Annotated in this window: 45 protein-coding genes and 1 pseudogene (1 of these 46 cut by a window edge); 22 read left to right on the top strand and 24 right to left on the bottom strand. The window is 68.7% G+C overall.

Annotated elements, in window-relative coordinates; translation table 11 throughout:
* Positions 1 to 490 (top strand): annotated as a pseudogene (locus AC1DKV_RS23030) (molybdopterin dinucleotide binding domain-containing protein); its annotated part reaches 47 nt to the left of the window's first position; the annotation flags it as partial.
* A gap of 38 nt (positions 491 to 528) precedes the next feature.
* On the opposite strand, the gene AC1DKV_RS23025 reads toward AC1DKV_RS23030, so the two are convergent.
* Positions 529 to 1248: a TetR/AcrR family transcriptional regulator gene (locus AC1DKV_RS23025; RefSeq protein WP_441614744.1), complete on the bottom strand. Its 720-nt coding sequence runs from the start codon at positions 1246 to 1248 to the stop codon at positions 529 to 531.
* Positions 1249 to 1418: 170 nt separating this feature from the next.
* Here AC1DKV_RS23025 and AC1DKV_RS23020 point away from each other — a divergent pair, with 170 nt between their 5' ends.
* Both AC1DKV_RS23020 and AC1DKV_RS23015 read left to right on the top strand, forming a co-directional pair.
* Positions 1419 to 1583: a nuclear transport factor 2 family protein gene (locus AC1DKV_RS23020; RefSeq protein WP_441614746.1), complete on the top strand. Its 165-nt coding sequence runs from the start codon at positions 1419 to 1421 to the stop codon at positions 1581 to 1583.
* 20 nt (positions 1584 to 1603) lie between these two features.
* A complete protein-coding gene (locus tag AC1DKV_RS23015; protein ID WP_477138048.1) occupies positions 1604 to 2035 on the top strand; it encodes a VOC family protein in 432 nt (143 codons plus the stop codon).
* Between the two features lie 276 nt (positions 2036 to 2311).
* On the opposite strand, the gene AC1DKV_RS23010 is transcribed toward AC1DKV_RS23015, so the two are convergent.
* The 6 genes from AC1DKV_RS23010 to AC1DKV_RS22985 form a co-directional block, all read right to left on the bottom strand.
* Complete coding sequence (locus tag AC1DKV_RS23010) at positions 2312 to 2557, bottom strand: hypothetical protein (protein WP_441614473.1); 246 nt, start codon at positions 2555 to 2557, stop codon at positions 2312 to 2314.
* Positions 2558 to 2735: 178 nt separating this feature from the next.
* Positions 2736 to 3077, bottom strand: a complete 342-nt coding sequence (locus AC1DKV_RS23005; RefSeq protein WP_441614475.1) for a hypothetical protein — start codon at positions 3075 to 3077, stop codon at positions 2736 to 2738.
* Positions 3078 to 3344: 267 nt separating this feature from the next.
* Entirely contained in the window at positions 3345 to 4799 is a 1455-nt protein-coding gene (locus AC1DKV_RS23000) for an efflux transporter outer membrane subunit (RefSeq protein ID WP_441614477.1), read from the bottom strand.
* Positions 4796 to 5725: an efflux RND transporter periplasmic adaptor subunit gene (locus AC1DKV_RS22995; protein ID WP_441614479.1), complete on the bottom strand. Its 930-nt coding sequence runs from the start codon at positions 5723 to 5725 to the stop codon at positions 4796 to 4798. Before AC1DKV_RS22995 ends, AC1DKV_RS23000 begins: the two co-directional genes overlap by 4 nt.
* Positions 5722 to 5934: a DUF1656 domain-containing protein gene (locus AC1DKV_RS22990; protein WP_441614480.1), complete on the bottom strand. Its 213-nt coding sequence runs from the start codon at positions 5932 to 5934 to the stop codon at positions 5722 to 5724. The genes AC1DKV_RS22995 and AC1DKV_RS22990 overlap by 4 nt, the downstream gene beginning before the upstream one ends.
* Positions 5928 to 8030 (bottom strand): FUSC family protein, encoded by a 2103-nt coding sequence (locus AC1DKV_RS22985; RefSeq protein WP_441614482.1) that lies wholly within the window; start codon positions 8028 to 8030, stop codon positions 5928 to 5930. Before AC1DKV_RS22985 ends, AC1DKV_RS22990 begins: the two co-directional genes overlap by 7 nt.
* Positions 8031 to 8145: 115 nt before the next feature.
* Here AC1DKV_RS22985 and AC1DKV_RS22980 point away from each other — a divergent pair, with 115 nt between their 5' ends.
* The gene (locus tag AC1DKV_RS22980; RefSeq protein ID WP_441614484.1) at positions 8146 to 9039 is read left to right on the top strand and encodes a LysR family transcriptional regulator; all 894 of its coding nucleotides are present in this window, start codon (positions 8146 to 8148) and stop codon (positions 9037 to 9039) included.
* A 42-nt stretch (positions 9040 to 9081) separates the two neighbouring features.
* Here AC1DKV_RS22980 and AC1DKV_RS22975 read toward each other — a convergent pair whose 3' ends face one another.
* From AC1DKV_RS22975 to AC1DKV_RS22965, 3 genes are all read right to left on the bottom strand, one after another.
* On the bottom strand, positions 9082 to 10074 hold the full coding sequence (locus AC1DKV_RS22975; RefSeq protein ID WP_441614486.1) for a Bug family tripartite tricarboxylate transporter substrate binding protein: 993 nt from the start codon (positions 10072 to 10074) through the stop codon (positions 9082 to 9084).
* 96 nt (positions 10075 to 10170) lie between these two features.
* On the bottom strand, positions 10171 to 12141 hold the full coding sequence (locus tag AC1DKV_RS22970) for an aconitase family protein (RefSeq protein ID WP_441614748.1): 1971 nt from the start codon (positions 12139 to 12141) through the stop codon (positions 10171 to 10173).
* Positions 12142 to 12293: 152 nt separating this feature from the next.
* Entirely contained in the window at positions 12294 to 13193 is a 900-nt protein-coding gene (locus AC1DKV_RS22965) for a LysR family transcriptional regulator (RefSeq protein ID WP_441614488.1), read from the bottom strand.
* A gap of 440 nt (positions 13194 to 13633) precedes the next feature.
* Here AC1DKV_RS22965 and AC1DKV_RS22960 point away from each other — a divergent pair, with 440 nt between their 5' ends.
* Entirely contained in the window at positions 13634 to 13858 is a 225-nt protein-coding gene (locus AC1DKV_RS22960) for a hypothetical protein (protein ID WP_441614490.1), read from the top strand.
* A 206-nt stretch (positions 13859 to 14064) separates the two neighbouring features.
* Positions 14065 to 15351 (top strand): acyltransferase family protein, encoded by a 1287-nt coding sequence (locus AC1DKV_RS22955; protein WP_441614492.1) that lies wholly within the window; start codon positions 14065 to 14067, stop codon positions 15349 to 15351.
* A 118-nt stretch (positions 15352 to 15469) separates the two neighbouring features.
* On the opposite strand, the gene mdeB is transcribed toward AC1DKV_RS22955, so the two are convergent.
* Positions 15470 to 18154 carry an alpha-ketoglutarate dehydrogenase gene (gene mdeB / locus AC1DKV_RS22950; RefSeq protein WP_441614494.1) on the bottom strand — a complete coding sequence of 895 codons (2685 nt, stop codon included), beginning with the start codon at positions 18152 to 18154 and terminating at the stop codon, positions 15470 to 15472.
* 402 nt (positions 18155 to 18556) lie between these two features.
* Between mdeB and AC1DKV_RS22945 the strand changes: the two genes are divergently transcribed.
* Both AC1DKV_RS22945 and AC1DKV_RS22940 read left to right on the top strand, forming a co-directional pair.
* Entirely contained in the window at positions 18557 to 19558 is a 1002-nt protein-coding gene (locus AC1DKV_RS22945; RefSeq protein ID WP_477138047.1) for a 5'-nucleotidase, read from the top strand.
* Complete coding sequence (locus AC1DKV_RS22940; RefSeq protein WP_441614498.1) at positions 19555 to 19872, top strand: YnfA family protein; 318 nt, start codon at positions 19555 to 19557, stop codon at positions 19870 to 19872. Before AC1DKV_RS22945 ends, AC1DKV_RS22940 begins: the two co-directional genes overlap by 4 nt.
* 170 nt (positions 19873 to 20042) lie before the next feature.
* On the opposite strand, the gene AC1DKV_RS22935 is transcribed toward AC1DKV_RS22940, so the two are convergent.
* Positions 20043 to 23612 (bottom strand): indolepyruvate ferredoxin oxidoreductase family protein, encoded by a 3570-nt coding sequence (locus AC1DKV_RS22935; protein ID WP_441614500.1) that lies wholly within the window; start codon positions 23610 to 23612, stop codon positions 20043 to 20045.
* Positions 23613 to 23807: 195 nt separating this feature from the next.
* Between AC1DKV_RS22935 and AC1DKV_RS22930 the strand changes: the two genes are divergently transcribed.
* From AC1DKV_RS22930 to AC1DKV_RS22915, 4 genes are all read left to right on the top strand, one after another.
* Positions 23808 to 24755: a LysR family transcriptional regulator gene (locus tag AC1DKV_RS22930; protein WP_441614502.1), complete on the top strand. Its 948-nt coding sequence runs from the start codon at positions 23808 to 23810 to the stop codon at positions 24753 to 24755.
* A gap of 270 nt (positions 24756 to 25025) precedes the next feature.
* Complete coding sequence (adh, locus tag AC1DKV_RS22925; RefSeq protein ID WP_441614504.1) at positions 25026 to 26546, top strand: aldehyde dehydrogenase; 1521 nt, start codon at positions 25026 to 25028, stop codon at positions 26544 to 26546.
* Positions 26547 to 26668: 122 nt separating this feature from the next.
* Positions 26669 to 27700: an alcohol dehydrogenase AdhP gene (adhP, locus tag AC1DKV_RS22920; RefSeq protein ID WP_441614506.1), complete on the top strand. Its 1032-nt coding sequence runs from the start codon at positions 26669 to 26671 to the stop codon at positions 27698 to 27700.
* Between the two features lie 20 nt (positions 27701 to 27720).
* Positions 27721 to 28113 carry a DUF779 domain-containing protein gene (locus tag AC1DKV_RS22915; protein WP_441614508.1) on the top strand — a complete coding sequence of 131 codons (393 nt, stop codon included), beginning with the start codon at positions 27721 to 27723 and terminating at the stop codon, positions 28111 to 28113.
* A 108-nt stretch (positions 28114 to 28221) separates the two neighbouring features.
* On the opposite strand, the gene AC1DKV_RS22910 is transcribed toward AC1DKV_RS22915, so the two are convergent.
* A complete protein-coding gene (locus AC1DKV_RS22910; protein ID WP_441614510.1) occupies positions 28222 to 30144 on the bottom strand; it encodes a sigma-54-dependent Fis family transcriptional regulator in 1923 nt (640 codons plus the stop codon).
* 227 nt (positions 30145 to 30371) lie between these two features.
* Between AC1DKV_RS22910 and AC1DKV_RS22905 the strand changes: the two genes are divergently transcribed.
* Positions 30372 to 30779 carry a VOC family protein gene (locus AC1DKV_RS22905; RefSeq protein WP_441614512.1) on the top strand — a complete coding sequence of 136 codons (408 nt, stop codon included), beginning with the start codon at positions 30372 to 30374 and terminating at the stop codon, positions 30777 to 30779.
* Between the two features lie 38 nt (positions 30780 to 30817).
* On the opposite strand, the gene AC1DKV_RS22900 is transcribed toward AC1DKV_RS22905, so the two are convergent.
* Positions 30818 to 31072 (bottom strand): hypothetical protein, encoded by a 255-nt coding sequence (locus AC1DKV_RS22900; protein ID WP_441614514.1) that lies wholly within the window; start codon positions 31070 to 31072, stop codon positions 30818 to 30820.
* A 164-nt stretch (positions 31073 to 31236) separates the two neighbouring features.
* Here AC1DKV_RS22900 and AC1DKV_RS22895 point away from each other — a divergent pair, with 164 nt between their 5' ends.
* The 3 genes from AC1DKV_RS22895 (at position 31237) to AC1DKV_RS22885 (ending at position 35663) form a co-directional block, all read left to right on the top strand.
* Complete coding sequence (locus AC1DKV_RS22895; RefSeq protein ID WP_441614516.1) at positions 31237 to 32205, top strand: alpha/beta hydrolase; 969 nt, start codon at positions 31237 to 31239, stop codon at positions 32203 to 32205.
* Between the two features lie 9 nt (positions 32206 to 32214).
* Positions 32215 to 34272, top strand: a complete 2058-nt coding sequence (locus AC1DKV_RS22890) for a penicillin-binding protein 1A (protein ID WP_441614518.1) — start codon at positions 32215 to 32217, stop codon at positions 34270 to 34272.
* A gap of 122 nt (positions 34273 to 34394) precedes the next feature.
* The gene (locus AC1DKV_RS22885; protein WP_441614520.1) at positions 34395 to 35663 is read left to right on the top strand and encodes an arsenic transporter; all 1269 of its coding nucleotides are present in this window, start codon (positions 34395 to 34397) and stop codon (positions 35661 to 35663) included.
* A 42-nt stretch (positions 35664 to 35705) separates the two neighbouring features.
* Here AC1DKV_RS22885 and AC1DKV_RS22880 read toward each other — a convergent pair whose 3' ends face one another.
* Together AC1DKV_RS22880 and AC1DKV_RS22875 are read right to left on the bottom strand one after the other, a co-directional pair.
* On the bottom strand, positions 35706 to 36002 hold the full coding sequence (locus AC1DKV_RS22880) for a nicotinamide mononucleotide transporter (protein WP_441614522.1): 297 nt from the start codon (positions 36000 to 36002) through the stop codon (positions 35706 to 35708).
* Between the two features lie 373 nt (positions 36003 to 36375).
* Positions 36376 to 38139, bottom strand: coding sequence for a hybrid sensor histidine kinase/response regulator (locus AC1DKV_RS22875; protein WP_441614524.1), 1764 nt, complete (start codon positions 38137 to 38139; stop codon positions 36376 to 36378).
* Positions 38140 to 38470: 331 nt separating this feature from the next.
* Between AC1DKV_RS22875 and arsN2 the strand changes: the two genes are divergently transcribed.
* The 4 genes from arsN2 to AC1DKV_RS22855 all read left to right on the top strand — a co-directional run bounded on the left by arsN2 (position 38471) and on the right by AC1DKV_RS22855 (position 41254).
* On the top strand, positions 38471 to 38899 hold the full coding sequence (gene arsN2, locus AC1DKV_RS22870) for an arsenic resistance N-acetyltransferase ArsN2 (RefSeq protein ID WP_441614526.1): 429 nt from the start codon (positions 38471 to 38473) through the stop codon (positions 38897 to 38899).
* Between the two features lie 213 nt (positions 38900 to 39112).
* Entirely contained in the window at positions 39113 to 39838 is a 726-nt protein-coding gene (gene folE / locus AC1DKV_RS22865) for a GTP cyclohydrolase I (RefSeq protein ID WP_441614528.1), read from the top strand.
* 73 nt (positions 39839 to 39911) lie between these two features.
* Positions 39912 to 40355 (top strand): BLUF domain-containing protein, encoded by a 444-nt coding sequence (locus AC1DKV_RS22860; RefSeq protein WP_441614530.1) that lies wholly within the window; start codon positions 39912 to 39914, stop codon positions 40353 to 40355.
* 107 nt (positions 40356 to 40462) lie between these two features.
* Complete coding sequence (locus AC1DKV_RS22855; RefSeq protein ID WP_441614532.1) at positions 40463 to 41254, top strand: fumarylacetoacetate hydrolase family protein; 792 nt, start codon at positions 40463 to 40465, stop codon at positions 41252 to 41254.
* A gap of 394 nt (positions 41255 to 41648) precedes the next feature.
* Here the strand turns inward: AC1DKV_RS22855 and AC1DKV_RS22850 are convergent, their stop codons facing one another.
* Both AC1DKV_RS22850 and AC1DKV_RS22845 read right to left on the bottom strand, forming a co-directional pair.
* Positions 41649 to 43073 carry a dihydrolipoyl dehydrogenase gene (locus AC1DKV_RS22850; RefSeq protein ID WP_441614534.1) on the bottom strand — a complete coding sequence of 475 codons (1425 nt, stop codon included), beginning with the start codon at positions 43071 to 43073 and terminating at the stop codon, positions 41649 to 41651.
* A 207-nt stretch (positions 43074 to 43280) separates the two neighbouring features.
* Entirely contained in the window at positions 43281 to 44012 is a 732-nt protein-coding gene (locus tag AC1DKV_RS22845; RefSeq protein WP_441614536.1) for a glutathione peroxidase, read from the bottom strand.
* 422 nt (positions 44013 to 44434) lie between these two features.
* Between AC1DKV_RS22845 and AC1DKV_RS22840 the strand changes: the two genes are divergently transcribed.
* A complete protein-coding gene (locus tag AC1DKV_RS22840; RefSeq protein ID WP_441614538.1) occupies positions 44435 to 47875 on the top strand; it encodes an ATP-binding protein in 3441 nt (1146 codons plus the stop codon).
* 97 nt (positions 47876 to 47972) lie between these two features.
* On the opposite strand, the gene AC1DKV_RS22835 is transcribed toward AC1DKV_RS22840, so the two are convergent.
* Positions 47973 to 48611 carry a response regulator gene (locus AC1DKV_RS22835; protein ID WP_441614540.1) on the bottom strand — a complete coding sequence of 213 codons (639 nt, stop codon included), beginning with the start codon at positions 48609 to 48611 and terminating at the stop codon, positions 47973 to 47975.
* A gap of 389 nt (positions 48612 to 49000) precedes the next feature.
* On the opposite strand from AC1DKV_RS22835, the gene AC1DKV_RS22830 reads away from it, so the two are divergent.
* A complete protein-coding gene (locus tag AC1DKV_RS22830) occupies positions 49001 to 49726 on the top strand; it encodes a response regulator (protein WP_477138046.1) in 726 nt (241 codons plus the stop codon).
* Between the two features lie 51 nt (positions 49727 to 49777).
* Here AC1DKV_RS22830 and AC1DKV_RS22825 read toward each other — a convergent pair whose 3' ends face one another.
* The 5 genes from AC1DKV_RS22825 to AC1DKV_RS22805 form a co-directional block, all read right to left on the bottom strand.
* The gene (locus AC1DKV_RS22825; protein ID WP_441614544.1) at positions 49778 to 49972 is read right to left on the bottom strand and encodes a hypothetical protein; all 195 of its coding nucleotides are present in this window, start codon (positions 49970 to 49972) and stop codon (positions 49778 to 49780) included.
* 278 nt (positions 49973 to 50250) lie between these two features.
* Entirely contained in the window at positions 50251 to 52689 is a 2439-nt protein-coding gene (locus tag AC1DKV_RS22820) for a polysaccharide biosynthesis tyrosine autokinase (protein WP_441614546.1), read from the bottom strand.
* Positions 52686 to 53498, bottom strand: coding sequence for a Crp/Fnr family transcriptional regulator (locus AC1DKV_RS22815; protein WP_441614548.1), 813 nt, complete (start codon positions 53496 to 53498; stop codon positions 52686 to 52688). Before AC1DKV_RS22815 ends, AC1DKV_RS22820 begins: the two co-directional genes overlap by 4 nt.
* A gap of 188 nt (positions 53499 to 53686) precedes the next feature.
* The gene (locus tag AC1DKV_RS22810; protein WP_477138045.1) at positions 53687 to 55438 is read right to left on the bottom strand and encodes an FAD-dependent oxidoreductase; all 1752 of its coding nucleotides are present in this window, start codon (positions 55436 to 55438) and stop codon (positions 53687 to 53689) included.
* A 138-nt stretch (positions 55439 to 55576) separates the two neighbouring features.
* Positions 55577 to 56818: a glycosyltransferase gene (locus tag AC1DKV_RS22805; protein WP_441614552.1), complete on the bottom strand. Its 1242-nt coding sequence runs from the start codon at positions 56816 to 56818 to the stop codon at positions 55577 to 55579.
* Between the last annotated feature and the right edge of the window lie 27 nt (positions 56819 to 56845).

Here is a 56845-nt window from a genome sequence, read left to right as displayed (position 1 = left end):
GCCCGCGCGGGAGCGGGAGTGGCACACGCCCTCGGGAAAGGCGGTGTTCCTGGTCAATGCACTGACCCCGGACTCGCCCATCGCGCGTGCGCGCGAGGCGTACGGGGAACGGCTGATGACGCTGATGACCACGCGGTCGCATGACCAGTACAACACCACGGTGTATGCGCTCGACGATCGGTATCGCGGCGTGTTCGGCCAGCGGCGCGTCGTCTTCATCAACCGCGACGACCTTGCAATGCTCGGCCTGAAGGCCGGCGAATGGATCGATATGACCACGGTCTGGGAAGACAATATCGAGCGCCGCGCCGATGGCTTCCTTCTGGTCGAGTACGACATCCCGCGCGGATGCATCGGCGCCTATTATCCGGAGACGAATCCGCTGGTGCCACTGGGCAGCGTAGCCGACGGATGCAATACGCCGACCTCCAAGTCGGTCCCGGTCCTGTTGCACCGGAGCGCCGCGCCAACGGCAGCCGGACAGGCGTGACGGGCCACGGGTACCCGGCGCCGGTGGGCGGTACAGCGCTAACGCGGGTCGCCGCCCTCGCCCTGCAGGCCCGTCTCCACCATGTCGATCAGCCGCTGCCCGATGTCGTAGGCCTGCCCCGGCGCCTGCGCCAGCAAGTGCAGCGGCCCGTCGATGACCAGCATGGACAGGCCGTGCACCGCGGACCACGCCAGGTATTCCGCGCCGGGCCGGCGCGCAGCGGGTAGCAGGCCGGCGGCGGTCATCTTGTCGAGCGCCGCGCCCAGCAGCTCGAACGGGTTCAGGCCGCTGTCGCCTTCCCTGGCCGGCATGGGCACGCCGCGCAGTTCGCCCGGCACGGAAAAGGCCGTGCGGAACAGCCCCGGCTCGGCCAGGGCGAAACGCATATAGCCGGTGCCGACCGCGCGCAGGCTGGCGCGCGCCGCATCCGCTGGCGGCGCTGTCCCGTCGACCTCGGCGAGATCGGCCTCGATCGCCATGGCCAGCGCCGACAAGGCCGCGAAGCGCACCGCCTGCAGCAGGTCGTGGCGGCTGGCGAAGTGCCGGTACGCGGCATTGGGCACCACGCCGGCACGCCGCGTGGCCTCGCGCAGCACGACCGCATCCGGGCCGCCGTCGCGCGCCAGGTCCATGCCGGCATCGAGCAGCGCGCGCCGCAGGTCGCCATGGCGATACGTATTGCGGGCCGGAGCGCCGGCCGGCGCGTCCGGGGGTACCGCCGCAGGTGCGGATTGCGCCGCCTCGCCTGGTTCCGACATGGCGGCGGCACCCTTGCCAGCCGCCCGGCCCGCGGTGCCGGAAGTGCGCTTGGCACCCGTCATTTTTCCTCCATGTGGACAGCGTCCATTTTCTCGACTATGGTAGTGGACAGTGTACACAACGATGTGGCCGGATCACAGCAGCGGCGCCCATCACGCAATCCGGCGAAATCCGGCGCAATATCGACGCAGCGTGTGACCAGCACCCCCAGGGCGGCGCGCCGCAGGAGGCCTGGGTGCGCGCCACCTTGTGTTTTCGCAAGATCGCCGGCCGGTGGCTGGTGGTGCACGAGCATGCATCGGTGCCGATGCCGCTCGATCCCGAACGACCCTGAGAACGCCATAAGGAGACAAAATGCTGGTCCAACCCTACCTGTTCTTCGAAGGCCGCTGCGAGGAAGCGGCGGAGTTCTACAAGCGCGTACTGGACGCGAAAGTCGAAATGCTGATGCGCTTCAAGGAAGCGCCGCCGCAACCGGCAGGCGCGCCCGAGGGATGCGCGCCCGCCCCCGGCGACGCAGAGAAGGTGATGCACATGGCCATGCGCATCGGCGAAAGCACGGTGATGATGTCCGACGGCCGTTGCAGCGGCAAGCCGAGCTTCGAAGGCATCGCGCTGTCGGTAAGCGTGCCCGATGCGGCTGCCGCGGACCGCGTCTTCAACGGGCTGGCCGAAGGCGGCCAGGTCCAGATGCCGTTGGGCGAGACCTTTTTCGCGCACCGCTTCGGCATGACCGCCGATCGCTTCGGCGTGTCGTGGATGGTAATCGCGGAGAAGAGGCCCTGAGGCACTTCCTTGCCTGGCGGCGCTGACCGGACGGCGCCCCTGGTTCTGCCGGTCCGACCCGATCCAGGCGCCACTTGCTGCGCGGCGGCCGTAAAGCCCGCCGCGCCGGCTTCTCCCTTCCCGCCCTTCCCGCCCTTCCAGCCCTTCCCGCTTTCCTTTTCATTGCGCCGTCGCTACGCCGTCAAGGCGGGTGACTACGCGATCGAATCCCGGCGGGCACCTTGCTGGCCGCGAGCGTGCGCCCGCGCGCGCCTTGCGATCCGGCCGGTCTCACGCTCAGGGCGTGACGCTGGGCGCGGTCGCGGCTGTGGCGGCGGGCACGGCCGACGGCGCGGCCGGTGCCGCCGCCCCCTGCGCTTGCAAGGGGCAGCGCGCCTGCGCGCTTGCCCGCCTGGCCTGCGCCTGCTTCTGGGCGCGCGCGCGTTCGATCACGGTCCAGTCGGGACCGGCCAATGCCGGCAATGATGCAGCGAGTGCCGAGACGCTTGCCAGCGACAGCACGATCTTGTTCAGGGAAATCATGGGGAGGGTGAGACTGTTGGTTGGTACTGCGGGGGACTGCGGGGGACTGCGGTGAACTGCGGTGAACTGCGTGGCGTGGCGTGGCCAGGGACAATCTGCGCGCAACGCGGCGGCAGCGGTCTCGCCGGCCGGCCCGGCCCCGGGCGGAGGATTCCCGGGGCCGGGCCGGTTGCGCCGGTCAGGCGCTGGCTTTGCCTGCCACGCCGCTGTGGGACGGCGTTGCCGACACACCGGTCAGGTCGCGGCCAGCCAGGTCGAGCGCCGCGGCGCCATGGGCGCCATCGGTGAACGCATCGCGGCGGTCATTGACGCGCGCACCGTCGGTAAACGGGTCGCGGCGGTCATTCGCGCGGGCGCCGTCGGTGAACGGGTCGCGCTTGCCGTTGTGCAGGTTGTAGCCGTACTTGTCGCCGGCACTGGTGCTATCTTTCGGACCCTGTGCACTGGCTTGCGTCGATGCCATGACGCAAAGGCCAAAAGCGGCTGCGGAAACGAGGGTCGTGAAGAGCTTCTTGTTCATGATTGCTGCTGGAGTCCAGAATGGGCGGCACTTTCCACTTGTGGTGGAGCGGGATAGGCGGATCTGCGTCCCGCATGTCGTCTGTTTCGCCTTTTTGCATGTACCGGCGCGGTCGGAAGCGCGGTACAGACGACAGTGTAGCCATCGCCTAGCATTCCCGTGATGAATTAATATTCTGCATTCCAGTCGGAATTTTCACAGTATTGGCCGCGGCTCTGCCATGCCGGCGCAGCCGGGCGCGCCCCACGCAGCAACGCCTCCGCGCGGTCAGTGATGCTCGCCTGTGTTCTGCGCCACCTTCGGGCTGTTCTGCCAGCCGCCCCCGAGCGCCAGGAACAGATTGACCTGGTCCATCGCCACCTGGCTGTCCGACGCGGCCAGCGCCGCCTCTGCCGCTGCCAGCGTCCGGTCGGCATCGAGGCTGGACAGATACGGCGTGCGCCCGGCCTGATACAGCTGGCGGTGTTGCCGCGCGGCCTCTTGCGCGTCATCGCGCGCCACGCGCAGCGAATGGTTGCGCTCCAGCTCGCGCGTGTAGTCGCTGAGCGCGCCCTGCGTTTCCTGCAGCGCCTTCAGCACGACGCCGTCGAAACTGGCCAGCGCGGCGTCGGCACCCGCTTCCATCGCGTGAATGCGTGGCCGCACGCCGTTGGTCGGCAGGTTCCAGGTGATCAGCGGCCCGATGCCCCAGCGCGCCGTGGGCCCGCTGCCGAGGTCGCCGAGGATGCCGCTGAAGCCGGCGGATGCGCCGATGCGGATCGAGGGATAGAGATCGGCGGTCGCCACGCCGATCCTGGCGGTGGCCGAGGCGAGCTCGCGCTCGGCCTGGCGGATGTCGGGCCGGCGCCTGAGCAGCGCGGCGCCGTCGCCGACAGGCAAGGGTTGCCGCAGCCTCGGCTCTTCATGGCAGGCGAACTCCGCTTCAGGCAGCGCGCCGGGTGGCTTGCCGAGCATGACGGCGAGGCGCCAGGCGGCGCCTTCCTGCTCCGCCTTGAAGCGCGGCAGCGCGGCGCGCAAGGTCTCGGCCTGCGCGCGCGCGCGCAGCAGATCGGCGGGCTGGCCGCGGCCGGCGGCGACCAGCTTGCCGGTAATTTCCGCGCCGCGCTCCTGCAGCGCAAGCTGCTGCCCGGCGACGTCGAGTTCATGCGTGGCGGCGCAGCCCTGCACATAGGCACGCACGGTCTGCGCCACCACGCCGACGCGCGTCATGTCGAGCGCGGCCTGGCTGGCTTCGGCACTGGCCAGCGCGGCCTCGTCGGCGCGCGCGAGCTTGCCGAAAAAATCCACCAGGTAAGACACCGCGAAACCGACATCGCCGAGGCTGAAGACCGGGACCTTTTCCTTGAGCAGGAAACTCTCGCCAGCCACCTGCGCGCGTTCGGCCTTGGCGGAGATCGCCGCCTGCGGCAGGTTCTCGGCCTCCACCTCGTGGTAGACCGCCACGGCGCGCCGCAGGTTAGCGGCGGCCACGCGCACGCTGGTATTGGCAGCGAGGGCCTGCCGCACCAGCCGGTCGAGCCTGGGGTCGTCATAGAGCCGCCACCAGTCGTCCGGCACGGCGGCCACCGATACCGCCGCATCCTGCGTGCCCCGCAGCGGGCCATTGGCCTCGGGCGCGCGCATCATCGCGTGCGCGGGCACCTTGTAGTCGGGGCCGACCGTGGTGCAGGCGAACAGCAGCGGCATCACCGCCGGCAGCCATGCCAGGCGGAGCTTGCTCATTGCGCCGCACTCCCGCTGGCACCGTCGCCGGGGGGTGCGCGCCGCGCGGCCACGACCTGGCGCGGCACGGCCACCGACACCGTGGCCGTGCGGCCCGAGACGAGCTGCATGTCGGCCGGGACGTCGTCCAGCACGATACGCACCGGGATACGCTGCGCCAGCCGCACCCAGTTGAAGGTGGGATTCACATTGGGCAGCAGGTTGGCGCCGCTGCTGCGGTCGCGGTCCTCGATGCCGGCTGCAATGCTCTGCACGTGGCCGTGCAGCGTGACGTGCTCGCCCATGATGCGCACCGCTACCGGGCTGCCGATGCGGATGCGGTGCAGCTTGGTCTCCTCGAAATACCCTTCCACATGGAAGGAGCCCGCATCGACCATCGACAGCACCGGGCGGCCGGTGCTTACATAGTCGCCCAGGCGCGGCAGGCGATCGTTCAGGATACCGTCGACCGGGCTGGCCACGCTGGTGCGCGCCAGGTTCAGGCGCGCCACCCCGACCGCGGCCTCGGCCTGCGCCAGCGCCGCTTCGCCTTCCTGCACGCGGGCCTGCCCTTCCTCCACCACCTCGGTGGCGACCACCTCGCTCAGCGCGTGGTTGCGCGCGGCCTCGCGGCGCGCCTGCGCCAGCGTCGCGCGCAAGGCGGCCGCGTTGGCCTGCGCTTGCTGCAGCGCCAGCCGGTAGCGGTCCTGGTCGATCACGAACAGCACCTGGCCGCGCCGCACGCGCTGGTTGTCCCTGACCAGGATCTGCGTGACCAGGCCCGACACGTCAGGCGCGACCTGCACCACGTCGGCACGCACGTGGCCGTCGCGCGTCCACGGCGCCACGGTGTAGTAGTCCCACAAATGCCTGACGACAAACAGCGCTGCCACCGTAGCCAGCAAGGTCAGCGCCACGGGGACCAACAAACGGAACTTGATTTTCATGATTGCAGCCAGCGGGCCAGGGCGACCACGCCGCCGAGCACGATCAGGTAGAGGGCGAGGTTGAAGAGGGAACGGTGCCAGACCAGCCGGTAGAAGCCAGCGCGGGCGAGCAGCGCGCGCAGGCAGGCGGTCATGGCGAAGCTGACCAGCATCAGCGCGAGCAGGCTGGGCACGAACACGCCGTAGACATCGATCTCGGCGCTCAGCATGGTTTCTCCACCGGCGCGCGCGGCAGCGCCGGCGGCGCGGGTACCTTGCCAGTGGGCGCGTGCGGCTGGGCGTGGTAGAGCGTGACCTGCAGGGCGACCAGCGCGGCCAGCGTCTCGCGCACCGCATCGCCGGCGGCCGCATTGTCCACGCCATCGTCCACGCCATCGGCCTGCGCCGCGACCTCGCCGATGGCCTTGTCGATGCGCGCGGACAGCGCCTCGGGCGGCGCCATCGCGTGCCCGGCTTTCAGGCGCGCGCGGAAATGCGCGGCGGCGCCGTTGAGCACGCGCGTGACCGCGCGCCGCGCGGCCGGACGCAGCGCCGCCAGGTTGCGCTGCAGCGCCAGCGCGCCGAAGCCGACCTGCAGTTCGGCGAAGCCGTCGGTGGACATCTTGTCGTCGCTGGCCGCCAGGCGCGGCACCAGCTGGCCGAGGCGGTCCAGCATGCGGCTGCCGAGCCGGGCCTGCTCGGGCGCTTCCCCGCGCGTGGCGGCTTGCGCCAGGTCCTTCCAGCTGGCGCGGATCAGCCGGTGCGCGGCCACGCGCGCGCCGAACGGCCGCGTCGCCATGAACCACAGCGGCGCGAACAGCATGCCGCCCACGCTGGCCAGGCTCGTATTGAAGGTGCCGAGGAAGTTGGCGTCGTAGACACTCTGGAAGTTGCCGAACGATGCCGTATTGACCGACAGCAGCATGGCGATGAGGTTGAAGCCGGGACGCGAGATCAGCATGCCGATGGCCATATAGGGCACCGCCAGCATGCCGACCAGCGTCTCGAAGTTATGGGCCTGCGGCACCACCAGGAACAGGTAGAAGCACGACACCAGGAAGCAGATCACGCTCCAGCGCATGAAGGCGCGCGCCACCGGCCTGGGCTCCTCGACGGTGGCGAAGAAGCAGCTGGTGATGGTGGCCACCACCACGGCGCCGGCACCGTCTTCCCAGCCCGAGGCGATCCACAGCAGGCCCGCGCAGAACACCGCGAGGCTGGTCGAGCAGGCGTAGTACAGCAGCATGCCGTGGTCGTGATGGTGCGCCCGGTCCGCCGCGCGGGCGCGGTAGCGCAGCACCGGCGCGGCGGCCTGGCCCGCCCCGCGCTGGTCGCCGATGCCGCGCTGCAGGGCGTGGCAGTCTTCGCACAGCGCCGCGAGCGTGCGCAGCTGATCGTTGGCGGTGGCCACCAGGCCGGCATGCCAGCCCGGCGCCTTGCCGTATTCGCGCCAGGGCGCGGCCGCCGGCCCGAGCGCGGGCGCCGGCCCGTGGAAGCCGGCATGGATCCAGGCGCGCATGTCGGCCATCTGGCGCGCGAGCTGCGCCGGCATGCCGTGCGCATGGGCGCGCAGCGCCTGCAGCAATCCTGCCAGCGAGGACAGCACCGGCAGCAGCATGGTCATGCGCTCGCGCAAGGCGCGCGCATGGCGCAATGTGTCGGCGCTCTCGGTATCGTAGGAAAGCTGCGCGATCAGCTGGTCGAGCGCGAGGATGTCGGTGGCCAGGCGGTGCCGGCTGCCGTGGCGCGAGGCATTGGCGTCGGGCTCGGGCGAGAGCATGTCGGTTGCCCACAGCGCGGCATCGGCCAGCCAGGTGGCGGAACGGGCGCGCAGCGCCGGCGCCACCTTGGCCGGGAAGACGATCGAGCCGACCAGCCCGGCGCACAGGATGCCGACCACGATCTCTTCGATGCGCGCCACGGCAATGGCGAAGACCTGGGCGGGCTCGCTGACGGCGGGCAGCGCCACGATGGGCAGCGTGTACGCGGCCAGCAGGAAGATATAGCTGCGCGGCGTGCGCTGCAGTAGCGAGAAATACAGCAGGGCGCCGGTCCACAGCGCGATGGCAGCCATCAGCAGCACCGGTTCGTTGACCAGCAGCGGCACCGTGGCGACGGCGCCGGTGGCGCCAAGCAGCGTGCCCGCCACGCGGTAGGCGGCCTTGGAGCGCGTGGCCCCGGTCAGCGGGTGGGAAACGAAATAGACGGTTGCCATGGCCCAGTAAGGGCGGGGCAAACCCAGCGCCAGCGCGATATAGAGCGCGAGCATCGAGGCGGCGAATGCCTTCAGTGAAAAGAGCCATTGCCGTGCGCTCGGCCAAGCCATGACGCAAACCTGTAGAAGAGCGGTGGAATGGAAGTGTAGCCAACTGGCGCTCATTCCGAACATGATTTAAAATTGACGATCACATTCGCTTTTTTCATGGATCAGGAAGCCGCCCGTGCCCATCGATATCCGCGCCCTACGCTATTTCGTCGAGACCGTGCGCCTGCAGAGCTTCACCCAGGCGGCCACCTCCCTGTTCGTCACCCAGTCCACCATCAGCAAGATGGTGCGCCAGCTGGAGGACGAGATCGGCCAGCCACTGCTGATCCGCGAGGGCAAGCAGGTACGGCTGACCGATGTGGGGCGCGTGGTCTACGAGCGCGGGCAGGAGGCGCTGGGCGTGGTGCACCGGCTCACGCTGGAGGTGGCCGATCTTTCCTCGCTGGGGCGGGGCCAGCTCACGGTGGGCATTCCGCCGATGGCCAACCTCTTCTTCACCCCCGCGGTGAGCGCCTTCCGCCAGCGCTACCCCAACCTGGAACTGAGCCTGGCCGAGCATGGCGGGCATACGGTGGAACAACAGGTGGCCAACGGCGAACTGGAGGTCGGCGCGACCGTGCTGCCCGGCGACAGTGGCCTGGCGCTCGCGACGCGCGAGTTTGCCAAGTACCCGATCTGGGTGGCAGGGCCGCGCAAGGCAGGCTGGGCCAGGAACAAGACCGTCAGCCTGGCGGCGCTGCGCGACGAGCCGCTGCTGCTGCTGACCGACGACTTCTCGCTCACGCGCAAGCTGCGCGTGGCCTTCATGGAGGCCCGCGTGGAGCCGCGCATCGTGGCGCAAAGCGGGCACTGGGATTTCCTCGCCTCGATGGCGGCGGCCGGGCTCGGCACCACCTTTCTGCCGCAGCCGCTGCTGGCCAGGGTCCAGCTCGACGACAAGCTCGCCGTGGCGCGCCTGACCGAACCCGCGATGGACTGGGCGCTGGCGCATATCTGGTCGCCGGGACGCTACCTGTCCCACGCGGCGCGCGCGTGGTTCTCGATCTGCGAGGAAGTGCTGGGGGCCTGAGGCAGCGTGCGGCGTGCGGCGCGCGGCCCCCGCCTGCCGCCGTCAGTCCACCGCGATCGATGCGCTCTTGATCAGGGCGCGGCTACGGCCCACTTCGTCGCGGATGGTGCGCGCCGTTTCGTCGGCGCCGGCGCCCCTGACCACGAAGCCCTGCGCGGCAAACAGCTCGCGCGCCTTGGGGGTGGCGAGCGCCTTTGCCATGGACTGCTGCAGGCGTGCGGACACCTCGACGGGCAGGCCGGCCGGGCCGACCAGCGCGATCCAGGCGTCGTACGCATAGTCCTTGACGCCGGCCTCGGCCAGCGTGGGCACCCCCGGCAGGCTTTCCAGCCGCGCCGGCGTGCTCACGGCGAGCGCGCGCAGCTTGCCGGCCTTGATCTGCGGCAGCGCCGACGGGGAGGCCAGGAAGGCGGCGCTGATCTGCCCGCCCAGCACATCGGTCAAGAGCGTATTGACCCCCTTGTAGGGCACATGGAGCATGTCGATGCCGGCCCTGGACTTGAGCAACTCGCCCGCCAGATGAAGCACGCTGCCCTTGCCCGACGAGCCGTAGGTCAACTGGCCCGGCTGCGCCCGCGCCGCCGCGATCAGCGCCTGCGCGGTCTTGTACGGCGAGCCGGCGCCAACCACCAGCACCAGCGGCGTGGTGCCGATCAGCGCCACCGGGCTGATGTCCTTGAGACTGTCGTAGGGCAGGTTGGGATACAGGCCGGGGTTGATGGCATGGTTGGAGGAGACCACGGCCAGCGTGTAGCCGTCGGCGGCGGCCCCCACCAGTTGGCGCGTGCCCGGAATGCCGGCCGCGCCGGCGATGTTCTCCACATAGAACGGTTGCCCGAGATCGTGCCCCATGCCCTCGGCAACCACGCGCGCAACCAGGTCCGCGGTGGAGCCCGGCGAGTTCGGCACGATCAGGCGCACGGTCTTGGCGGGATAAGCGCCGGCGGCATGCGCGGCCGCCACGCCGCAGGCCAGGGCAAGGGCGGCAAGCAGCCGCCCGGCCGCGCGCGTGGCGCGGCTTGGGATATGGAACATGGGTGTCTCCGGTGTCTTGTGGTCCGGCCGGAATCTGCTGCCCGGCTCTGGGGAACCCGGCCCGCGCGGGTGCGGGCCGGTGGCGTGAAACTCAGGCTAGGCCGGCGCTGCCTCCTCGCGGGCGCGCGCCTGCAGTTGCCCGAAGGTGCTGATCTGCCCTGCCAGCGCGCTGGCCGCCACCGTGTAGGGGCTGGCCAGCCAGACCTGCCCCGGGCCCGAACGGCCCGGGAAGTTGCGGTTGATGGCGCTGATGGTGACCTGCTCGCCGCTGGTGGACGCACCGGGGCCGCAATTGGCGCAAGAGCCGCAGCCCGGCATCACCAGCGTGGCGCCGGCGGCGTCAAAGGTCTCCAGGTAGCCGCGCGCCTCGCAATACTCGCGCACGCCCAGCGTGCCGAATTGCAGGTACAGCCGCGTGCGTGGCGATACCTTGAGGCCGTGCTCCAGACCCCAGCGCAGCACCTCGTGGTAATAGTCGAAATCTTCGCGCTTGCCGGCCGTGCAGGAGCCGCCGTAGGCAATATCCACCGGCACGGCCTCGCCCAGCGCCTGCGCCGCCACGCCGTTGCCGGGATCGCCGGGCCGCGCCACCATGGGCGTGATGGCGGCCGCATCGATGCGGATCACGTCGCGGTAGCTGGCGCCGGCATCGCTGCGCATCCAGTCCTCGACGACGAAATCCACGCCGCGCCGCGCCTTGAGGAAGGCCACGGTCTTGTCGTCCGGCGCGACGATGCCGGTGAAGCCGCCCAGTTCCGCCACCATATTGGTGAGCGTGGCACGCTCGTCGACCGAGAGCGCGCGCACGGTGCTGCCGGCGTACTCGAACACCACGCCGATGGCGCCGCCCGAGCGGATCGCGTCCATCTGCAGCAAGTGGAGCACGATGTCCTTGGCGGTCACGCCCGGCGCCAGTTCCCCCTCCACTTCCACGCGCAGGGTCTCCGGCACCTTGCAGCGCACGTAGCCGGTGACCCAGCTGTTCGCCAGGTCGGTGGCGCCGGCGCCGAAGGCCAGGCAGCCGAGCGCGCCCGAATGCGGCGTGTGCGAATCGGTCCCCACCACTACCTGGCCCGGCAGCGCGTACTGCTCGGCCATCAGCGCGTGGCAGATCCCTTCGGAGCCGGGCACGTCGCCGGGCAGCGCGCCGTGCGAGCGCACCGGGTAGTCATGGGCGAAGCTGTCGTGGCCTTGCATCAGGTTGGCCACGCCGGGCAGCAAGCCGTCGCGCACGTGCGGATAGCTCTGCGCCGCCAGCACCAGGTGATCCTTGAACGCAATGATGGTGTCCGGGTCGCGCAGCGCGGCCGGCTTGCCGAAGGCGCGATGCATCAGGTGCGCGCACATGCCGGTGAAATAGTCGTGGGAAAAACGCCAGTCGGCCGCCACGAACACGCCCTGGCCACGGCCGGCGCCCGGGGTGCCGGGCAGCAGGTGACGGTCGATGATCTTCTCCACCAGTGTGCGCGGCGCCGCGCCGGCGGGCGCCGCCGCCGCGGGCATGCTGCCGGGGACCGGCCAGCTCGCCGCGCGGCTGAAGGCCAGCAGGCCGCCGGCGCGGATCACCTGCTGGGTCAGCGCGTCGCGCCCGCTCAGGAAGGCTTCGATGGGAATCGCCTCGCCGGCCAGCACGCGCTCGAGCACGCTGAAATCCGTGGTGGTGAGGATGCCGATGTTGTCGCAGTTCTGCTGGTAGATGCGCTCGAAGCTCTCCGCCACGATCAGGCGGATACCGGCCGACAGCTCTGCCAGCGGGCTGGACTCGCGCGAGGAGCCCTTGCCGTAGCGCTTGCCCGCCACCGTGACCGCAAAGCCACCGTCGCGCACGGCGTTGCGGCCGACCGGCATTTCCCCGCCGGCCTGGAAGCCCACATAGGGGAACTCGCCCAGGCGCTCGTCGTAGGTGAGCATCACTGTCACCGGCGTGATCTCGTCGGTGGAAACATTGTCGCGCAGCGGGCCGGCGTCGGCCAGGCTCACGGCCTTGCCTTCGAGCTGGGCACGCATGCAGGCGGGATCCTGCGACAGGTAAAGCACGCGGCCGCCGAAGCGGATCGTATCGTCCATCATGGGGGCTCCGGATCTGATTGTCGCCGTGGCGAGGTCCTGGTCAGCCCACTATATGGCGCGGCGCACGCGGCGCATAGCATGGAATCGGCACGACAGCCCTCTCGCTTCGAGACGGCTCGCCCGGCGGCGGGCCGCCCGCGCTAACGGCGCTAACGGCGGCAGAGGAAGTCCACCAGCGCCGCGGCGCTGGCCGACAAATGCTCGCGCGAATGGAACACCACCACCAGCTGGCGCGTGGCCCAGCCGTCGACCAGAGGCCGGCACGCCACATCGAGCGTGTTGACGTAAAGCTCGCCCACCTGGCGCGGCACGATAGCGATGCCCAGACCCACATGCACCATGCGGCATAGCGCGTCGAGGCTCGCCACGCGCATCTTGATGCGCAGCGCGCCGTTCAGCCGCGCGGCCTCGCCCAGCAGCAGGCGGCTCAGCGCGCTCTCGTCGCGCAGCGCGACGAAGGTCTCGCCGAGCAGGTCGGCAAAGCGCACCTGCGGCGCCGCTTCCAGCCGGTGCCCGCGCGGCACCAGCACGCACAACTGGTCCTCGCGGTAAGGCAGCGAGACGAACTGCTCCACGCCCTGGATCGCGTTGCAGATGCCGAAATCCGCGCTGCGCTCGCCCACCAGCCGCAGGACCTCGGGACTGTGCTGCTCCTCCAGCGCGATGTCGATGTCGGGGTAGACCCGCCCGAAGGCCGCCAGGTCCTCCGGCAGGAACTGCACGATGGCGCCCAGGTTGCACACCATGCGCACTGCGCCGCGCGCGCCCGAGCTAAAGCGCGACAGCTCCGCGCCGAGCGACTCGATATTGCCGATGATGGCCAGCGCATGGCGCAGCACGGCCTCGCCCACCGGCGTCACCGTGATGCCGCGCGGATGCCGCTGGATGACGGGCAGGCCGATCAGCGCCTCGATTTCCCCGATGCGGCGGCTGACCGCCGATGGCGCGATGAACTCGCGCTCGGCCGCGCGGGCAATGTTCTGTTCCTGGCAGACGGCGACGAACAGCCGCAGCGAGGTGAGGTCGAGTTTTCTGAGCAGGTTGTCCATGGCAGCGATGCTACAACGATCGCCCGGCGCGTAGCCGAAGGCGACTCGCCGAAGCGCTGATTGCAGGCCATGGAAGAGCAGGTCCGGCGAGCCAGCCACCATGAAAAAAGCGACTTGCACCCATAGGTTTTAATCGTTTCTTGAATCGCACACCGGGGCATACACTGCCCTTCGTCGAGCACGCCAGGCACCGGAACCACCGGACGCCGCCGTGCCCGCCAGTGAAGATGAACCATCATGCAGAACCCAGTGACCGCGCGCTCCCTCCTCTGCTTATTGCGCGGCCACTTCTTTCCCGGCTGATGTTTCCCTGGCCGCAGGGAGTGGCCAAAAGCTGCTCCCTGACTTTTTCAGATCGCCCCCTTCGCAATGAAACAAGCGCGCAGCGCCAGCCGCGTCGCACCGGGCGACAACGCAACAACCGCAAACAGGTAACCCTCGTGAAGAATATCGCCCTTATCGGTGCCGGCCTGATGGCACTCTCGTGCTCGCTTTCGGCCTTCGCCGGCCCGGATTTCTCCGTCATCGAAAAGGCCCGCGAAGCCCGGCGCGCCCAGCAGCGCGCGGCTGCCGCCCAGCCGGCAACCAGCCAGCCGCTGGCCGCTGCGACCCCCACGCCGGACTCGGTCACCCCGCGCGGCGTGGTCTACAAGCGCGGCGGCTGAGCGCGGGGGCAAGCCGCTGCGGGAGGCGGGCCAGGGCCATCGCGCTGTGCCGCCGGCGCCGCGAGGGGCTGCATTGCGCAGGCCCACCGAACTGCATCGGCCCCGATATTACCTTTGACGCCCCGGCGTGCCGCGCGTTGAACTTGGCGGATGGTGCCGGGAAGGCCCCTCTACACTCGGGGGAGCACATCCGAATGGGGGCCTGGATGCACATCGAGTATCCCCGTTCGCCGGCATCCGGCGAACCGAACAGTGGCATTGACGCTCCCTGCCCGCAAGCGCTCCTCAAACAACGGCTGGGTGGCGGCCATCTTCGTCCGCTCGATGGAATGCGAGGCGTCGCCGTCCTCCTGGTCTTCTTTCATCACTCCGTGGTCGCGGCAGCCCTGGGCGGTACGGGGACACTCGACCACATCGTGGTGAAGCTGCTGGCGTCCGGATGGGTCGGCGTCGACATCTTCTTTGCGCTATCCGGATTTCTCATCACCGGCATATTGCTCGACGCGAAGGGCACGCAGCGGTACTTCGCCAACTTCTATGCCAAGCGCACCTTGCGGATTTTCCCGCTCTACTATTTCTTCCTGATTCTGTTTTTCCTGGTGTTGCGGCCGTTTCTTGCGGAAATCTATCGGCCGGGCAATGACTATGCCGATCTCCTGCACGCGCAGGCCTGGTTCTGGAGCTATATGCAGAACTGGTACTTCGCAAGGCTCGGGGAAGGCTCGCCCGTCCCTGTCACGCAGCTCTGGTCGCTGGCGATCGAAGAGCAGTTCTACCTGGTCTGGCCGCTGGTCGTGTTTCTGTGCACCGCCCGGCGCGTGGTGGTCGTGTCCCTGGTCCTGTGCGTTGCCTCCCCGGTTCTCCGCTTCCTTCTCATCAGGGACGGATGGGATCAGATGGCGATCTACGTGTCCACGCTCACGCATATCGACCCCCTGCTGTACGGCGCGCTGGTGGCTGCGTATGCGCGGGGTGGATTCGCGCTGCCCACCGGCCGACAGGTCCTGCGCTGGCTCGCGGCGCTGGCCACCATCAGCGCGGCGCTGGTTGTGGTGCTTGACGGCGGCCTGAAGCGCGACGGGCTGGCATTGCAGACGTTCGGGTTCAGCACGCTCGGCGCATGCTCGGCCTTGCTGATTGCCGCCATGCTCCTGCTCCCGGCGGGCTCTCGCCTGAATCTGGTGGCCAGTCATCCCGTGCTTCGGATGTTCGGCAAATACAGCTATTCGCTCTATGTGTTCCACCCGCCGGTCCTGTACGGCCTGGCATGGCTAGTGCGCACACGGTCCGGCCTGCTGCCGCACAACGGCAGCGTGCTTTCAGCCGGCTACCTGGCCTATATGCTGGCTTCGCTGCTGCTTTGCATGCTTGCCAGCCTCACGACCTGGCACTTGTTCGAAGCAAGGCTGCTGCGGCTCAAGCGATATTTCACCGCACAGCCAGGTCACCCTCGCGGAGAGGCTGGCGGCAGCTTGCCCGTGCCCGACCTCTAGCCGATGCCGCAGGCAGGAACCAGCGCATGCGGCCGGCGCCCGCCCGCGTCGTGAGCCCATCGGCGCGCGGCGATCGCACTATGCGACGATCGGGGCGCACCGCCCTGCACGCCCCCGCTCACCGCGCCCAGGGCGGCTCCATCTCCGTGCGAGCCCCGTAGCGCGCCAGCCCCTCGGCATGCAGCGCCGGGGAGATCGCCCGCAGCGCGGCGATCGCGATGTGGTAGCGGTCGATCTCGAAGAAGCGCCGCAGCGCGCTGCGCGTGTCGCTGCGCCCGAAGCCATCCGTGCCGAGCGCGGTAAAGGGCGCACTCACATAAGAGGAAATCAGCTGCGCGTAGGCGCGCACATAGTCGGTCGAGGCAATCACCGGCGTAGCGCCGGGCAGGCATCGCTGCAGGTGGCTTTCGGTCTCGCCGCCGCTGGCGAACAGGCTGCTGCGCTCGCATTCGCGGGCGTCCCGTGCCAGCTCGGAAAAGCTCGTCACGCTCCAGATCTCGGACTTGATGTCCCAGTCGCCGGCGAGCAGTTCGGCGGCGGCGATGACCTCCCGCAGGATCGGCCCGGAGCCAAGCAGCCTGACGGCCGCGGCCGCGTTGTCCGGGCCGCGCGAACCGAAGCGGTACATGCCCTTGATGACGCCGTCGTGCGCGTCTTGCGGCAGCGGCGCCTGCGCGTAGTTCTCGTTGTTGACGGTGAGGTAATAGAACTCGTCGTGCTGGTCTTCCAGCATGCGGCGCGCGCCGTGATCGATGATGAGCGCGGCCTCGCTGGCGAAGGCAGGGTCGTAGGCGCGGCAGTTCGGCACCGTGGAGGCGATCAGCTGGCTGGTGCCATCCTGGTGCTGCAGGCCCTCTCCGGCCAGCGTGGTGCGCCCGGCGGTGGCGCCGATCAGGAAGCCGCGCGCGCGCTGGTCCGCCGCGGCCCAGATCAGATCGCCGACGCGCTGGAAGCCGAACATCGAGTAATAGATATAGAACGGCAGCATGGCCACGCCGTTCACGCTGTAGGAGGTGGCCGCCGCCGTCCACGATGCCAGCGCGCCCGCCTCGGTGATGCCCTCTTCGAGCAGCTGCCCCTGCTGGCTCTCCTTGTAGTACAGCATCGAGCCCGCGTCTTCCGGCTCGTAGAGCTGACCCATCGGCGAGTAGATGCCGATCTGGCGGAACAGGTTGGCCATGCCGAAGGTGCGTGCCTCGTCGGCGACGATGGGCACCACGCGCGGGCCGACTTCCTTGTCCTTGATCAGGTTGGTGAACAGCCGCACCACCGCGGTGGTGGTGGACACCGCGCGCTCGTCCGGCTCCATGGCGAAGCGCCCGTATTGCATCAGGTCCGGCATGCGCAACGCGTGCGCCGTGCGGGCGCGCGCCGGCAGGTAGCCGCCGAGCGCCTGGCGGCGCGCATGCAGGTAAGCCATCTCGGCACTGTCTTCGGCCGGCTTGTAGAAGCGCAGCGCCTCCACCGCGGCATCGTCCAGCGGCAGGTTGAAGCGGTCGCGGAAGGCGCGCAGCGCGTCCACGTCGAGCTTCTTCTGCTGGTGCGCGGTCATGCGCGATTCGCCGGCCTCGCCCATGCCGAAGCCCTTCTTGGTCTTGGCGAGAATGACGGTGGGCGCGCCGCGGTGTTCCTGCGCGGCGCGGAAGGCCGCGTAGAGCTTGCGCAAGTCGTGCCCGCCGCGGCGCAGCGCGTCGATGTCGGCGCTGCTCATGCTGGCGGCCAGGGCCTTGAGCTCGGGATCGCGGTTGAAGAAGTTGGCGAGGTTGTAGTCACCGTCCTTGGCGCCCAGGTTCTGGTATTCGCCATCCACCATCGCGGCGAAGCGGCGCAGCAGCGCGTGGCTGGTATCGCGCGCGAACAGCGCGTCCCACTCCGACCCCCACACCACCTTGACCACGTTCCAGCCGGCGCCGGCGAACAGCGCCTCCAGCTCGTTGATCACCTGGCCATTGCCGCGCACCGGGCCGTCCAGGCGCTGCAGGTTGCAGTTGATGACGAAGGTCAGGTTGTCGAGCTGCTCGCGCGCGGCCAGCGAAAGCGCGGCGAGCGATTCCGGCTCGTCCATCTCGCCGTCGCCGAACACGCCCCACACGCGCCGCCCGGCAGTGTCGGCAATCCCGCGGTGGCCGAGGTAGCGCAGGAAGCGGGCCTGGTAGATCGCGCTGATCGGGCCGATGCCCATCGAGCCGGTCGGAAACTGCCAGAAGTCCGGCATCAGCCAGGGATGCGGATAGGAGGAAAGCCCCCCTTCGCCACCTTCGCCGCCGCCCGTCTCCTGTCGGTAGCTTGCGAGCTGGGCCTCGGACAGCCGCCCTTCGAGGAAGGCGCGCGCATAGACGCCCGGGGCGGAGTGCGGCTGGAAGTAGACCAGGTCGCCCTTGCGCCCGCCATCGTCGGCGCGGAAGAAATGATTGAAGCCCACCTCGAAGATCTCGGCCGCCGACGCGTAGCTCGACAGGTGCCCGCCCAGCTCGCCGTAAGCCTTGTTGGCGCGCACCACCATGGCCAGCGCGTTCCAGCGGATGATCGAGCCCAGGCGTTGTTCCATCGCCAGGTCACCCGGGTAGCGCGGCTGCTCGCCCACGCCGATGGTGTTCTGGTAGGCGGAGTAGGGATGCGCGCGGTGGCCCAGGCCGAGATGGCTGGCGTGCTCGGCCAGCCGCTCCAGCAGGAAGCGCGCGCGCGGCGCGCCCTCGGCGCGGACCACGGCAGCCAGGGCATCGAGCCATTCCCGGGTTTCCTCGTGGTCGGTGTCGTCGCCGTGGGCGGGATCGGTGGCTGCGGCTTGTTGCGGGGCGTGCATGGCTATCTCCGTGGGCATTCGTCGTTTCGTGGCGGGCGACGGCGTCGACGGCGGCGCATCGCCTCAGCGCAGGCTCCCTCCCCCGACAGGGCCCGGAGGAACCTCGCATGCAGGATTTCATTGTAGGGAGAGGGGTGCCGCAGAAGCTGCCGAATTGACGTGCCAGGCCGCGAGATGGCAGTGGAACATGCCGGTAGTTACACGATTTCGCGATGTCCATGCCGCCCTGCCCGGAAATGCCGGAATGACGTGCCGCAGGATAAGAGACGCGCCCGCCCGGGAGGCGGCGCCGGCCGGCGATTGCAGGTTGCGATTCTCCGTCGATTGCCTGGCCATGGCACCGGCATGCAGCGCGGGCGGCTGCCGCACGCGCTGCGTGCGCGCGCCCTTATACTCGCGCACATGGCCTACGATCTCACCGACAAACTCGTCATCGGCATCTCGTCCCGGGCGTTGTTCGACCTCGAGCACGAGAACGGTATCTATCAATCCCAGGGCGTGGCGGCCTACTCCGCCTACCAGCGCCAGCACGAGGACGAAGCCCTGCCGCAGGGCACCGCCTTTCCGCTGGTGCAGGCCCTGCTCGAACTCAACAGCCTGATCCCCGGGCGGCGGCTGGTGGAAGTGGTGGTGATCTCGCGCAACTCGCCCGACACCGGGCTGCGCGCCTTCAACGCCATCGAGACCCACGGGCTGGACATCACCCGCGCGGCCTTCACCGGCGGCGAGCCGATCGCGCGCTACCTGCAGGCCTTCAAGGTCGACCTGTTCCTGTCGCGCGAAGCCGCCGACGTGCAGGCCGCCATCGACGGCGGCGTGGCGGCCGCGCAGCTGTACGACGCACCCTCCGCCTACCGCGCCCCGGCTGGCCAGATCCGCATCGCCTTCGACGGCGACGCCGTGCTGTTCTCGCCCGAGTCCGAGCAGATCTTCAAGCAAAAGGGGTTGGAAGCCTTTATCAAGAACGAAAAGCGCCATCGCCACAAAGCCATGGCCGAAGGCCCGTTCGCCAAGCTGCTGCTGCGCCTGGCCGAGATCCAGGCGCATTTCCAGCCCGGCCAGAGCCCGGTGCGGATCGCCATCGTGACCGCGCGCAACAGCCCCGCCCATACGCGCGTGGTGCACACCCTGCGCGCCTGGAACGTCAGGATCGACGAAGCCTTCTTCCTGGGCGGCCTGCCCAAGGACCAGGTGCTGCAGGCCTTCGGCGCGCATATGTTCTTCGACGACCAGGAGGGCCATGTGGAACTGGCCTCCGCCGTGGTGCCGTCCGGGCGGGTGCCTTATCAGGGTGGGGAGCTTGGCGGCGGCAAGCGCAAGCCGGCGGCGCGCAAGCGGGCGAAGCAAACGCGCGCCTCACCCTCCGCCTCCGCGCCGATGCCGGCGGCGGAACCGGCGGCATGAAGATCTTCGGCCTCTACCTGATCACCGCCTGCGCCGAAATCCTCGGGTGCTACCTGCCGTATCTGTGGCTGCGCCAGCATGCGGGCGCCTGGGTGCTGTTGCCCGGCGCGCTGTCGCTGGCCCTGTTCGCGTGGCTGCTGTCGCTGCATCCGGACGCGTCGGGGCGGGTCTACGCGGCTTATGGCGGGGTCTATATCGCGGTGGCGATCGCCTGGCTGTGGCTGGTGGATGGCGTGCGGCCGAGCCCCTGGGACATTGCCGGGGTCGCGGTGGCGATCGCGGGGATGGCGATTATTGTGTTGCAGCCGCGGTGAGGGGGCTTTCGGTCAGCCGCGTCGCGCAGGAAGCGGGGACGAGGCGTTGAAGGTTTGGCCAGCTTGTCTCCGCGTACCGCGACTGCGACAGCCCGAAAATTGAAGCGGTATGGTGCGACAGGCATGGCGGCGGCGCACCATGCGCCGGCCGCTGTGCCTCCCGCCACCGCTCAGGCCGCCACCCGCGCCCCCGCCTCGCGGTATTGCGCCAGCAGCGTCGCCTGGCGCGCAGCCACCTTTTCCATATTGGCTTCCTTGACGTGGCCGAAGCCGCGGATATCGTCCGGCAGGCTGGCCAGCGCCACGGCCGTATCCAGGCGCCCGGCGTCGAGCGAAGCGCAGAGTTCCTCCGTCATCCCGATATAGTCGGCGACCAGCTTGCGCTCGGCGCGCCGCTCGGCGGTCTTGCCGAACACGTCGAAGGCGGTGCCGCGCAAGCCCTTGGCGCGTGCCAGCAGACGGAACACGCTCAGCATGCCGGGCCCGAAACGGCGCTTGACCAGGTGCCCGTGCGCGTCGCGCTTTGCCAGCAGCGGCGGCGCGAGGTGGAAGCCTAGCTGGTAGTCGCGGCCGGGTTCGCCTTCGAACTGGGTGCGCAGCTTGTCGAGGAAGGCCGGGTCGGCATACAGGCGCGCGACTTCGTATTCATCCTTGTAGGCCATCAGCTTGGCGAGGTTGCGCGCCACCGCTTCGGTGAGCAGCAGGCGGCTGCCGGCGCCGAGCGCCTTCTCCGCGTTGCGCACGCGCTCCACCACCGTGCTGTAGCGGGCCGCATAGGCGGCGTTCTGGTAGGCCGTCAGCATCGCTTCGCGCTGGCGGATCACGCCGTCGAGCGTTTCCGGCATCGCCACCACCTGCGCGCGCGGCGCGGGCTTGAGCTGCGCGCTGAGCGCGGCTTCGCCGTGATGGGCCAGGTAGCGGCCCCAGTCGAAGGCCAGCAGGTTCTTCTCCACCGACACGCCGTTGAGCTCGATGGCGCGCACCAGGCTCTCGCGCTGCAGCGGGATCCAGCCCTTCTGCCAGGCAAAGCCGAGCAGCAGCGGGTTGGAGTAGATCGAGTCGGCCAGCAAGGTCACGGCCCAGGCGTTGGCATCGATAAAGGCGCAGGCATCGCCCACGCTCGCGCGCAGGTCCTGCTCGGCCGAGGCGCCGGGGAACTTCCACTTCGGGTTGTGGATGAATTCGGCGGTGGGCGTGCTGGCGCTGTTGATGGCGGCGGCCGTCACGCCCGCCCGGGTCTTGGACAGGACTTCGGGCGAGGCCGAGACGATGGCATCGCAGCCGATCACCAGGCGCGCCTCGCCCATGGCAATGCGGGTGGCATGCAGCGCGGACGGGGTCGGCGCGATCTGCACGTGGCTGATCACGGCGCCGCCCTTCTGCGCCAGGCCGGCCATGTCGAGCACGGTCACGCCCTTCTTTTCGAGGTGGGCCGCCATGCCGAGCAGGCCGCCGATGGTGACCACGCCGGTGCCGCCCACGCCGGTCACCAGCACGCCGTAGGCGCGCTCGAGCGCCGGCAGCGCCGGCAGCGGCAACGCCGAGAAATCGGCACCGGCCCCCTTGCCGCCCGCGGCGGCCGGCTTCTTCACCTGCGCGCCTTCGGCGGTGACGAAGCTCGGGCAGAAGCCGTTGACGCAGGAGAAGTCCTTGTTGCAGGAGGACTGGTTGATCTTGCGCTTGGTGCCGAGCGGCGTTTCCAGCGGCTCCACCGACAGGCAGTTCGACTTGACCGAGCAATCGCCGCAGCCTTCGCAGACCGCATCGTTGATAAAGGCGCGCTTGGCCGGATCCGGATAGGTGCCGCGCTTGCGGCGGCGGCGCTTTTCGGTAGCGCAGGTCTGGTCGTAGATCAGCACGGTGACGCCGGCGGTATCGCGCAGCTGGCGCTGGATTTCGTCGAGCGCGTCGCGGTGGTGCACGCTTACGCCGCCGGGCAGCATGCCGCCGTCGCCGTATTTCTCCGGCTCGTCGGTCACCACCACGATCTTGCTGGCGCCTTCGGCCTGCACCTGGTGGGCGATCTGCGGCACCGTGAGCACGCCGTCGACGGGCTGGCCGCCGGTCATGGCCACGGCGTCGTTGAACAGGATCTTGTAGGTGATGTTGGCCTTGGCCGCGATCGATGCGCGCACGGCCAGCAGCCCGGAGTGGAAGTAGGTGCCGTCGCCGAGGTTGACGAACACATGCTTCTCACCGGTGAAGTGCATCTGGCCGGTCCACGCCACGCCTTCGCCGCCCATCTGGCTGAAGGTGTCGGTATTGCGGTCCATCCACAGCGTCATGTAGTGGCAGCCGATGCCGGCCATGGCGCGCGAGCCTTCGGGCACGCGGGTGGAAGTGTTATGCGGGCAGCCCGAGCAGAACCAGGGCTTGCGCTCCACCGCGATGCGCGGGCGCGCGGCCTCGCGCTCCTTGGCTTCGATCAGCGCCAGGCGCGCGGCGATGCGCTCGCGCACGTCGGACGGCAGGTCGCTCTTTTCCAGGCGGGTGGCGATGGCCTTGGCGATCAGCGCCGGCGACAGTTCATAGTGCGCCGGCAGCAGCCAGTTGCCGCGCGGCACCGACCATTCGCCACCGTGGTTGCCGCGCTCGTCGAACTTGCCGTAGACCTTGGGGCGCACGTCGTCGCGCCAGTTGTAGAGTTCTTCCTTGAGCGCGTACTCGAGGATCTGGCGCTTTTCTTCCACCACCAGGATTTCTTCCAGCCCGGTGGCGAACTCGCGCGCGTCATGCGCGTCGAGCGGCCACACGCAGCCCACCTTGAACACGCGGATGCCGATGCGGCGGCAGGTGTCGTCGTCCAGGCCCAGGTCGGCAAGCGCCTGGCGCACGTCGAGGTAGGCCTTGCCGGCGGTCATGATGCCGAAGCGCGCATTGGGAGAATCCAGCACCACGCGGTTAAGCTTGTTGGCGCGCACATAGGCCAGTGCCGCGTACCACTTGTGGTCCAGCAGACGGGCTTCCTGCACCAGGGGCGCATCCGGCCAGCGGATATTGAGACCACCCTCGGGCATGGCGAAATCTTCCGGCAGCCTGATCTGCACGCGCTCGGGATCGATCTCCACCGAGGCGTTGGACTCCACCACGTCGGTCACGCATTTCATCGACACCCACAGGCCGGAGTAGCGGCTCATGGCCCAGCCGTGCAGCCCGTAGTCGAGGTATTCCTGCACGTCGGACGGATACAGCACCGGAATGCCGGCAGCCATCAGCACATGCTCGGACTGGTGCGCCACGGTGGAGGACTTGGCCGCGTGGTCGTCGCCGGCCAGCAGCAGCACGCCGCCGTGCGTGGCCGAGCCAGCCGAGTTGGCGTGCTTGAGCACGTCGATCGAGCGGTCCACGCCCGGGCCCTTGCCGTACCACATCGAGAACACGCCGTCGCGGGTGGCGCCGGGGAACAGGTTGACCTGCTGCGAGCCCCATACGGCGGTGGCGGCCAGGTCCTCGTTGACGCCGGGCTGGAACACCACGTCGCTGGCGGCCAGGTGCTTCTTGGCCTTCCACAGCGCCTGGTCCACGCCACCCAGCGGCGAGCCGCGGTAGCCGGAGATAAAGCCCGCGGTGTTGAGGCCGGCGGCGCGGTCGCGCGCCTTCTGCAGCATCGGCAAGCGCACCAGCGCCTGGGTGCCGCTCAGGTAAACCCTGCCTTTCTCGAGGGTGTATTTGTCGTCCAGCGAAACGCTATCGAGGGACGCCAGCGCGGCTTGCAGGTCGGGGGATAGGGGTGCATTCATCGATGCTGTCTCCGTGTGCTCTCAGGGGCTGCGCTGAGTGTAGGAAGGCCGCTCGATATCGTAAAATCATGAATTCAGAGAGCAGGTATCTGAAAATCGGATAGCGAGCGTTAACCCGTAGCGCCGGAGACGCAAAGCCGAAGCGCCACTTTCACCACCAGCGGCGCCACCAGCCGTGCAGGAAAAGGAGATGCCATGCCGAAGGACCGCACCGGGGGACAGGACAGCGCGCCGCGCCTGGCCAAGGAAATCACGCTGCGGCAGTTCCGCTACTTCGCGGCGGCGGCCGAAACCGGCCAGTTCTCGATGGCGGCTACCGCCGAGCATGTGTCGCAGTCGGCCATCACCAATGCCGTGCTGATGCTCGAACAGCAGCTCGGCGTGCGCCTGTTCGACCGCCTGCCCCACGGGGTGACGCTGACGCCTGAGGGCCACCGCCTGCACCAGCGCGCCCGCGAGATACTGGACGCCGTGCAGGACACCCTGCGCGAGCCGCGCTTCCAGGCGCACAATCTCAGCGGCACGGTGCGGCTGGCAGCGTCGTACACCGTGCTCGGCTACCTGCTGCCGGGCCTGCTGGCGCGCTTTCGCACCAACTACCCGGATATCGATTTCGACCTGCACGACATGGACCGCCCCGGCATCGAGCAGGGCGTGCTGTCCGGCGACATCGAGCTTGGCATCTGCCTGCTGTCCAACATCGAGAAACTGCAGCGCTTTGCCCATCACACGCTGATCCGCTCGCGGCGCCAGCTGTGGGCTTCGCCGTCGCACCCCTTGCTGGCCCTGCCCAGGCTGACGCTCAAGGATATCGCGGCGCACCCCTATATCCTGATCACCGTGGACGAGAGCGAGCGCGCCACGCTGCGCTACTGGCGCAGCAAGCGGCTGGCGCCGTCGATCGCCTTCCGCACCAGCTCGATGGAAGCGCTGCGCGGGCTGGTGGCGCACGGCTTCGGCGTGACGGTGCTGTCCGACATGGTGTACCGGCCCTGGTCGCTCGAAGGCCGCCAGATCGAGGCCCGGCCGATTGCCGACGGTGTGCCGGACATGGAGGTCGGGCTGCTGTGGCAGCCGGGACGCAAGCTGGATGCGCCGGCCGACGCGCTGCGCGAATTCCTGATCCACGCCAGCGGAAGCTAGCAAGGCCGGCCTGCGCGCAGCGTGTCACCCTGCCACACGCTGTCACACACTGTTCCAGATTGGCACACCTGCGCCGCGCATGACACATCGGCTGCGGCTGGCATAGCCGGCCGCCGGCCAGTCTTTGCCTGCCTTTCGCCGCCGCCGTGCGCCGCCGCTCGCCGGGCATGCCTCTTGCGGATAAGGGGCCGTGCGCGCGGCATCGCCGCACGGTGCGCTGTCCTTTCGACATCGCACGGAACCAAGCGAAATCAAATAACGGAGCGAGACATGGACATGGCGGAAATCGCCCAGCTGGGCGTTGCGAATCCCTACAAGGACCAGTACGAGAACTATATCGGCGGCGCCTGGGTGGCCCCGGTCGACGGCCAGTATTTCGAGGCGATCACGCCCGTCACCGGCAAGCCGTTCACGCGCGTGCCGCGCTCCAACCAGAAGGACATCGACGCCGCGCTCGACGCCGCCCACCGCGCCAAGACGGCCTGGGGCCGCACCTCCACCACCGAGCGCGCCAATATCCTCAACCGCATCGCCGACCGCATCGAGGCCAACCTCGTCACGCTGGCGGTGGCCGAGACCATCGACAACGGCAAGCCGATCCGCGAGACCACCGCGGCCGACCTGCCGCTGGCGGTGGATCACTTCCGCTACTTCGCCGGCTGCATCCGCGCGCAGGAAGGCGGCATCTCCGAGATCGACCACGACACCGTGGCCTATCACTTCCACGAGCCGCTGGGCGTGGTCGGCCAGATCATTCCGTGGAACTTCCCGCTGCTGATGGCGACCTGGAAGCTGGCGCCGGCGCTGGCCGCCGGCAACTGCGTGGTGCTCAAGCCGGCCGAGCAGACCCCGGCCTCGATCCTGGTGCTGATGGAGCTGATCGGCGACCTGCTGCCGCCGGGCGTGCTCAACGTGGTCAACGGCTTCGGCCTGGAGGCAGGCAAGCCGCTGGCGTCCAGCCCGCGCATCAACAAGATCGCCTTCACCGGCGAGACCACCACCGGGCGGCTGATCATGCAGTACGCCTCGCAGAACATCATCCCGGTGACGCTGGAGCTGGGCGGCAAGTCGCCCAATATCTTCTTCGAAGACGTGATGGCCGCAGACGACGCCTTCTTCGACAAGGCGCTGGAAGGCTTTGCCATGTTCGCGCTGAACCAGGGCGAGGTCTGCACCTGCCCGTCGCGCGCGCTGATCCAGGAATCCATCTACGAACGCTTCATGGAACGCGCGCTCAAGCGCGTGGCGGCAATCAAGCAGGGCCACCCGCTCGACAAGACCACCATGATCGGCGCGCAGGCGTCGCAGGAGCAACTGGAAAAGATCCTCTCCTACCTCGACCTGGGCAAGCGGGAAGGCGCGCAATGCCTGATCGGCGGCGAGCGCAATGCGCTGGGCGGCGACCTGTCCACCGGCTACTACGTCAAGCCCACGGTCTTCGCCGGCCACAACAAGATGCGCATCTTCCAGGAGGAAATCTTCGGCCCGGTGGTGTCGGTGACCACCTTCAAGGACGAGGACGAGGCGCTGGAGATCGCTAACGATACGCTCTACGGCCTCGGCGCCGGCGTATGGAGCCGCGACGGCGCGCGTGCCTTCCGCATGGGCCGCGGCATCCAGGCCGGGCGTGTGTGGACCAACTGCTACCACGCGTATCCGGCGCACGCGGCCTTCGGCGGCTACAAGCAATCCGGCATCGGGCGGGAGAACCACCGCATGATGCTGGACCACTACCAGCAGACCAAGAACCTCCTGGTGAGCTACAGCCCGAACGCTCTCGGTTTCTTTTGATCCAGCGCAAACATGGGCGAGCGCGCCGCTGGTGCACCGCGGCGCGCACGCGCATGATCGGACTGACGCCCGGCCGCGCGCGGCGGGCGTAACTGTCAACGGAATCAGCATCAGGAGTCGACATGACAGCAATGATGAAAGCCGCCGTGGTACGCGAATTCGGCGCCCCGCTCACGATCGATGAGGTCCCCGTGCCGGAGCCCGGCCGCGGGCAGATCCAGGTCAAGATCGAAGCCTCCGGGGTCTGCCACACCGACCTGCACGCCGCCGAGGGCGACTGGCCCGTCAAACCCACCTTGCCCTTCATCCCGGGGCACGAAGGCGTGGGCTATGTCTCCGCCGTGGGCGCCGGCGTGACGCGCGTGAAGGAAGGCGACCGCGTCGGCGTGCCCTGGCTCTACAGCGCCTGCGGCTATTGCGAGCATTGCCTGCAGGGCTGGGAGACGCTGTGCGAGAAGCAGCAGAACACCGGCTACTCCGTCAACGGCGGCTACGGCGAATACGTGGTGGCCGATCCCAACTACGTGGGCCTGCTGCCCGACAGCGTGGGCTTCGTCGAGATCGCGCCGATCCTGTGCGCGGGCGTGACGGTCTACAAGGGCCTCAAGGTCACCGACACGCGCCCGGGACAGTGGGTGGTGATCTCCGGCATCGGCGGCCTTGGCCACGTCGCCGTGCAGTATGCGCGCGCCATGGGCATGCGCGTGGCGGCGGTGGATATCGACGACAAGAAGCTCGAACTGGCCCGCAAACTCGGCGCCGAGGTCACCGTCAACGCGCGCACCACCGATCCGGTGGCCTACCTGCAGAAGGAAATCGGCGGCGCGCACGGCGCACTGGTGACGGCGGTCTCGCCCAAGGCGTTCGGCCAGGCCATCGGCATGGTGCGGCGCGGCGGCACCATCGCGCTCAACGGCTTGCCGCCGGGCGACTTCCCCACGCCGATCTTCGACGTGGTGCTCAGGGGCATCACCATCCGCGGCTCCATCGTCGGCACCCGCAGCGACCTGCAGGAATCGCTGGACTTCGCCGCGCACGGCGCGGTCAAGGCCACGGTTTCCACCGCGCCGCTGGAGCAGATCAACGATATCTTCGCGCGCATGCGCTCCGGCGACATCGAAGGCCGGGTGGTGATGGACTTTTCCGCAGCCTGACCAGGCAAGGAGCGCCCCCGATGTCCGACACCACCATTCCTGCCGGCGCCGTGCAACGCGTGATCGCCACGCCTGCCGCGCAGGCGCTGATCGAGCGCCTGCGCGGGCAGCATGGCGAGCTGATGTTCCACCAGTCCGGCGGCTGCTGCGACGGCAGCGCGCCGATGTGCTATCCGGCCGGCGAGCTGATCATCGGCGATGCCGATGTCTGCCTGGGCGAGATCGGCGGCATGCCCTTCTACATGACCCGCGCGCAATTCGAGTACTGGCAGCACACGCGACTGGTGATCGACGTGGTGCCCGGCACGGGCGGCATGTTCTCGCTGGAGGGGCCGACCGGCTTGCGCTTCCTGACGCGCTCGGAGCTGTTCAGCGACGAGGAGGCGGCGCGACTGGAGAAAGCCGCTCGCTGACTGCGCACACGCAAGGACAGAAGGCTGCTTCGTTGCGCCCGCATGGCGCGGCAAGGCAGCCTCTTTTTCATTGGCGCCCGCGCCAGGAAGCGCGTCGGCCTCCGGCCTTCAGTCGCGCTTCTTCAATCGCCTGTAGATGGTATTCCTGGAAACGCCCAGTTCCCGCGCAGCCAGGCTGACATTGCCCGCATGCCGCGCCAGCGCCTGGCGGATCAGGCCCGCCTCGACATCCCGCAAGGGCTCGGGTGAATCGCACGCCGCCGCGGACGCGGCGCATGGCGCGGCTTCACGGGCAGGGCCGGGCGCAGCCAGTTCGTCGAAGAAATCCTCCGGCAGGTGCGCCACCCCGATCACGTCCTCGCCTTCGGCCATGATCGCCGCGGTGCGCAGCACATTGACCATCTGGCGCAGGTTGCCGGGCCAGGCATGCCGCTGGAAGCGTTCCAGCACTTCGGCAGACACGCGCAGCGCATGCGGGCCGCCGCCCTGCTCCGGCGGCGCGAGCTGCTGCGCCAGGATGCGCTCCACCAGCGCCGGCAGGTCGGTACGCTCGCGCAGGGCGGGCAGCGTGACGGCGAGTGCGTTGATGCGGTAGTACAGGTCTTCGCGGAAGGTGCCGGCGGCGATCATCGCGCGCAGGTCGCGGTGGGTGGCGCAGATGATGCGCAGGTCCACGGGAATCGCGCGCGTGGCGCCGAGCGGCGTCACGGCACGCTCCTGCAGCACGCGCATCAGGCGCACCTGCTGCGCCAGCGGCATGTCGCCGATCTCGTCGAGGAACAGGGTGCCGCCATGCGCCTGGACCAGCTTGCCGGGACTGCCGCGCCGCCGCGCGCCGGTGAAAGCGCCGTCTTCGTAGCCGAACAGTTCGGCCTCGATCAGCGACTCGGGGATCGAGGCGCAATTGACCGCTACGAAGGGTGCGTCGCCGCGCGCAGAGGCACAATGGATGGCGCGCGCCAGCCACTCCTTGCCGGTGCCGGTACGGCCGAGCACCAGGATCGGGATATCGCGCCCGCGCACCTTGTCCACCCGCTGCAGCACGGCTGCCATGCGGGCGTCGCCGGTGTCGAGGGCGGCCAGCGCGGAGGCCTGGCTGCACGGCGCGGCGGGCGCCGCGGCGGCAGCGGCACGGCGTGCGGGCATGAGCCGCGTCGTGCGCGCGAACACATGAACGCGACTCGGCAGCGTGAGCGTGAGCAACTGGTCGCTGGCCTCGCCGCCCTGCCTCAGCGCGGCGCCCAGCGGCATGCCGAACAGGTCGGCGAAACCCTGGCGGTCCAGCGTGTCGGGCGAAAGCCCCAGCTGGAACAGGCCGCTGCGGTTGGCGGCGAGAAAGGTACCGTCGGGCGCAAACGCGGCCATGCCTTCGAACAGCGTGCCGACGAATTCCGGGCGCGCATGAAAGCGCACCAGCACGCCATCGCTGAAATGCGTGGCGAACAGGTGGTTCTCGATCATCTGCGCCGACATGCGCACCAGCGCCAGGGTGTGCTTGTGAAAGCCGCGGTGATCGCCGCTGACATCGAGCGCGCCGAGGACCTGGCCGAACGGACCGGCGATCGGGGCGCACGAGCAGGTCAGCAGACGGTTGGCACGCAGGAAGTGCTCATCGGCATGGACCACCGTGGCGCGCGCCTCGGCCAGCGTGGTGCCGATCGCGTTGGTGCCCTTGCTGGACTCCGCCCACGACACGCCCGGCGCCAGCGCCACGCGCCGGGCCTGGTCGGCGAAATCGCCGTCGCCCAGGCTGTGCAGGATCACGCCGCCACTGTCGGTAAGCAGCACCATGCTTTCGGTGCCGGCGATCTGCGCGTGCAGGGTTTCCATCACCGGCAGCGCATGCCGGTAAAGCGCCTGGCTGGCGTCGACCAGTTCGTGCAGCGCGTGCTTTGGCAAGGGGTGGAAATCGGCCCCGTGGGCGACTTCGAGCCCGAAGGCGGCGGAACGCGCGTGCGCGCGGGCGATCAGGGAGCCGCGCTCCGGGTCGTCGGGCGACGCCGCGGCGTGGCGGGCAAGCGGGCTGCTCATGACGGCTGGTCTCCTGTTATGGATCCCGGTCGGTCCGGGTCAGGCCGTCTCTATGCGCGGATGTCGGGGCGGCATGGCGACCTTGCCGCGAAACCTTATCACAAGCAGGGCGCGCGGCGCGCGGGCATACGTCCGAAGTCGGGTGTAAAGTACATGCATTCCCGGCCCACCCCTTCCTTCATACCAGCGTCACCCCCTCCGGCATTTCCATTTCCGAAAGGTGCAAGATGAGCATCGTGATTGACCGCTTCGACCATATCGTCCTCAATGTGAAGGACGTCGAGACCAGCGCCGCGTGGTACGAAAGCGTGCTGGGCATGACGCGAGAGGATTTCGATTCGCGCACCGGCAAGCGGGTCTCGGTGCGCTTCGGGCAGCAGAAAATCAACCTGCGCCCGATCGGCACCGACACCGTGGCGTGGTTCACCGGCGTGCATCCCACCCCAGGCAGCGACGACCTCTGCTTCATCACGCGCAATTCGCTGGAGAGCGTGATCGCGCACTGGCTGGCGCACCGCGTGCCGATCGAGGCGGGGCCGGCTGCCCGCACCGGCGCGCTTGGCCCGATGACCTCGGTCTATTGCCGGGACCCGGATGGCAACCTGATCGAGGTGGCCGCCTACCCTGCGAACTGAGCGGCGCACCGAGCGGCGAACCGAGCGGCGGACGGCTTCTAGCGCTTGCCGTCGAGCAAATCGTTCAGCAGTTCGTCGAACGCCGCCTGGGCGTCTTCGAGTGCCTGCAGCGCCGCGTCGAAGGTCGTCAGCGCCATCTTGGACGGATTGCCCGAGCCCTGCGGCGCAAACTGCCCTTGCAGCGAGGTGAAGGCCACCTGCACCTGGCGGCTGGCGCTGACCACGCGCTCCATTGCCTGCGCTTCTTCCGCGCGTCTCTGGCCGGCCAGGGCCGGATCGTTTTGCTCGCTCATGTTGCTTTGGCTCCGTGCGCGGCCGCACGGGCCGCCGTTGATGTGGAGCGTATCGTACAAGAACTTGTAGCCGCCTGGCCCGGTCGAATGCCGTGGCCGCGGGAAATGCCCCCGGGGCTCCCCCGCTGCGCGCAGGCCGCGCCGGACATTTTTGCGAATCAAGCATGCCGTCATCCCTTTCCCGCAAGACGCTCGCCGTTGCCCTGTTCACGGCCGGCAGCTTTACCTGCTACTGGACCTATCTCACGCTGAACCAGGACAGACTGCTGTTCGACGCCCGCCGCCGCCCGCCGCGCGACCTGCCCGACGGGATCACCACCTATGCGCACGAGGTGCCCGGCGGCCTGCTGCACGGCTATGTCTATGGCGCCCCGGCGGCGCCCGACGGCTCGCCGGCGCTGCCCGAGGACGATGCCCCGCCGGTGCGTGACCTGCTCTTTTACCTGCCCGGGCGCGGGGAGGACGTGCTGCTCACCATGCAATACCTGGAATGGTTGCCACCGGGGGTAGGCTTTGCCACCATGGACTACCGGGGTGTGGGCGACTCGGACGGCACCCCGTCGGAAGCTTCCGCGGTGGCGGATGCGAGCCAGTTCCTGCTGCACGTGCGCCGCGTGTTCCCGGGCACGCGCGTGCACGTGGTCGGGCGCAGCCTCGGAACCGGCATCGCCATCCAGCTGGCGGACCTGCAGGACTTCGAAAGCCTGCAACTGATCACGCCCTACGATTCGCTGCTGGAAATCGTGCGCAAGCGCTTCCCGCTGGTGCCGCTGCGGCAACTGATGCGCCATCACTTCGATTCGATCTCGCACTGCAAGAAGGTGGTGCAGAGCACCAAGGTGCTGCTGGCGGAGACCGACGAGGTGGTACCGCATGAATGCTCGGAGCGCCTGATCGCAGCGTGGCCCATGCCGGTCGCGCAGGAAACCGTGCCGGGCACCGACCATTTCACCATCATCGAGCGACGCGAGACCTGGCGCGCGCTGGCCGGATTCGCGCAGCAGGTGGGCTCGCCGGAGATGCGTCCGGTGGCATCGCCACCCCCGGCGCAAGCAGCCGGCATGGGCGCGGCGGCCCCCGCCGACGAGCTTGTGCATCGCCTGTCGGCGGTGGCGGCCCTGGCCCCAAGGTAGAATGCGCGCATGAAACGAGTCGTAGCAAAGGCAGCCAGCGCCACTTTGGCGCTGGCTGCAGCCTCCATCCTGCTTGTCGGGTTCGCCGCTGTCGTGAGCCTGCGCCAACTCCCCGCCGTCGACGCCCTGCGCGATTACCGCCCGGACCTGCCGCTGCGCATCTTCACCGCCGACAACGTCCTGATCGGCGAATTCGGCAACGAGCACCGGGAATTCGTCCCGCTCGAACGCATGCCGCGCCAGATGTCCAATGCCCTGCTCGCGGCCGAGGACGACCAGTTCTACGAGCACGCCGGCGTGGACATCCCCGGCATCTTCCGTGCCGCCCTGGCCAATATCGGCGAGGGCTATGCGCAGGGCGCCTCCACCATCACCATGCAGGTGGCGCGCAATTTCTACCTGTCGCGCGAGAAGACGCTCTCGCGCAAGTGGTATGAAATCCTGCTGGCCTGGAAGATCGACCACTCGCTGTCGAAGGACCGCATCCTCGAGCTGTACATGAACCAGGTCTACCTGGGCGAGCACGCGTACGGCTTCGGCAGCGCCGCGCAGGCGTACTTCGGCAAGCCGCTGGATGCGCTCTCGCTGGCCGAATCGGCCATGCTGGCCGGCCTGCCCAAGGCGCCCTCGACCATGAATCCGGTGGTGAACTTCCAGCGCGCGAAGCTGCGCCAGCAATACGTGCTGGGACGCATGCAGGCGCTGGGCATGATCACGCACGAGCAATACCAGGCGGCCCGCAAGGAGACGCTGCAGGTGGCAGGCGGGCGCAACGGCCACTTCGACGGCCACGCCGAGTATGTCGCCGAGCTGGCGCGCCAGCTGGCCTACGAGCGCTTCGGCGAAGATGCCTACACGCGCGGGCTGAACGTCTACACCACGGTATCCTCGGTGCGGCAGAGCCTGGCCTACGAGGCCGTGCATGCCGGCCTCGACCAGTACGGCCGGCGCCATGGCGCCGCGCCGGGGCCGCAGGCCGCGCTGGTGTCGCTGGACAGCAAGAGCGGCGCCATCGAAGCCATGATCGGCGGCGCCGACTTCGGCACCAGCCGCTTCAACCATGCCACCCAGGCCGAGCGGCAACCCGGCTCGACCTTCAAGCCGTTCATCTATTCCGCCGCGCTCGAACGCGGCCTGTCCTCCAACACGATGATCAACGACGCGCCGCTCGATGCCTCGTCGCGCTGGCAGCCGGGCAACGACGACGGCCGCTTCCTGGGCGCCGTGAGCGTGCGCCAGGCGCTGGCCGAGTCGCGCAACCTGCCTGCCATCCGTACGCTGCAGGCCATCGGCATTCCCTATGCGGTGGACTACGCGGGCAAGTTCGGCTTCGCCGAGCAACGCCTGCCGCACTACCTGCCGATGGCGCTGGGCACCGGCACCACCACCCCGCTGCGGCTGGCCGCCGCATATGGCGTGTTCGCCAGCGAAGGCTACCGCACCGAGCCCTACCTGATCGAGCGCATCGCCGACGCCGAGGGCAACGTCCTGTTCACCGCGGCCAGCGAGCCGCAGCCGCGCCGCGTGATTCCGGAGCGCAATGCCTACGTCATGAACAACCTGCTGCGCAGCGTGGTGACCAGCGGCACCGGGGCCGGGCTGCAGCACTACCTGCGGCGCGCGGACGTGGCCGGCAAGACCGGCACCACCAACGACTCGGTGGACGGCTGGTTCGCCGGCTACGCATCGGGCATCGTCACCGTGGCCTGGATGGGCTTCGACGACAACCGCACGCTGGGCCGCCACGAATTCGGCGCGACCACGGCACTGCCGATCTGGGCCGCGTACATGGAGGGCCGCCTCGCGGGCCAGCCCGAGGAGGAATTCGCCGCGCCCGCGAACCTCGTGCGCAGCGGCGACGACTGGATCTATCCGGAATACGCCGACGGCGGCCACGGTATCGCCTCGCTGGGTTTCCCGGCGCCGGCGCCCGAGCAGGAGCCTGCCGCCAGCCCGGCACAGGATGGCCCGGCTGGCCCCGCGGCGCCGTCCGACCCGCTGCGCACTGCCGCGCCCGTGGCACCGCCATCGGCCATCGTGCCCCGCGCGCCACAGTCGAGCACCTGAGCGCCTGAGCACCCGGGCGCCTGAGTACCTGAACACCGCGGGCACCCGCAGCTGACGCCGCCGAATCCGCCGCGCCCTGGCGCGGCGCCACGACACCCACGACACGAACTGCCGCCCATACGATGCTGCCGACCAGCCTGTCTCCCTACAATGGCCTCCTGATCTGGGCGGTTGCGGCGGCCGCCACCGTCGGCGTCATCACGCGGCCGTTCCGCTTGCCCGAGGCCGTCTGGGCCGTGGCCGGCGCGCTGCTGCTGTGCATGACGGGGCTGCTGGCCCTGCCTGATGCGCTGGCCGCCGTGGCGCGCGGCTACGACGTCTACCTGTTTCTCGGCGGCATGATGCTGGCCGCCGAACTGGCCCGCAAGACCGGACTGTTCGACCACCTGGCGGCGGTGGCGGTGCGCCGGGCGAAGGGTTCGGCGCGGCGCCTGTTCGTGCTGGTCTATGGCATCGGCACGCTGGTCACGGTGTTCATGTCGAACGACGCCACCGCGGTGGTGCTCACGCCCGCCGTGCTGGCCGCGACACGCGCCGCCAGGGTCAGGCATCCGCTGCCCTACCTCTACATCTGCGCCTTTATCGCCAATGCCGCCAGCTTCGTGTTGCCGATCTCGAACCCGGCCAACCTGGTCGTCTTCGGCGAGCGCATGCCCACGTTGCTGGGCTGGCTGGCGCGCTTCGCGCTGCCTTCGGCGCTGGCGATCGCCGCCACCTTCGCCGCCCTGTACTGGACGCAGCGCCACGCGCTCGACGAGCGCATCGCGGCCGACGTGCCGGTGCCGCCGCTTTCGCCCGAGGCCCGGCTCACCGCCGCCGGGATCGTGGTGATGGGTGTGGTACTGCTGGCCGCCTCGCTGCTGGGCGCCGAACTCGGTTGGCCGACCTTCCTGGCCGGCCTGGCCACGCTGGTGCTGGTGTGCGCGCGCCGGCCGGGCCTGTGCCTGCCGGCGCTGCGCGAGATTTCGTGGGGCGTGCTGCCAATGGTGGCGGGCCTGTTCGTGCTGGTGGCGGGGCTCGAGCAGACCGGCGTCATCGGCCGGCTGGCATCGGAGATGCAGGCGCTCATCCGCCATGCGGCCACGACCGGGCTGTGGCTGCCCGGCGCCGTGGTGGCGCTGGCATCGAACGTAGTCAACAACTTGCCGGCCGGGCTCATTGCCTCGTCCGTGCTCGCGGCGGGACACGCCTCCACCGATCTCACCAGCGCCGTGCTGATCGGCATCGACCTGGGGCCCAACCTCTCGGTCACCGGCTCGCTGGCCACCTTGCTATGGCTGACCGCCTTGCGGCGCGAGGGCCACGAAGTGGGCGCGCTGCAGTTCCTGCGTCTCGGTGCCCTGGTGATGCCGGTGGCGCTGGCGCCCGCGATCGCCAGCCTGCTGTGGTGAGAAGCAGCGCCGCGTTCCGCGGCACTGCCCGGCAGCAAGTACTCAGGCCGGGTGCGCCTGCGTGTGCGCGCGTTCCTGCTCCCGATGAAACTTCGTGTGGCGATACAAGCCATAGATGCTGGTCGCGGTAAAGCCCAGCTGCTGGACGAACAGGCCATAGGTGCCGGTCACCAGCGCGAATACGCTCCATACCAGGTTGGAACAGAGATAGGCGATCCAGCCCCAGCGCGACGCCTTGTTATGCAAGGCAACCAGCAGGGAGCCGCTCATCGCCAGCGCGCAGCCGGACCATTCGAGGCCATTGAGCAGATTGGGAATGTACTGTTGCGCCAGATCCATCGCGCTTGTCTCCTGAATGATTTCAGATTTATTTTGTGTTCATCTTTTGCATACAATGCAGGCCGAAGCTTAGCCTGCCGGGGCGCGGCAGGGCAAGCGTTTTTGCTCGGGTTTTGCGCGATCGATGGAATACCCCAGGGCCTTGGCTGGATTATTTCGTCAGATAGATGACGATGGCGATGACCCCGAGCGCTGCCAGGGTGAGCATGAGGAAAACAAGCATCGGCAGCATGTGGTGTTGTCGTTCCATCCAGTATGGAGTGGCCGCAACGACACTGGCGTAGGGCGATGGCTGATTCGGGCCAGACGGCCTCCTACATGCCGCCGTTGCGCGCACACCAGCACGCATCCGGCCGCATCCGGCACGCACGCCTCAGCTGCGCGCCAGGACCTGCGCCAGGGCCTCCAGCGCCAGCGGCTTGGCCAGGTGGAAGTCGAACCCGGCCGCCGCGCCGCGTTCCCTGTCGGCCGTGGACGCGTAGCCGCTCAGCGCAACCAGGCGGGTGCCCGCGAAGGACGGCAGCTGGCGCAGGTGCCGGGCCAGTTCGAAGCCGTCGATGCCGGGCAGGCCAATGTCGATCAGCGCGACATCCGGCGTGAAGTCCGCGGCGATCTCCAGCGCGTCCTCGCCGCTGACGGCCAGCCTGACTTCGTGGCCGTCGAGTTCGAGCAACATGCCGAGCGCGCGCAGGCCCTCGGCATTGTCGTCGACCAGCAGGATGCGCATCGGGGCGAGCTTGCCGGTGGTCTGCGCGGCCACCTCGGCCAGTCCGGCGCACACCACCGGCAGGCGCGCCTGCACCTCGGTACCGAGACCCCTGCCATCACTGCGCACCGTGACCGTTCCGTTGTGCAACTCCACCATGCGCTTGACGATAGCCAGCCCCACGCCCAGGCCACCCCCATGCGCATTGGCCGCATACTGGCTGAACATGTCGAGCACATTGGGCAGGAAGGCGGGATCGATACCCACGCCGTTGTCCTTGACCGTGATCACCAGCACGTCGTACGGGCCGGCATCCTCGTCGTTCGCATCCGCTTCCCCCATCGGCGACGGCTCGACCTGCAGCGACAGGTCCATGGTGCCGCCGCGCGGCGTGTACTTGATCGCGTTGGACAGCAGGTTGGTCAACACCTGCGTGAGCCTTGCCGCGTCGGCATACACTGTCACCGGCGCGTCGGGCAGCGAGGTGGTCAGCACGTTGCCGTGCCATTCGATGTCCGACGCCACCGCGGCCAGGGCATCCGCCACGATGTCCTGCATATTGGCGTGGGTGCGCACGATCGGCACCTTGCCCTGCTTGATGCGCGAGGCATCGAGCAGATCGTCGGTCAGCCGCTTGAGCTGGCGCATCTGGCGCTCGGCGATATCGAGCATGCCCGAGGTGGACTGCTGCGCCGTCGCGAGCCGGCGGCTGACCTTGATCGCGCTGTCGATGGCGGCGATCGGGTTGCGCAGTTCGTGCCCGAGCATGGCGAGGAATTCATCCTTGCGCGTATCCGACAACTGCAGCGCCGCGCGCGCGGCCTTGGCCTGCGCCGCTTCGGCGATGGCTGCGTCCTTGCTGCGTGACATGTTGAGCACCGCGCCGGCGAAGCTGGCCAGGCTCTCGAGCAGGCGGCAGTCTTCCTCGTCGAACCAGCGTCCCGGCTCGTGCGTCGCGACCCAGATGGTGCCCCAGGGTCCGCCATCGCCGGGAACCGGCACGACCAGTTCTTCGACCGCCTCCGGCACGGTGGCCGGCAAGCAGGAAAAATGCCGTTGCGGATAGGCCAGCAATTGCGGGCTGCCCAGTTCCAGCGTCACGCCGGACGGGCTCGCGTCGCACGACACCACATGGCCGACCTGCGCGGCGCTGAGCCCCGCGGTAGCGATCCAGCGCAATGCCGGCGTGCCGTCGTTGCCGGGCTCCGGCAGGCAGATGCCGGCGCTGCCCGCGCCGCAAAGCTGTAGCGCGGAATCGGCCAGCGATTGCAGCAGCGCCAGGTCGGACGACACCAGCGCGCGCGCCAGGCGGCGCAGCGCCACGCACTCCGCTGCGTAGTCGGGCGAGCGGGCCGTCCGCTTGCCGAGTTCGTCGGTCTTCAGGATGCCCGCGCTGCGCGCGCGCATCAGCGAAGGGGATGGTGACGCCATGGCAAGTCGCTCCCGGGGACCGGAACAAGTTCCGTGGCAGGCACCGGCGCGCCGGGCGCGCGCGAAACATCCCGCCAGCAAGGAATGTTAGCGGATTTCGGGCCAGCCGGACCGCACCCGGCCCCGCGGGCCAGCGTCCCGTCATCAACACCGTCAACGCCATCGACGCCATCGCTATCGAGGGTCGGCAGCGATAGTTCGCAACAGCCGATCCGCCACGCAGAGGTGCGGAGAACGCGATACGCGAATCTACTTAAGAAGTTTCCCTAGGCACGATGGAAGCCGTCTGAACTTAAGATAGGGATAACAGCCCGAAGTACAGGAGGGCACGATGCGCCCGCACAATGCAACCGAAAAGGACCGCGAGGAAGTAGAAGATCTGCTGCGGGCTTGCGCCTTGCCGCTGGAGGGCGTCGCCTGTCATATCGGCAATTTCCTCGTGGTGCGCGACAACGCAGGCCTGCTTGGCTGCGCCGGCGTGGAGAACTATGGGCACGTCGCGGTACTTCGCTCCGTGGCGGTGGCCCAGCGCGCACGTTCGGCCGGGCTCGGCGAACTGCTGGTGGCCGCCATGCTGGCCGAGGCACGCACGCGCGGTGCCCAGTCAGTGGTGCTGCAGACCACCACCGCGGCCGCCTACTTCGCGCGGCTCGGCTTCGAGCAGGTCGAGCGCGCCTGCATGCCGCCCGAGCTGCAGGACGCGATTTCGCTGCGCGAGGCCGGTCCCGCGCCCGCCACCGTGATGCAGGCCGCGCTGTAGCCGGTCCTGCGCGGGCAGGCGCGGGGACACGCGCCTGCCTGTCTTCGCCCCGCCACCCCCTCCGCTGCCGTCTCTGTTGCGTGCAACGCACCCCGGCACGCAGATCGGCGTAGGATATCGTTCTGTCCGGACCGCAAGCCAGTCTGCGCGGCGGCCGCCACATGCCGGCAGGGCTTGCGCCAACCCTTTCTCCTCGATCACGAAACGCACGATATGGAATCCGATCACCACGCATCCCCTGCGCAACTCGACGAAGCGGCGGGCAGTGCGTCGTCCCGCATCCGGTCGCGCCTGCAGGCAGCGCATGAGCGTTTTCATGCCAACGACAATATTTCTGCCTACGTCCAGCCGGGCGAACTCGACGAACTGCTCGATGAAGTGCAGGCGCGCATGGAAGACGTGCTGCGCAGCCTGGTGATCGACATCGAGCGCGACCACAACACGCGCGAGACCGCGCGCCGCGTGGCCAAGATGTACCTGAAGGAGATCTTTGCGGGGCGCTATGTCAGCCCGCCCAATGTCACCGAGTTCCCCAACGCGGAGCGCATCAACGAACTGATGATCGTCGGCCCGCTGCGCGTGCGCAGCGCATGTTCGCACCACCTGTGCCCGATCATCGGCAAGCTGTGGGTAGGCGTGATGCCCAACCAGCATTCGAACCTGATCGGCTTGTCCAAGTACGCGCGCCTGGCCGAATGGATCATGTGCCGCCCGCAGATCCAGGAAGAGGCGGTGACCCAGGTAGCGGACCTGCTGCAGGAAAAGATGAGCCCGGACGGGCTGGCCATTGTCATGGAGGCCGAGCACTTCTGCATGCACTGGCGCGGCGTGCGTGATACCGACGCCAAGATGACCAACAGCGTGATGCGCGGCTCCTTCCTGAAGGACGACAGCCTGCGCCGCGAATTCCTGACCTTGCTCAACCGGCACCGGGAATAGGCGCGCACGGCGCCACACACAAACACACGCACGCACGCACGCACAAACACCGCAGATCCCCACTGGAGACAACATGCTCGTACGCCTGCTCTATGCCAGCCGCGCATGCAAGCCGGCCGATCCCGCGCTGGTCGACGACATCATCGCGACCAGCATCGCGAACAACCCGAGGCACGGCATCACGGGCGTGCTGTGCCATGGCAACGGCATCTTCATGCAGGCGCTCGAGGGCGGCCGTACCGAAGTCTCGCGCCTGTACCAGCAGATCGTCCGCGATGCGCGCCACGAAGACGTGGTGCTGCTGCACTATGAAGAAATCCTCGAGCGCGAATTCGCCGGCTGGGCAATGGGCCTGGTCAATACCGGCAAGGTCAACATGGCCACCATCCTGAAGTACTCGGCGCACGGCGAGCTCGATCCCTACCGCACCAGCGGGCTGGCCTCGCAGGCACTGCTCAAGGAACTGATCGCGGGCGCGTCGATCGTGGGGCGCACCCCGGAGCGGCATCGCGTCTGAGCGCAGCCCGCCGGCCCGCCGACCGGTTATGCTGTCGGCCCGGCCGCGCGCAGCCGGATCTTGCGCGCGTGGCTTCGCATTCACGACACCAACGATAGGAAAACCCTGTGAGCGCAAACTTCAATCCCGGCACCGCGGCAGCACTGCTGGCCGACGCCTGCCGGCGCGGCGTACAGTTCCGCGACCTGCCCGCCGACGCCAAGCCCGCCACGCTGGCCAGCGGCTATGACGTGCAGGACAGCTTTATCGCGGCGCTCGGCGACCCGGTGGCTGGCTGGAAGCTCGGCGTGGGCAGCGCCAACGCCATGCGCCGCGCCAATCTGGCGCGCCCCCTGGTAGGCCAGGTCGGCGCCTCGCGCTGCCTTGCCGCGGGCGATACGGTCACGGTGCCGGCGGGCGCGGTGGTCACCATCGAATTCGAGATCGCGGTGCAGCTCGCGCGCGACGTGGCGCCGGTACGGGACGCCCTCGCGCCGGCGGAACTCGCGGCGCTGATTGGGCACGCCCAGGTCGCCTTCGAGGTTGTGCTGTCGCGCTACGAAGACCGCACCGCGGTCGGCATGCCTGCCTTTGCCGGCGACAACGTGGGTTTCCACGCGCTGGTGCTCGGCCCGCAGATCGACGCGGCGAGCATGGAAGAGGTGCGTGCCAGCGCCAGCGTCGCGCTCGACGGCCAGGTCTGCGCGCTGCCGCTTGCCGGCGACGACGCCATCTATCCCCTGGAGGCCCTGGGGTCTTTGCTGGCACATGCGGCCGAACGCGGCATCACGCTGCGCAAGGGCACCGTGGTCACCACCGGCACGCTCACCCGCCCGTTCGACGTGCCTGCCGGCCCCCACGAGATCCACGCCGCCTATGCCGGCGGAAATTTGGCGATGAAGCTCGCGTGCCGGGCTTGACAAGCCCTTAAGATTTCGCGCATTCTCGTTTTTTGCCTTCCCGTGTTATCCACACTTTGTGTGGATAACACTGTCGACAAGCTCCGCAAACGGCGCTGGCACGCGGACCCCATCGGACTGCTCACAAAACGGGCAGCTACCGGCTCCGCGGCCGCGCGGATCTCCAGGAGCGGGCTGCCTACCCCGGAACGAATCAAGCGTCAAGGAATGTGAAGGTCCTCCACGCCATCCGATCCCGCAGGGATGACCGGCAGAAAAAGTAGCCGCGACAACCAAGACAACCAAGACAATCGCGAAGTGAGTGCAGGCTAGCCTGCCGGCGTCCTCGCCGAAGGACGCGGGCAGTTGCCGGCAAGGATCAGGCGACGGTCAGGCGAAGATCGGCCGATGCATCTCAGGCAGCAAGCCTGGCGGCGGCATCGCGCAGCGCGGTGCGCAGGCCCTCTTCCACCACCGGGTGGTAGTACGGCATGGCCAGCATCTGCTCCACGGTGAGCGCTTGCTGATAGGCCCAAGCCAGCAGGTGCGCGATGTTCTCGGCGCGCGGGCCGGTCCATTCGGCGCCGAGGAAGCGGCCGCTGCGCTTGTCGGCATAGACGTGCATCAGCCCGCGGTTCTTGAGCATGACGCGGCTGCGGCCCTGGTCCTCGAAGCTCACCTCGCCGGTGACGAAGCTGTCCGGCGCAAGGTCGGCATGACGTTGTCCCACCATGGCGATCTGCGGATCGGAGAACACCACGCCGATCGGCGCGCGGCGCGACAGCGCACGCACTGCGGGATAGGCGGCCGCGTTCTCGCCGGCGGCCTTGCCCTCGTCGGCGGCTTCGTGCAGCAGCGGCAAGATATCGTTGGCATCGCCGGCGATAAAGACCGGCGCCGGGCCGCATTGCAGCGTGGCCGGATCGAACACCGGCACGCCGCGCGGGTCGAGCTCGAGGCCGCTGTTCTCCAGCCCCAGGCTACGCACATTAGGCACGCGGCCGGTGGCGGCCAGCGCGTAGTCGAAGCGCTCCGTGACAAGCCTGCCCTCGATGTCGGTGAAGCTGATCACCACCTCGTCGCCATCGCGGCGCATCTCGCCGAGCGCGGCGTCCGGGTCGATATAGAACTCCTCGCGGAAACTGGCGACGGCGTTGGCCTTGATGGCCGGATCGGTCAGCGGGCCGACACCGCCGCGCAGGCCGAACACGCGCACGTGCACGCCCAGACGGGACAGCGCCTGGCCCAGCTCGAGGCCGATCACGCCGGGGCCGAACACCGCCACGCGGCGCGGCAGGTCGTCCCAGGCGAAGACGTCGTCGTTGACCACCAGGCGCTCGCCGAACACCTTCAGCGGCGGCGGCACCATCGGGCTGGAGCCGGTGGCGATCACCACGCGGCTGGCGCGCACCACGGTGTGCCCGTCCACTTCGAGCACGGTATTGTCGATAAAGCGGGCATGGCCGCGGATCTTGTCCTCGGCCGGAATGCCGTCCACGCCGCGCACCACGAAGCCGACGAAGCGGTCGCGCTCGCGCTTGACGCGGTCCATCACCTCGCGGCCGTCGACGCGGATCTGTCCGTCCACGTGCACGCCGAACGGCGCGGTGTGGCGCAGTTCGTGCGCGGCCTCGGCCGCCGCGATCAGCAGCTTGGAGGGCATGCAGCCTACGCGGGCGCAGGTGGTGCCATACGGTCCGCCTTCTATGATGACGGCGCGCTTGCCGGCCGCGCGCGCCGCGCGGTATGCAGCCAGGCCGGCGGTGCCGGCGCCGATCACTGCGACGTCGGTGTGGATGGTCTGCGCGGTCTGCTTCTGCTGGCTCTGCGTGGTGGTCATGAGAATGTTTTCCTGGTGAGTCTGCTTCAATCAGCGGACCCGATGGCAGCGGCGGCTTGCGCCGGCACTGGTGCTGGTGCTGGTGCCGGTGCTGGTGCTGCCATCGGGTCCGCCGACTGGGGCGAGGCTGCCGGCATTGCCGGCGCCATGCCCTTGCGGCGGTGAAGCGCGGCGGATCCGTCTGCCGGTCCGCCGGTGCGGGCGCGCTTAGCGCACGAGATAGGTCTCGAGCGCTTCGGCGCCGCCGATCAGGCTGCCGTTGATGAAGATCTGCGGCGCGGTCATGTTGCCGGACACGGCGCCCAGCACCTTGCCGCGGATCTTGTGTTCGAGCGGCACGTCGATGTACTCGTAGCCGTTGTCGGACAGCATCTGCTTGGCCTTGGCGCAGAACGAGCAGCCCACCTTGGAGAAGACCACGACCTGGTCGGGCTTCTTCGCGCCGGGAGCGATGTAGTTCAGCATGGTGTCGGCATCCGAGACCTTGAACGGGTCGCCCGGCTCTTCCGGCTCGATGAACATCTTGTCGACCACGCCGTCCTTCACCAGCATCGAATAGCGCCAGCTGCGCTTGCCGAAGCCCAGGTCGGTCTTGTCCACCAGCATGCCCATGCCCTCGGTGAACTCGCCGTTGCCGTCGGGGATCATCACGATGTTTTCGGATTCCTGGTCCTTCGCCCATTCGTTCATCACGAAGGTGTCGTTGACCGAGACGCACAGGATCGCGTCGACGCCATGCTTGGCAAAGACCGGGGCCAGTTCGTTGTAGCGCGGCAGGTGGGTGGATGAACAGGTCGGGGTGAAGGCGCCGGGCAGCGAGAACAGCGCGATGGTCTTGCCCTCGAACAGGTCAGCGGTGGTCACGGTCTTCCATTCATTGTTTTCGCGGACGCGGAACGTGACATTGGGAACGCGTTGACCTTCACGGGATTGCAGCATGGTGAAAAGCTCCTGGGTGACTTGGGGGTGGATGGCCGCGTGTGTTGCAGCGAAGACCCGATTCTGAGGGCGCCCCCTTTATTTGTACAATTTATCGTCACAAATACACTGATTGAAAAATACTATTGTTACTGGATAGGGCCGCCCTATCGCGGCCATCGCAGCAGTGATGCCGCTACGCATGAATCACCTGTTCGCCGCCAGTGCTCCGGACAATCCCCTCGCCGCCGCCCCCCCGGCGTAGGCAATTGCGTACGCAAGTAGCGGAAAGTGCCGACGATCATTTCAGATGTTTCACAGCGATGCCGGTCCTGGCGGCCCTTACATTCGTCACGAAAGCCGCCCCGAACCCGCGGCGTCCTCCCGGCCACGGCTGCCGGCGTGAACCCTGCCGGCCTGCCGGCCTTCGACGAGACTCCCTTATGTGCCGCTGTCTTCCGCCGCGCTTCGCCAAGGGCTTGCCGCCCCGGAGAACGCAACTGCCGTCGCCGCCGCGGCAAGGCCGCCTTGCCGGAGGCCTCGCGGTTTCGCTGCTGGCGCTGTGCCACGGCATGCCCGCAGCGGCGGAACCGGCGCCGCCCGCCGCCCTGCTGCTGAACTCCCAGATCCGGCTGGCCCAGCCCCTGGCCGCCTCCACGGCCCCTGGCACCCGCCCCGCGCAATGGAGCGGCGCACCGCTGGACGACGACCCCGAACTGGCGACCTGGCGCCGCGCGCGGCGGAGCCTGCGGGTGGGCGTGGTGGGCAACTACCTGCCGCCGTTCGACCTGATCGACCTGGAAGGCGAATACCGCGGGATTTCGGCCGACTACCTCGCCGTGCTCGCCGCCCGGCTGCGCATGCCGCTGTCCATCCAGCGCTATCCGTCGCAGCAAGCCGCGCGGCGCGCCCTGGACGAAGGCGCCATCGACCTGGCTACCACTACGCTGGACGGGCACGCCGACGGCCTGCGCACCGCGCCCTACCGCGCGCACCGGCTGGTCGAGCTGGTGTCGCGCCGGGACAGCGAGCACAACGAAGCGGTGCGCACCATCGGCTACCTGCGCGGCGAGGTATCGCCGGATGCCTTGCAGCTGGCCTACCCGGATGCGCCGCTGCAGCCGTTCGGGAACCTGCTCGGCGCGCTCGACGAACTGGTGCGCAAGGCGGATTTCGTGATGGTCACCAGCGCGACCGCGGCCAGCTATCTGATCGACCAGTACAACTATGACGAGCTGACCGCGCGCAACTTCGCGCCGATCGCGCCGGATGGCGTGCGCTTCGCCGTCGCCGACCCCGCGCTGGGCAGGATCGTCGACCGCGCGCTGGCCGGGCTGCCCGCGACACTGCAGCGCCAGATCGACAACGCCTGGGTTCCCGTTGCGCTTGATTTCAACATCGCCGACAAGCTCAACCTGTCCACCGCCGAGCGCGCCTGGCTCGCCGGCCACCCGGACGTGCGCTACCTGGCGTCGCGCGATCTCATGCCTTTCCAGTTCATCGACGCCGGGCAGCGGCTCGAAGGACTGACCGAGCAGGTGCTGCATCTGGTCGGGCAGCGCACCGGGCTGCGCTTCGTGCCCTACTGGCCCGCCAGCGCCGCGGCCGCGAGCGCCGACATCGACACCGGCACGCTGGACGTCGTGCCGGTCCTGCCGCTGAACCATCCGGCCACCGGCCTGGGCGCACTGACGGTGAGCGCCCCGTACTATTCAGGCAACTGGGTGGTGGTCACGCACGTTGGCAACGACAGCACCCACAGCCTGCCCGACCTTGCCGGCAAGGTCATTGCGGGGCCGCCATTCAACGGGATCCAGGAACTGGTGGGCGCCAGCTACCCCGTCAGGCGGCACGAGACCGGCACCTACGAGGAAGCGTTCCGCATGGTGGCCGAGGGCAAGGCTGACGCCACCATCGCCAGCGCCTTCATGGCCGACTACATGCTCAAGCGTGCCTACGCGGGCCGACTGCGCATCGCCACGGCCACGGGCGGCATGCCGCTGGAAGTGGGCCTTGGCGTGACCAGCAAGCATCCGGAACTGCTCGCCATCCTCAACAAGGCCCTGCTCAGCATCTCGCACGAAGATCTCGGCGCCATGCGCGCCCACTGGACGCAGGCGCGCACGCCGGTGCTTGCCTGGCGGCAACTGCTGCCCTGGCTGATGGCCGGCGCGGCCCTGCCGCTGGCAGTAAGCGGGCTGTCCCTGGCATGGGTGACTTCGCTGCGCCGCCAGGTGACGCAGCGCACCGCGGCCGAACATGCCTTGCTGGACCAGCTCGCGTTCCAGGCCACGGTGCTGGACGGCATCCCGCAACCGATCTTCCTGCGCGACAACGCGCTGCGCATGATCACCTGCAACAGCGCCTACGAGAACGCGCTCGGCGCGAAGCGCGAAGCGCTGCGCGGCACCGCGCCGGGCTTCGCGCGCTCCACGGTCCCGTCCGACATCGGCCACGAAGAATGCAGGGACATCTACCGGCACGTGCTGAAAACCGGCCTGCCGTTCGGCGCCGACCGCCGCCTGGTGATCAACGGCGAGATGCGCAGCGTGATCAGCTGGGCGGTACAGCTGCGCCGGGCCGACGGCCGCACAGCCGGCATCGTAGGCGGCTGGATCGACGTGACCGAGCGCGAACAGATGCTGGCCGAACTGGCCGCCGCGAAGGACCGCGCGGAGGCGGCCAACCGCGCCAAATCCACCTTCCTGGCCTCGATCAGCCATGAGATCCGCACCCCCATGAACGCCATCCTCGGCATGCTGGAACTGACGCTGACGCGCCGGCGCGGCACCCGCGACCGCGAGCAGCTGGGCACGGCGCATGGCGCGGCCACCTCGCTGCTGTCGCTGCTGGACGATATCCTCGATCTTTCCAAGCTGGAGGCGGGGCAGTTCACCTTGCAACTGCGCGCCGCATGCCTGCGCAAGGGCCTGCATGAAGTGGTGCGGATGTTCAGGCCGGTGGCGGCGCAAAAGGGCCTGACCCTGGAGCTCCGCGTGGACGACGCAGTGGCGCCGGCCCATCTGGTGGATATGCTGCGCATCAGGCAGATCATCGGCAATTTCGTCTCCAACGCAATCCGCTTCACGGAACGCGGTGGTGTCGAGGTCCGGCTGCACGGCAACGCCGCGCGCGATGGCCGGCAGGCACTGGAGATCGTGATCGAAGACAGCGGCATCGGCATTCCGGTCGAAGCCATCGGCAAGCTGTTCCGCCCCTTTGTCCAGGTGGAATCGGCCGGACGCCCCAATACCGGCGGTACCGGGCTGGGCTTGTCGATCTCGCATAGCCTGGTGCGCAAGATGGGCGGCGAGGTCACCCTCGAAAGCGCGCCGGGGCAAGGCACGCGGGTGGTGGTGCGCCTCGATCTGGAAGTGTCGGCCGCCGCGCCGGCACAATCCAAGCCACCTGGCCAGCGCACCGGGTTCGCGCCGTTTCCACCCGCCTGCCGCGTGCTGGTGGTGGACGACCACGCGCCTAACCGCCTGCTGCTGGTGCGCCAGCTAGAGCGGCTCGGCATCGCCTCTTGCACGGCCGAAGACGGCGCGCTCGGCTTGCAGGCCATCCTGCGCGCGCCCCCGGACCTGGTGATCTGCGACTGCATGATGCCGGTGATGGATGGCTACGGACTCGCCAGCGCGATCCGCGCCCGGCAGGACGCCGTGAGCCGGATCCCGATCATCGGCTGCACCGCCAGCGGCCAGTCCGAAGACCATCAGCGCGCGCTGGCCGCCGGCATGAATGGCGTGATGGTCAAGCCGGTCGGGCTGGCCACGCTGGAGCGCACGCTGCGCGGCTATCTCGGCGCGACCGCGCAAGGCACGGTTGCCCCGCATGAAGACCTTGCCGAAGCAAGCGGCGAAGAGCAACCGAGGCGCAACTAGGACGAGAACGGGCGGGAGGCAGGAAAGCACAAGGCGGAGGCAGGCAGCCGCGCTGCGGCACTGCAGCGGCACGGCTTGCCCGTGCCACCCGCGCGCGTCACTGCCCCGGCGACAGCCTGCACCGCCGCGCGAAGTCGACCAGGTCCACCAGCGAGCTGACCTGCAGCTTGCCCATGATGCGCGTCTTGTGACTGCTCACCGTCTTGTTGCTGATGAACAGGAGTTCGCCGATGGCCTTGTTGGACAAGCCGCGGACCAGCATCTGCAGGATGACGATCTCCTTGTCCGACAGCAGCATCAGCCGTTCTTCGTCCGCCCGCTGAATGACCTGCGGCAACTCGCGCTGCTGGCGCATCTCGGGAAATACCGTGTAGCCGGCCATCACCGCTTCGACGCAGCGCACGATCTCCTTCATGTCCTGCATCTTGCTGACGAAGCCCTGCGCGCCGGCCTGGCGCACGCGGGGCGCGAACGTGGCCTGGTCCTGCCCCGAGATCACCAGGATGCGGATCGGCGGATGGACCAGCTTGAGCCGCGGGATCACGTCGAGGCCGCTGATGCGCGGGATGTCGAGATCCAGGATGGCGAGATCCGGCTCGAACTGCCGCACGGCTTCGATTGCAGCCTGCCCATTGTCGGCTTCCAGAATATTGCCGACCCCCAGCACTTGCGACAACTGAGTCTTGATCACCAGGCGCAATGCCGGATGATCGTCGACGATCAGGATCGTTGCCACTCCCGTTCTCCCCCAAGATTCCCACACTCTGCCCGCCCGCGCCGGCACTGCCACGCCTTCGCAGGTGAAGCGCGGATTATGTTATGACGTTACTTCACAGTCGTGAGGAATTTTCCGCGCGAACTGTCGGAGATTTCCCAAAATACTGGCCACGTGGCGAAATAGACCATTTCCGGCCAGCCACCCCCGCCACAGCCGCCCGTCCCTTGCCCCGGCGAACCCGTGCGCCGGTCCCGCCAGCGCCGCATATCCCCTGATTTGCCGAAATTTCGCAAACCGCCATCGCGCCGTCGCGGCTACAGTCTGAAGCCGACGGCCCTGCCGGCGCCCCGCGCCGCCATGCCTACGATCACTGCGCGCCCGCGCAGCGTCCTCCCGGATATGAGTCCATGCTGGCCGATGCTATGTCCTCCAAAACCCTTATCGTCATCGCCGACGACCATCCCGTCATGCTGCTCGGCCTGCGCGGCCTGCTGGCCCAGTTCGACAGCATCGAGATTGCCGGCGTTGCCCGCAATTCGACCGAGATCATCGCCCTGCTCAACCGGCTGCCGTGCGACATCCTGCTGACGGATTTCGCCATGCCCGGAGGCGTCCACGGCGACGGCATGCACATGCTGGACCTGGTGCGCCGGCACTACCCCGGGCTCTGGATCGTGGTGGTCACCATGCTGGACAATCCCGCGCAGATCGGCAAGCTGTCCAGGTTCGAGAAACTGTCCGTGGTCAGCAAGCTCGACGATGCATCGCACATCGCGACGGCGCTGGGACAGATGCTGGCCGGGCGCCCCTACCTCTCGCCGACCATACAGGCACTGCTGGACAGCGCCATCCCCCAGGTGGACCCGCGCGTACGGTTCGGCGCGCTCAGCCCGCGCGAGATCAGCGTCATCCGCCTCTACCTGACGGGCATGTCGGTCAGCCGGATCGCGGCCAACCTCGGACGCAGCATCAAGACCATCAGCACGCAGAAGATGTCCGCCATGCGCAAGCTGGGACTGCGCGGCGACCTGGATCTCTTCAGCTACGCGAGTTCCACCGGCCTGCTCGGCCAGACGCGCCTGCCCACCGGCGGCAAGGCGCCGGACCAGACCGAGGGCAACAGCCAGCCTTAGGTGGTCCACCCCAGGCAGCCCGCCGCCGTATCGCGCGGCGGCGGCATCCACTCAGGCGTTGCCGGGCGGGTAGCCCTGCGTGCCGCGCGCCCTCCCGGCCGCCGCGGCGACCTGGTCCCCCCCGCCGTGGCCGCCCTGCGCCGCGGTTGCCGCGGCATGCATCTCGAACCCGGGATCGGGCGACGGCACGGAAATGGTGGTCAGCAAGGACAGCGGACACCACCAGAGTGCTTTTATCAGATTCATTGCCCCCCCTCATTCTCGAGCCGACGACCGTGGCCAGCCATGGCCGACTACCCGGCATCATCGCTGGATTTCACCACGAATTCCGTCAGGTATTCCACCGCATAACGGCGGCTGGAGGGCCTCAGTTGAGGGTTGTCACAAACATTTCATCGTGGCGCGTCGCCGGCGTGCGTTTTCACTCACATTCGCCCGGGTGACGGCCTGCCGCGCCCGCGCGACATCCCCGGCACCTTCTGTAGTGCCAGGGAGTCCGCAGCCTTGCCGGCGGGGTGCCGGGTTCAGCAGATCCGCCATCCGGGCGCGGCGGGCTCTTCCGACGGCGTGGCGCGCAGGTAGCTGATGGTCTCGCCGCAGCGCTCGCGGTTGCTCCTGCGCAATTGCAGCCCGTTGAGCACGCCGCCGATCACGTTGGCGCGGGCGCGCTCGAGTTGCTTGAGCGCCTCCGTCACCTTCTCCTGCGGCGTGCAGTCCGCGCGCACGAACAGCAGCGTCGAGCCGGCCAGGCGCCCGACCAGTGCCGCGTCCGCCACCGCGAGGATCGGCGGCGTATCGACCAGGATCAGGTCGAAGCCCGCGTCGCAGGTCAGCAGCAGCTCGCGCAGCGCCGGCAGCATCAGCAACTCCGACGGATTCACCGGCCGGGTGCCGGCGGCAAGCAGCCATAGCCCGCCGACCGATGTGGGCCGGATCGCATCGTGCAGGGCCAGCGTGCCGCACAGCAGGTCCGCCAGTCCCGGCGCACCCTCCAGCCCGAACTGGCTGGCCACGCGGGAGCGGCGCAGGTCGGCGTCGACGAGCAGCACGCGCATGCCGGCTTCGGCCGCCAGTACCGCCAGGTTGACCGCGCCGAAGGTCTTGCCTGCCCCTGCCGATGCACTGGTGATGGCGACGATATGGTTGACCGCGCCCTCCATGGCGAAATGCAAGGCGGCGCGCAAGGTGCGCAACCCTTCCACGGCCGGCGCGTGCGGGTATTGCCGCGCGAGCAGGTAGCGGTCGTGCAGCGCCGGCGGCGGCTCTTCGCTCACCACTTCCGGGCGCGCCGATGCTGGCGCCACGGCGCCGCGCAGTCCGGCGCGTGCCGCGCCGCCGACGCCGACACCGGAAGGCAGGCGCATGGCTTGCGGATGCTCGGTGGCGATCAGCGTCGGCGCGAGCAGCGAGCGCGGCGATGTCAGGCTGCGGCGCTCCAGCTCGGCCTGTTCCGGACTGAATACCACTTCGCCCACCATCGGCAGCGCCAGCGTGCCTTCGATCTCCGGCGCGCTCGCCATGCCCCGGCGCGCGCGGCCCTTGAACCCGGCCACGGCGACGCTGCCCAGCAAGCCGAGGAAGGCCGCCAGCCCCGTCAGCAAGATGCGGTCCGGGCCGGCCGGCAGCGTCGGGGCCACAGCGAAGTCCACCAGGCGCACGTCGCTGGTACTGTCCGAATGTGCCAGCGCCAGTGCCTGCGATTGCCGGCGCAAGGCCATGTAGGTATCCTCGGCCACCTTCACGTCGCGGGTCAGCGCCGCGGATTCGCGCTCGGCCTCGGTCAGGCCCTTGCGCTGGGTATCAAGGTTGCGCCGGTCGCTGTTGAGCTGCAGGAGCTGGTCGTCGACCGCCTGGACCTCCAGGCTCTCCGTGGTGAACTTGCGCAGCAGGCGCGAACGCTCGAGCCGCAGCGCGGAGATCTGCTTCTGGTAGTCGATGCTGCCGCTCAGGTAGGACTGCGACTCCTCGGCCGGCTGCATCGAGCCGACGCGGGCCCGATGCCGCGCCAGCGCGGCTTCGGCCTGTTCGAGCTGCGCCTTGACCCGCGGCAGCTCGCCGGTGACGAAATCCATTTGCTGGTCCGCCTGCTCGCGCCGCTGGATGACTTCGGTATCCGAGATCGAATGCGCAACGGCATTCACCACGGCGGCGGCGCGCGCCGGGTCGCCATCGCGCCAGGTGATGCGCACCGCGCGGGGCGCGCCGCCATCCGCGCTCGCCGTGCCCGGCACGGCACTTGCCGAGGTGCCGCGCACCTCTTCCGTCTTGAGGCCGCGCACGAGCATATCGTAGGCCGTGACCGGGTCGCGGCGCATCAGCTCGAACCGGGTTCCCTCGCGCGCATCCAGCCGCGCCAGCTTCATCGATACGCCGTCGCCGCGCACGACATCGCCGACCTTGCCGGTCAGCAGCATCGAGCCGTCCGCGCGTTGCAGGCGGAACTGCCCGTCGTCGAGCGCAACCAGCGTGAGCGGCTGGTTGAGCAGTGCCTCGGGCACGTTCAGCGCGAGCACATCGATATGCTCGCCGCCCCAGGCATACTCCGACAAGGCGGCCAGCGGCGACGCCAGCGGGCCGCCTTCCGCGTTGCCAGCGAAGCGCGCCCACAGGGGCCCGATGACGGGCAGCATGTGCGGCAGCGCGACAATATCCAGCCTCGATTCGCGCACCACCGGGGTCAGCACCGCGCGGCTGGTCAGCGCATCCGCGCGCAGTTCGCTGGCGGGTTGCGCCGCGCTGCCGCCCTGCGACACGCGCTTGCCGGCATCCGGGCGCACCATGGCGTCGGCCTGGTATACGGCCGGCAGCGACCAGGCGTAGATCGCGCCGCACAGGGCCGCGCAGACGGTCACGCCGAATATCATCCCGGCTTGATCATGCAGCGCGCGGGCCAGCTCAGAGCGCGCGGCCGCAGCCTGCGCGCGGAACGCCGGCGCGGGGCCGGATTGCGTAAAGGTATTCACAGGCAGCTCCCTGAATGGGCTGATTGCGGCAGATGCGCGCAGCTGGCGGCGGAAGACCGCGCAGGACCCGCGCCCTCGCGATGGAAGGATTCGGCAGGCCGGCCGGACAGCAGGCGCCCGTACTCGCGCGCGACCAGCCCGTAGCACTCGCAGGCGTGCAACTCCAGCCGGCCACGGTCGATCACCGTGATATGGCCCCGGCTGTAATGGATCAGGCCCTGCTCCGCGAGCTTGCCCGCGGCCTCGGTCACGCCTTCGCGGCGCACGCCCAGGCGGGCGGCGATCATCTGCTGCGTGATGGCGATCTCGTTCGAACAGAGGCGATCGGCGGACAGCAGGAGCCAGCGGCAGACCTGCTGGCTCAGCGAGTGGTAGCGGTTGCACACCGCGGTCTGCGCGATCTGGGTCATCAGCGCCTGCACGTACAGCAACACCGCGCGCAGCGTGGCGGGCGAGCGCAGCAATTCCTGCCGCAACCGGTTCGCCGCGAGGCGGAAGCCGTAGCCGGCGGTCTGCACCTCCAGCCTGAACGGCATGGCGTAGCCGCCCGTGACCACCGGAATCCCGATCATGCCCTCGTTGCCCACCGTGGCGATCTCGATGGCGGTGCCGTCCTCCAGGTAGGAAAGCATCGACACCACCGCCGTGGTGGGGAAGTAGACATGGCTCGCTTGCTGGCCGCTCTCGCTGAGCAGTTGCCCGGGGCGCATGCGGACGAGTTCCACGTAGTCGGAGATGGCACCCCAGTCCTCGCGCGGCAAGCCGAGCAGCAGATGGTTGACGTCCGGAGATAGTCGCTGACCGTGCATTCTGGTTTCCTCCGCAAAGCCATGCCGCATGCGTGCGGGACCGGTTGCCATTGCGCCCGGGCAAGCGCGCGCAGGCACGCCGCAGGCTCGGCAATCTCCGCAAGATCTGCGCCAATGCCGGCTCGTCCGTGCCCTGTACGTCTTGTCTGGCAACACTGTCACGCCTGGTTACCTCTGGTTACGTCCTGTTACTCCTTGGGCATCGCCATCACCGCCGACACGGCCGGCACGACGGGCGCGATCGCGGCAGCAGCGATCGCCAGGTCGTCCTCGGGCACCGTTGCAGGTGCCTTGCGCGGCGCGTCGGCCTCGCTTTTGTACGTTGCGCATGGCATGCCGAGCTCGCGCGCGATATGGCCGCTCAGCCTCAGCGCCAGCGCGGCGATGGTGATGGTGGGAAAGTTCGCGCCCACCGTGGGAAACACCGAGCTGCCGGCCACATAGAGATTGGCCAGGCCGTGCACGCGGCAGTTGCGGTCCACCACTCCCGAATTTGGCGAATCGTGCATTCGCGTGGTGCCCATGTGGTGCCACGTCCCTTCGAGCGAGGCAGGCCATGGCTGCCCTTCCATGGGCGGATCCAGCGTGACCTGCGCCACGCCGCTGCGCTGCAGTTCGTCTGCCAGCAGGGCAAAGGTGCGGTCGAAGGTACGCTGCACCAGGCTGCCCACGCGCCAGTGCACGCGCACCCGCGGCACGCCGAGCCGGTCACGCTGCTCGCACAGGGTCACCCTGCTGTGCGGGTCGGGCTCGGCCTCGACGATGGCCTGCATCTTCACGCCGGTGATCAGCGAGCGCGGCTGCAGCAGCCGCGTCAGTCCAAAGCCCACGGTATCGATCGGGTGGGCAGCCATCGTCAGCAGGTCGGCGCTGAGCTTGCGCCCCGGCTGGTCCTTCTTGAGCAGCGCCTGCTTGGTGCGGATCAGCGCCTCCGCGCCGGTACTGCCTTCGCCGTAGAACTGCGAGAAAAACCATACGCGCGAATTCAGCAAGCCCTCGCGCTCCAGCACGGCCTGCTTGAGCGCGAACTGCGAGGACACATGGGTGCCATAGGCGCTGACGGCCGCATTCTGGTAGTGGTACTTGATGTCGTACAGCTTGTTGCGCTCCCATGCCTTGCTGAAGCGCACGCTGCCGGACAGCAGGCGTGGATGGTCCATGAAGTAGCGGCCCACCAGGTCCGCGCCGTTGCCCAGGCCGGCCGCCTGCACATTGTTCGAGGCCAGCATCAGCCGCGCGTTCTCGATGCCGCCCGTGGCCAGCACGAACAGGCGCGCCGCCACCCGGATGCGGCGGCCGCTGAGCGTGGCCACCGACACCCGCGAGACCGAACTCGCATCGGCGTTGGCATCGATATTGACGACATTGGCGTAGAGGTACACCTTGATGCGGTGCGACTGCTCGAGCTGGGCACGGTAGAGCTTGCCGAAGCGCGCCGGCGGGCTGAACTGCGAGATGGTGTCGCGGATATACTCGCCGCTCAGCGGCAGGCGCCTGACGTCGTGCCGGCGGATCGCGGCCTCCCAGTAGGCGGGGTCGAAATTGTTCGGGCCGAGCTTGAGCAGGTCGTGGGTGCGCTCATAGAAGGGCGTCAGTTCGTCGAGCCCGAACGGCCAGCCGCTGTGCGCGACCAAGCTGCGCTTTTCCAGATCCCATGGATCCAGCGGACGGCACCACCCGCCCCAGCAATTGCTGCTGCCGCCGAGAAAGCGGCTGCGGCTGCCATCGGCAAAGCTGTAGGGCAGGCCGACGTTCTCGCCACGGTACAGGTCGCGGGTCTCGTCGTCGGGGGCATAGCCGCCGCTCTCCAGCAGGCAGGCATCGATACCGAGGCGATGTAGCTCCAGCGCCAGCGTAATTCCCGCCACACCACCACCGATGATGCAGACGGTCGAAATCACCATCGTGTCGTCCTGCAGTTTTCTCGTATCGATGAACATGGCGTACTCCTCGCGCGCCGGCCCCGGAGCCGGACGGCAACCCTCGCTGCAACCATCTTCCTACCGTGCGCTCGTCCACGTTCGCCAACATTGCGCCAACGACGGCCAAGCGCGCTTGCCTTCTCGTGCCCGCCCCCCTCAACCATCGCCCGCGCGCCAGCCCGGCACGGGCACGGCGGGCGCCGGCGCGGCTTGTTGCACCTGCTCCTGCTCCTGCATGGTCCCCGGCGCCTGCAGCACGCGCAGCAGGTCGCCCGCCATGCCTTCGACCGTGAAGCGCCGCTCGAAGCTGGCCTTCGCGCTTGCGCGCATGGCGCTGCGCGCCTGCTCGTCCATGGCGAACCAGCGCCGCAGCAGCGTCTCGACGCCGTCGGCCGTGTCCGGCGCGACCAGCCCCGCGCCGTCGTGCTCGATCTCGCGCCAGATGTTGATCCTGTCCGAGATCAGCGCGGGCACCGCGCAGCCCAGCGCCTCCGCCACCGCGATACCGAAGTTCTCCTGGTGCGACGGCAAGGCGAACACATCGCTGGCATGGAACGCGCCCCACTTCATCGGGCCGCTGAGCATGCCGGGCCAGCTCACGCGCTGCCCGACGCCGGCCGCCGCCGCCTGCGCGCGCAACTGCGGCAGCCAGCCGGCGCTGTCCGGGCCGGCGATCACAAGGTGTGCGGCGGGATCCATTTCCGCGGTGCGGGCGAACGCTTCGATCAGCAGATCGCAACCCTTCTTCTCGTGAATGCGCCCGAGGAACAGCACGATGCGCTTGCCCCGCAGTTCGGGATACGCAGCCAGGAACGACTCGCGCAGCGCCACCCCGCCCGCATCCCGCTGCGGCGGCGCCTGCGTGCCGAACCGCACCACCAGCGCGCGCGCCCGGTATAGCCAGAACGACTGGCTCGCCAGACGCCGCTCTTCCTCCGCGGTGAAGAGCACCGCCCGCGCGTCGCGCAACACGCGGTACTCCGCCCACGGCCAGTAGAGCCATTTCTTCAGGTGCTTGAGCGGGTAGGTGCGCTTGAACCACGGGTCGAGCATCCCGTGCGGATAGACGTAGTAGGGGACCGGCAGCTTGCGCAGCGCGCGCCAGGCCCCGAAGCCGTGGTACTGCCACAACCCGTTGACGATCACCGCGTCGAACTCGCCCGCATGCGCGCGCAGCCACGGCACCAGCCGCGGCGCATAGCGGTAGAAGCCGCGCGCCGGGCCCAGCGCATGCAGCGGCAGCGCGAAAGCGGCCACGCATGGCGCGTCCGGCGCGTCCAGCGAGAGCACTTCGACGCGATGCCCCTGCGCGATCATCTGCGCGCTGCCCTGGCGCACGCTTTCCACCGGCCCCCCGCAGGCCGGATCGACCGACGCGAGCAGCTGGAGGATCTTCATCGGGATGCTCCGCGCGAGTGATAGCGC

The sequence above is a fragment of the Cupriavidus sp. 05T41 genome (assembly GCF_056396525.1).
The sequence above is the reverse complement of the archived record's forward strand: the minus strand, read 5'-3'. Positions and strand labels throughout refer to the sequence as shown.

What these genes read in the sequence shown, in the direction of transcription:
- AC1DKV_RS23025 (WP_441614744.1), bottom strand. Translation starts at nt 1,248, where the DNA reads ATGTCGGAACCAGGCGAGGCGGCGCAATCCGCACCTGCGGCGGTACCC.
- AC1DKV_RS23015 (WP_477138048.1), top strand. Translation starts at nt 1,604, where the DNA reads ATGCTGGTCCAACCCTACCTGTTCTTCGAAGGCCGCTGCGAGGAAGCG.
- AC1DKV_RS23010 (WP_441614473.1), bottom strand. Translation starts at nt 2,557, where the DNA reads ATGATTTCCCTGAACAAGATCGTGCTGTCGCTGGCAAGCGTCTCGGCA.
- AC1DKV_RS23005 (WP_441614475.1), bottom strand. Translation starts at nt 3,077, where the DNA reads ATGAACAAGAAGCTCTTCACGACCCTCGTTTCCGCAGCCGCTTTTGGC.
- AC1DKV_RS23000 (WP_441614477.1), bottom strand. Translation starts at nt 4,799, where the DNA reads ATGAGCAAGCTCCGCCTGGCATGGCTGCCGGCGGTGATGCCGCTGCTG.
- AC1DKV_RS22995 (WP_441614479.1), bottom strand. Translation starts at nt 5,725, where the DNA reads ATGAAAATCAAGTTCCGTTTGTTGGTCCCCGTGGCGCTGACCTTGCTG.
- AC1DKV_RS22990 (WP_441614480.1), bottom strand. Translation starts at nt 5,934, where the DNA reads ATGCTGAGCGCCGAGATCGATGTCTACGGCGTGTTCGTGCCCAGCCTG.
- AC1DKV_RS22985 (WP_441614482.1), bottom strand. Translation starts at nt 8,030, where the DNA reads ATGGCTTGGCCGAGCGCACGGCAATGGCTCTTTTCACTGAAGGCATTC.
- AC1DKV_RS22975 (WP_441614486.1), bottom strand. Translation starts at nt 10,074, where the DNA reads ATGTTCCATATCCCAAGCCGCGCCACGCGCGCGGCCGGGCGGCTGCTT.
- AC1DKV_RS22970 (WP_441614748.1), bottom strand. Translation starts at nt 12,141, where the DNA reads ATGGACGATACGATCCGCTTCGGCGGCCGCGTGCTTTACCTGTCGCAG.
- AC1DKV_RS22965 (WP_441614488.1), bottom strand. Translation starts at nt 13,193, where the DNA reads ATGGACAACCTGCTCAGAAAACTCGACCTCACCTCGCTGCGGCTGTTC.
- AC1DKV_RS22955 (WP_441614492.1), top strand. Translation starts at nt 14,065, where the DNA reads ATGCACATCGAGTATCCCCGTTCGCCGGCATCCGGCGAACCGAACAGT.
- mdeB (WP_441614494.1), bottom strand. Translation starts at nt 18,154, where the DNA reads ATGCACGCCCCGCAACAAGCCGCAGCCACCGATCCCGCCCACGGCGAC.
- AC1DKV_RS22945 (WP_477138047.1), top strand. Translation starts at nt 18,557, where the DNA reads ATGGCCTACGATCTCACCGACAAACTCGTCATCGGCATCTCGTCCCGG.
- AC1DKV_RS22940 (WP_441614498.1), top strand. Translation starts at nt 19,555, where the DNA reads ATGAAGATCTTCGGCCTCTACCTGATCACCGCCTGCGCCGAAATCCTC.
- AC1DKV_RS22935 (WP_441614500.1), bottom strand. Translation starts at nt 23,612, where the DNA reads ATGAATGCACCCCTATCCCCCGACCTGCAAGCCGCGCTGGCGTCCCTC.
- AC1DKV_RS22930 (WP_441614502.1), top strand. Translation starts at nt 23,808, where the DNA reads ATGCCGAAGGACCGCACCGGGGGACAGGACAGCGCGCCGCGCCTGGCC.
- adh (WP_441614504.1), top strand. Translation starts at nt 25,026, where the DNA reads ATGGACATGGCGGAAATCGCCCAGCTGGGCGTTGCGAATCCCTACAAG.
- adhP (WP_441614506.1), top strand. Translation starts at nt 26,669, where the DNA reads ATGACAGCAATGATGAAAGCCGCCGTGGTACGCGAATTCGGCGCCCCG.
- AC1DKV_RS22915 (WP_441614508.1), top strand. Translation starts at nt 27,721, where the DNA reads ATGTCCGACACCACCATTCCTGCCGGCGCCGTGCAACGCGTGATCGCC.
- AC1DKV_RS22910 (WP_441614510.1), bottom strand. Translation starts at nt 30,144, where the DNA reads ATGAGCAGCCCGCTTGCCCGCCACGCCGCGGCGTCGCCCGACGACCCG.
- AC1DKV_RS22905 (WP_441614512.1), top strand. Translation starts at nt 30,372, where the DNA reads ATGAGCATCGTGATTGACCGCTTCGACCATATCGTCCTCAATGTGAAG.
- AC1DKV_RS22900 (WP_441614514.1), bottom strand. Translation starts at nt 31,072, where the DNA reads ATGAGCGAGCAAAACGATCCGGCCCTGGCCGGCCAGAGACGCGCGGAA.
- AC1DKV_RS22895 (WP_441614516.1), top strand. Translation starts at nt 31,237, where the DNA reads ATGCCGTCATCCCTTTCCCGCAAGACGCTCGCCGTTGCCCTGTTCACG.
- AC1DKV_RS22890 (WP_441614518.1), top strand. Translation starts at nt 32,215, where the DNA reads ATGAAACGAGTCGTAGCAAAGGCAGCCAGCGCCACTTTGGCGCTGGCT.
- AC1DKV_RS22885 (WP_441614520.1), top strand. Translation starts at nt 34,395, where the DNA reads ATGCTGCCGACCAGCCTGTCTCCCTACAATGGCCTCCTGATCTGGGCG.
- AC1DKV_RS22880 (WP_441614522.1), bottom strand. Translation starts at nt 36,002, where the DNA reads ATGGATCTGGCGCAACAGTACATTCCCAATCTGCTCAATGGCCTCGAA.
- AC1DKV_RS22875 (WP_441614524.1), bottom strand. Translation starts at nt 38,139, where the DNA reads ATGGCGTCACCATCCCCTTCGCTGATGCGCGCGCGCAGCGCGGGCATC.
- arsN2 (WP_441614526.1), top strand. Translation starts at nt 38,471, where the DNA reads ATGCGCCCGCACAATGCAACCGAAAAGGACCGCGAGGAAGTAGAAGAT.
- folE (WP_441614528.1), top strand. Translation starts at nt 39,113, where the DNA reads ATGGAATCCGATCACCACGCATCCCCTGCGCAACTCGACGAAGCGGCG.
- AC1DKV_RS22860 (WP_441614530.1), top strand. Translation starts at nt 39,912, where the DNA reads ATGCTCGTACGCCTGCTCTATGCCAGCCGCGCATGCAAGCCGGCCGAT.
- AC1DKV_RS22850 (WP_441614534.1), bottom strand. Translation starts at nt 43,073, where the DNA reads ATGACCACCACGCAGAGCCAGCAGAAGCAGACCGCGCAGACCATCCAC.
- AC1DKV_RS22845 (WP_441614536.1), bottom strand. Translation starts at nt 44,012, where the DNA reads ATGCTGCAATCCCGTGAAGGTCAACGCGTTCCCAATGTCACGTTCCGC.
- AC1DKV_RS22840 (WP_441614538.1), top strand. Translation starts at nt 44,435, where the DNA reads ATGTGCCGCTGTCTTCCGCCGCGCTTCGCCAAGGGCTTGCCGCCCCGG.
- AC1DKV_RS22830 (WP_477138046.1), top strand. Translation starts at nt 49,001, where the DNA reads ATGCTGGCCGATGCTATGTCCTCCAAAACCCTTATCGTCATCGCCGAC.
- AC1DKV_RS22825 (WP_441614544.1), bottom strand. Translation starts at nt 49,972, where the DNA reads ATGAATCTGATAAAAGCACTCTGGTGGTGTCCGCTGTCCTTGCTGACC.
- AC1DKV_RS22815 (WP_441614548.1), bottom strand. Translation starts at nt 53,498, where the DNA reads ATGCACGGTCAGCGACTATCTCCGGACGTCAACCATCTGCTGCTCGGC.
- AC1DKV_RS22810 (WP_477138045.1), bottom strand. Translation starts at nt 55,438, where the DNA reads ATGTTCATCGATACGAGAAAACTGCAGGACGACACGATGGTGATTTCG.
- AC1DKV_RS22805 (WP_441614552.1), bottom strand. Translation starts at nt 56,818, where the DNA reads ATGAAGATCCTCCAGCTGCTCGCGTCGGTCGATCCGGCCTGCGGGGGG.